General features: G+C 51.3%; 62 protein-coding genes (2 of these 62 cut by a window edge). 39 read left to right on the forward strand and 23 right to left on the reverse strand.

The features are described 5' to 3' along the window. On the forward strand, positions 1-351 hold the 3' portion of the coding sequence (gene mnhG / locus HQN87_RS01635; protein WP_173127647.1) for a monovalent cation/H(+) antiporter subunit G. It extends 45 nt beyond the left edge of the window; the window shows 351 of its 396 coding nt (coding positions 46-396); its start codon lies beyond the left edge, outside the window; its stop codon occupies positions 349-351. 87 nt (positions 352-438) lie between these two features. On the opposite strand, the gene HQN87_RS01640 is transcribed toward mnhG, so the two are convergent. Further along, positions 439-1,677 carry an MFS transporter gene (locus tag HQN87_RS01640; RefSeq protein ID WP_173126717.1) on the reverse strand — a complete coding sequence of 413 codons (1,239 nt, stop codon included), beginning with the start codon at positions 1,675-1,677 and terminating at the stop codon, positions 439-441. Positions 1,678-1,814: 137 nt separating this feature from the next. On the opposite strand from HQN87_RS01640, the gene HQN87_RS01645 reads away from it, so the two are divergent. The 4 genes from HQN87_RS01645 (at position 1,815) to HQN87_RS01660 (ending at position 4,950) form a co-directional block, all read left to right on the forward strand. Continuing rightward, a complete protein-coding gene (locus HQN87_RS01645) occupies positions 1,815-2,924 on the forward strand; it encodes a metallophosphoesterase (protein WP_173126719.1) in 1,110 nt (369 codons plus the stop codon). Between the two features lie 146 nt (positions 2,925-3,070). Continuing rightward, positions 3,071-3,457: a GntR family transcriptional regulator gene (locus HQN87_RS01650; protein WP_173126722.1), complete on the forward strand. Its 387-nt coding sequence runs from the start codon at positions 3,071-3,073 to the stop codon at positions 3,455-3,457. After that, entirely contained in the window at positions 3,447-4,310 is an 864-nt protein-coding gene (locus HQN87_RS01655; RefSeq protein WP_173126725.1) for an ABC transporter ATP-binding protein, read from the forward strand. Before HQN87_RS01650 ends, HQN87_RS01655 begins: the two co-directional genes overlap by 11 nt. A gap of 1 nt (position 4,311) precedes the next feature. Then, a complete protein-coding gene (locus HQN87_RS01660; protein ID WP_173126728.1) occupies positions 4,312-4,950 on the forward strand; it encodes an ABC-2 transporter permease in 639 nt (212 codons plus the stop codon). Here the strand turns inward: HQN87_RS01660 and HQN87_RS01665 are convergent. Both HQN87_RS01665 and HQN87_RS01670 read right to left on the reverse strand, forming a co-directional pair. After that, the gene (locus HQN87_RS01665; protein ID WP_173126731.1) at positions 4,929-5,453 is read right to left on the reverse strand and encodes a MepB family protein; all 525 of its coding nucleotides are present in this window, start codon (positions 5,451-5,453) and stop codon (positions 4,929-4,931) included. The two genes, HQN87_RS01660 and HQN87_RS01665, sit on opposite strands and share 22 nt — an antisense overlap. 27 nt (positions 5,454-5,480) lie before the next feature. Next, positions 5,481-5,696: a hypothetical protein gene (locus tag HQN87_RS01670; RefSeq protein ID WP_173126733.1), complete on the reverse strand. Its 216-nt coding sequence runs from the start codon at positions 5,694-5,696 to the stop codon at positions 5,481-5,483. A gap of 107 nt (positions 5,697-5,803) precedes the next feature. Between HQN87_RS01670 and HQN87_RS01675 the strand changes: the two genes are divergently transcribed. Beyond that, positions 5,804-7,729 carry a serine hydrolase domain-containing protein gene (locus tag HQN87_RS01675; RefSeq protein WP_173126736.1) on the forward strand — a complete coding sequence of 642 codons (1,926 nt, stop codon included), beginning with the start codon at positions 5,804-5,806 and terminating at the stop codon, positions 7,727-7,729. A 183-nt stretch (positions 7,730-7,912) separates the two neighbouring features. Here HQN87_RS01675 and HQN87_RS01680 read toward each other — a convergent pair whose 3' ends face one another. Next, positions 7,913-8,389, reverse strand: a complete 477-nt coding sequence (locus tag HQN87_RS01680; RefSeq protein WP_173127650.1) for a MarR family transcriptional regulator — start codon at positions 8,387-8,389, stop codon at positions 7,913-7,915. Between the two features lie 235 nt (positions 8,390-8,624). Between HQN87_RS01680 and HQN87_RS01685 the strand changes: the two genes are divergently transcribed. Then, the gene (locus tag HQN87_RS01685; protein ID WP_254075312.1) at positions 8,625-9,080 is read left to right on the forward strand and encodes a RidA family protein; all 456 of its coding nucleotides are present in this window, start codon (positions 8,625-8,627) and stop codon (positions 9,078-9,080) included. 24 nt (positions 9,081-9,104) lie between these two features. After that, on the forward strand, positions 9,105-10,601 hold the full coding sequence (locus HQN87_RS01690) for a monooxygenase (RefSeq protein WP_173126737.1): 1,497 nt from the start codon (positions 9,105-9,107) through the stop codon (positions 10,599-10,601). 149 nt (positions 10,602-10,750) lie between these two features. On the opposite strand, the gene HQN87_RS01695 is transcribed toward HQN87_RS01690, so the two are convergent. The 5 genes from HQN87_RS01695 to HQN87_RS01715 form a co-directional block, all read right to left on the reverse strand. After that, positions 10,751-11,674, reverse strand: a complete 924-nt coding sequence (locus HQN87_RS01695) for a carbohydrate ABC transporter permease (RefSeq protein WP_173126740.1) — start codon at positions 11,672-11,674, stop codon at positions 10,751-10,753. A 17-nt stretch (positions 11,675-11,691) separates the two neighbouring features. Beyond that, positions 11,692-12,654, reverse strand: coding sequence for an ABC transporter permease (locus tag HQN87_RS01700; protein WP_246553588.1), 963 nt, complete (start codon positions 12,652-12,654; stop codon positions 11,692-11,694). Positions 12,655-12,775: 121 nt separating this feature from the next. Beyond that, entirely contained in the window at positions 12,776-14,458 is a 1,683-nt protein-coding gene (locus HQN87_RS01705) for an ABC transporter substrate-binding protein (RefSeq protein ID WP_173126744.1), read from the reverse strand. Between the two features lie 115 nt (positions 14,459-14,573). Beyond that, on the reverse strand, positions 14,574-16,316 hold the full coding sequence (locus HQN87_RS01710) for a sensor histidine kinase (RefSeq protein ID WP_173126747.1): 1,743 nt from the start codon (positions 16,314-16,316) through the stop codon (positions 14,574-14,576). Positions 16,317-16,334: 18 nt separating this feature from the next. Next, positions 16,335-17,888 (reverse strand): response regulator, encoded by a 1,554-nt coding sequence (locus HQN87_RS01715; protein WP_367272653.1) that lies wholly within the window; start codon positions 17,886-17,888, stop codon positions 16,335-16,337. Positions 17,889-18,278: 390 nt separating this feature from the next. Between HQN87_RS01715 and HQN87_RS01720 the strand changes: the two genes are divergently transcribed. Continuing rightward, positions 18,279-18,512, forward strand: a complete 234-nt coding sequence (locus tag HQN87_RS01720) for a hypothetical protein (protein ID WP_254075314.1) — start codon at positions 18,279-18,281, stop codon at positions 18,510-18,512. Positions 18,513-18,633: 121 nt separating this feature from the next. Here the strand turns inward: HQN87_RS01720 and HQN87_RS01725 are convergent, their stop codons facing one another. Continuing rightward, positions 18,634-19,641: an SUMF1/EgtB/PvdO family nonheme iron enzyme gene (locus HQN87_RS01725; protein ID WP_216857096.1), complete on the reverse strand. Its 1,008-nt coding sequence runs from the start codon at positions 19,639-19,641 to the stop codon at positions 18,634-18,636. A gap of 83 nt (positions 19,642-19,724) precedes the next feature. On the opposite strand from HQN87_RS01725, the gene HQN87_RS01730 reads away from it, so the two are divergent. Next, positions 19,725-21,008, forward strand: a complete 1,284-nt coding sequence (locus tag HQN87_RS01730; RefSeq protein WP_173126758.1) for a hypothetical protein — start codon at positions 19,725-19,727, stop codon at positions 21,006-21,008. Positions 21,009-21,090: 82 nt separating this feature from the next. On the opposite strand, the gene HQN87_RS01735 is transcribed toward HQN87_RS01730, so the two are convergent. From HQN87_RS01735 to HQN87_RS01760, 6 genes are all read right to left on the reverse strand, one after another. Further along, complete coding sequence (locus HQN87_RS01735) at positions 21,091-23,151, reverse strand: methyl-accepting chemotaxis protein (RefSeq protein WP_173126762.1); 2,061 nt, start codon at positions 23,149-23,151, stop codon at positions 21,091-21,093. A gap of 132 nt (positions 23,152-23,283) precedes the next feature. Continuing rightward, positions 23,284-24,039 (reverse strand): (2Fe-2S)-binding protein, encoded by a 756-nt coding sequence (locus HQN87_RS01740; RefSeq protein ID WP_173126765.1) that lies wholly within the window; start codon positions 24,037-24,039, stop codon positions 23,284-23,286. Between the two features lie 13 nt (positions 24,040-24,052). Further along, on the reverse strand, positions 24,053-25,015 hold the full coding sequence (locus tag HQN87_RS01745) for an ABC transporter substrate-binding protein (protein WP_173126768.1): 963 nt from the start codon (positions 25,013-25,015) through the stop codon (positions 24,053-24,055). Positions 25,016-25,135: 120 nt separating this feature from the next. Beyond that, positions 25,136-26,782, reverse strand: a complete 1,647-nt coding sequence (locus HQN87_RS01750) for a helix-turn-helix domain-containing protein (RefSeq protein WP_173126771.1) — start codon at positions 26,780-26,782, stop codon at positions 25,136-25,138. A 71-nt stretch (positions 26,783-26,853) separates the two neighbouring features. Beyond that, entirely contained in the window at positions 26,854-27,573 is a 720-nt protein-coding gene (locus tag HQN87_RS01755) for an SDR family NAD(P)-dependent oxidoreductase (protein ID WP_173126774.1), read from the reverse strand. Further along, entirely contained in the window at positions 27,570-28,451 is an 882-nt protein-coding gene (locus HQN87_RS01760; RefSeq protein ID WP_173126777.1) for a sulfurtransferase, read from the reverse strand. The genes HQN87_RS01755 and HQN87_RS01760 overlap by 4 nt, the downstream gene beginning before the upstream one ends. A 154-nt stretch (positions 28,452-28,605) precedes the next feature. On the opposite strand from HQN87_RS01760, the gene HQN87_RS01765 reads away from it, so the two are divergent. Next, on the forward strand, positions 28,606-29,571 hold the full coding sequence (locus tag HQN87_RS01765; RefSeq protein ID WP_173126780.1) for a phosphotransferase enzyme family protein: 966 nt from the start codon (positions 28,606-28,608) through the stop codon (positions 29,569-29,571). Positions 29,572-30,152: 581 nt separating this feature from the next. Here HQN87_RS01765 and HQN87_RS01770 read toward each other — a convergent pair. Next, on the reverse strand, positions 30,153-30,524 hold the full coding sequence (locus tag HQN87_RS01770; protein ID WP_173126783.1) for a hypothetical protein: 372 nt from the start codon (positions 30,522-30,524) through the stop codon (positions 30,153-30,155). Between the two features lie 210 nt (positions 30,525-30,734). Here HQN87_RS01770 and HQN87_RS01775 point away from each other — a divergent pair, with 210 nt between their 5' ends. The 5 genes from HQN87_RS01775 to HQN87_RS01795 are packed head-to-tail and all read left to right on the forward strand — an operon-like array spanning position 30,735 to position 34,266. Then, on the forward strand, positions 30,735-31,709 hold the full coding sequence (locus tag HQN87_RS01775; RefSeq protein ID WP_173126786.1) for an ABC transporter ATP-binding protein: 975 nt from the start codon (positions 30,735-30,737) through the stop codon (positions 31,707-31,709). Further along, positions 31,702-32,448 carry an ABC transporter permease gene (locus HQN87_RS01780; protein WP_173126790.1) on the forward strand — a complete coding sequence of 249 codons (747 nt, stop codon included), beginning with the start codon at positions 31,702-31,704 and terminating at the stop codon, positions 32,446-32,448. Before HQN87_RS01775 ends, HQN87_RS01780 begins: the two co-directional genes overlap by 8 nt. Next, positions 32,448-32,831 carry a GntR family transcriptional regulator gene (locus HQN87_RS01785; RefSeq protein ID WP_173126793.1) on the forward strand — a complete coding sequence of 128 codons (384 nt, stop codon included), beginning with the start codon at positions 32,448-32,450 and terminating at the stop codon, positions 32,829-32,831. The genes HQN87_RS01780 and HQN87_RS01785 overlap by 1 nt, the downstream gene beginning before the upstream one ends. A 5-nt stretch (positions 32,832-32,836) precedes the next feature. Further along, complete coding sequence (locus HQN87_RS01790; RefSeq protein WP_173126797.1) at positions 32,837-33,538, forward strand: ABC transporter ATP-binding protein; 702 nt, start codon at positions 32,837-32,839, stop codon at positions 33,536-33,538. Beyond that, positions 33,532-34,266, forward strand: coding sequence for a hypothetical protein (locus HQN87_RS01795; protein ID WP_173126800.1), 735 nt, complete (start codon positions 33,532-33,534; stop codon positions 34,264-34,266). Before HQN87_RS01790 ends, HQN87_RS01795 begins: the two co-directional genes overlap by 7 nt. Before the next feature lie 91 nt (positions 34,267-34,357). On the opposite strand, the gene HQN87_RS01800 is transcribed toward HQN87_RS01795, so the two are convergent. Continuing rightward, positions 34,358-34,633 carry a PilZ domain-containing protein gene (locus tag HQN87_RS01800; protein ID WP_254075315.1) on the reverse strand — a complete coding sequence of 92 codons (276 nt, stop codon included), beginning with the start codon at positions 34,631-34,633 and terminating at the stop codon, positions 34,358-34,360. A gap of 248 nt (positions 34,634-34,881) precedes the next feature. Between HQN87_RS01800 and HQN87_RS01805 the strand changes: the two genes are divergently transcribed. From HQN87_RS01805 to HQN87_RS01815, 3 genes are all read left to right on the forward strand, one after another. Beyond that, the gene (locus HQN87_RS01805) at positions 34,882-35,487 is read left to right on the forward strand and encodes a pentapeptide repeat-containing protein (RefSeq protein WP_173126806.1); all 606 of its coding nucleotides are present in this window, start codon (positions 34,882-34,884) and stop codon (positions 35,485-35,487) included. 171 nt (positions 35,488-35,658) lie between these two features. After that, complete coding sequence (locus HQN87_RS01810) at positions 35,659-37,290, forward strand: sensor domain-containing diguanylate cyclase (RefSeq protein ID WP_173126809.1); 1,632 nt, start codon at positions 35,659-35,661, stop codon at positions 37,288-37,290. Between the two features lie 316 nt (positions 37,291-37,606). Next, positions 37,607-37,705 (forward strand): sporulation protein YjcZ, encoded by a 99-nt coding sequence (locus tag HQN87_RS01815; protein ID WP_173126812.1) that lies wholly within the window; start codon positions 37,607-37,609, stop codon positions 37,703-37,705. Between the two features lie 185 nt (positions 37,706-37,890). Here the strand turns inward: HQN87_RS01815 and HQN87_RS01820 are convergent, their stop codons facing one another. Together HQN87_RS01820 and HQN87_RS01825 are read right to left on the reverse strand one after the other, a co-directional pair. Then, positions 37,891-38,655 (reverse strand): DUF3169 family protein, encoded by a 765-nt coding sequence (locus HQN87_RS01820; protein WP_173126815.1) that lies wholly within the window; start codon positions 38,653-38,655, stop codon positions 37,891-37,893. Then, the gene (locus HQN87_RS01825) at positions 38,648-38,875 is read right to left on the reverse strand and encodes a helix-turn-helix transcriptional regulator (RefSeq protein WP_173126818.1); all 228 of its coding nucleotides are present in this window, start codon (positions 38,873-38,875) and stop codon (positions 38,648-38,650) included. Before HQN87_RS01825 ends, HQN87_RS01820 begins: the two co-directional genes overlap by 8 nt. Before the next feature lie 198 nt (positions 38,876-39,073). On the opposite strand from HQN87_RS01825, the gene HQN87_RS01830 reads away from it, so the two are divergent. The 8 genes from HQN87_RS01830 (at position 39,074) to HQN87_RS01860 (ending at position 44,661) form a co-directional block, all read left to right on the forward strand. Further along, positions 39,074-39,877: a glycoside hydrolase family 73 protein gene (locus HQN87_RS01830; RefSeq protein WP_173126821.1), complete on the forward strand. Its 804-nt coding sequence runs from the start codon at positions 39,074-39,076 to the stop codon at positions 39,875-39,877. A 5-nt stretch (positions 39,878-39,882) separates the two neighbouring features. Then, the gene (locus HQN87_RS01835) at positions 39,883-40,164 is read left to right on the forward strand and encodes a holin (RefSeq protein ID WP_173126824.1); all 282 of its coding nucleotides are present in this window, start codon (positions 39,883-39,885) and stop codon (positions 40,162-40,164) included. 117 nt (positions 40,165-40,281) lie between these two features. Further along, complete coding sequence (locus HQN87_RS01840) at positions 40,282-40,704, forward strand: hypothetical protein (RefSeq protein ID WP_173126827.1); 423 nt, start codon at positions 40,282-40,284, stop codon at positions 40,702-40,704. A 152-nt stretch (positions 40,705-40,856) separates the two neighbouring features. After that, positions 40,857-40,991, forward strand: coding sequence for a YjcZ family sporulation protein (locus HQN87_RS33180; protein WP_425517040.1), 135 nt, complete (start codon positions 40,857-40,859; stop codon positions 40,989-40,991). 181 nt (positions 40,992-41,172) lie between these two features. Further along, a complete protein-coding gene (locus HQN87_RS01845; protein WP_173126830.1) occupies positions 41,173-41,424 on the forward strand; it encodes a YjcQ family protein in 252 nt (83 codons plus the stop codon). A 39-nt stretch (positions 41,425-41,463) separates the two neighbouring features. Continuing rightward, positions 41,464-42,138 carry a response regulator transcription factor gene (locus HQN87_RS01850; RefSeq protein ID WP_173126834.1) on the forward strand — a complete coding sequence of 225 codons (675 nt, stop codon included), beginning with the start codon at positions 41,464-41,466 and terminating at the stop codon, positions 42,136-42,138. Next, positions 42,135-43,505 carry a sensor histidine kinase gene (locus tag HQN87_RS01855; protein ID WP_173126837.1) on the forward strand — a complete coding sequence of 457 codons (1,371 nt, stop codon included), beginning with the start codon at positions 42,135-42,137 and terminating at the stop codon, positions 43,503-43,505. Before HQN87_RS01850 ends, HQN87_RS01855 begins: the two co-directional genes overlap by 4 nt. Positions 43,506-43,671: 166 nt before the next feature. After that, positions 43,672-44,661: an alpha/beta fold hydrolase gene (locus HQN87_RS01860; protein WP_173126840.1), complete on the forward strand. Its 990-nt coding sequence runs from the start codon at positions 43,672-43,674 to the stop codon at positions 44,659-44,661. Here the strand turns inward: HQN87_RS01860 and HQN87_RS01865 are convergent. Beyond that, a complete protein-coding gene (locus tag HQN87_RS01865) occupies positions 44,648-45,223 on the reverse strand; it encodes a superantigen-like protein SSL4 (protein WP_173126843.1) in 576 nt (191 codons plus the stop codon). The genes HQN87_RS01860 and HQN87_RS01865 overlap by 14 nt on opposite strands. 186 nt (positions 45,224-45,409) lie before the next feature. On the opposite strand from HQN87_RS01865, the gene HQN87_RS01870 reads away from it, so the two are divergent. From HQN87_RS01870 to coaD, 3 genes are all read left to right on the forward strand, one after another. Then, the gene (locus tag HQN87_RS01870) at positions 45,410-45,790 is read left to right on the forward strand and encodes a hypothetical protein (RefSeq protein WP_173126846.1); all 381 of its coding nucleotides are present in this window, start codon (positions 45,410-45,412) and stop codon (positions 45,788-45,790) included. Between the two features lie 379 nt (positions 45,791-46,169). Then, the gene (gene rsmD / locus HQN87_RS01875; RefSeq protein ID WP_173126849.1) at positions 46,170-46,778 is read left to right on the forward strand and encodes a 16S rRNA (guanine(966)-N(2))-methyltransferase RsmD; all 609 of its coding nucleotides are present in this window, start codon (positions 46,170-46,172) and stop codon (positions 46,776-46,778) included. After that, positions 46,762-47,280, forward strand: coding sequence for a pantetheine-phosphate adenylyltransferase (coaD, locus tag HQN87_RS01880; protein WP_173126852.1), 519 nt, complete (start codon positions 46,762-46,764; stop codon positions 47,278-47,280). Before rsmD ends, coaD begins: the two co-directional genes overlap by 17 nt. Here the strand turns inward: coaD and HQN87_RS01885 are convergent. Then, complete coding sequence (locus HQN87_RS01885; RefSeq protein ID WP_173126855.1) at positions 47,252-48,511, reverse strand: nucleoside recognition domain-containing protein; 1,260 nt, start codon at positions 48,509-48,511, stop codon at positions 47,252-47,254. The two genes, coaD and HQN87_RS01885, sit on opposite strands and share 29 nt — an antisense overlap. A 160-nt stretch (positions 48,512-48,671) precedes the next feature. Here HQN87_RS01885 and HQN87_RS01890 point away from each other — a divergent pair, with 160 nt between their 5' ends. Further along, positions 48,672-49,712 carry a SepM family pheromone-processing serine protease gene (locus HQN87_RS01890; protein ID WP_254075316.1) on the forward strand — a complete coding sequence of 347 codons (1,041 nt, stop codon included), beginning with the start codon at positions 48,672-48,674 and terminating at the stop codon, positions 49,710-49,712. Here the strand turns inward: HQN87_RS01890 and HQN87_RS01895 are convergent. Continuing rightward, complete coding sequence (locus HQN87_RS01895; RefSeq protein WP_173126860.1) at positions 49,702-50,940, reverse strand: tRNA(Met) cytidine acetate ligase; 1,239 nt, start codon at positions 50,938-50,940, stop codon at positions 49,702-49,704. The two genes, HQN87_RS01890 and HQN87_RS01895, sit on opposite strands and share 11 nt — an antisense overlap. A gap of 172 nt (positions 50,941-51,112) precedes the next feature. Between HQN87_RS01895 and HQN87_RS01900 the strand changes: the two genes are divergently transcribed. The 8 genes from HQN87_RS01900 to HQN87_RS01935 all read left to right on the forward strand — a co-directional run. Continuing rightward, a complete protein-coding gene (locus HQN87_RS01900) occupies positions 51,113-51,634 on the forward strand; it encodes a YceD family protein (RefSeq protein WP_173126863.1) in 522 nt (173 codons plus the stop codon). A gap of 52 nt (positions 51,635-51,686) precedes the next feature. Further along, entirely contained in the window at positions 51,687-51,860 is a 174-nt protein-coding gene (gene rpmF, locus HQN87_RS01905; RefSeq protein ID WP_019911234.1) for a 50S ribosomal protein L32, read from the forward strand. Positions 51,861-52,122: 262 nt separating this feature from the next. Then, positions 52,123-52,719 (forward strand): transcription factor FapR, encoded by a 597-nt coding sequence (fapR, locus tag HQN87_RS01910; protein WP_173126867.1) that lies wholly within the window; start codon positions 52,123-52,125, stop codon positions 52,717-52,719. Then, on the forward strand, positions 52,703-53,692 hold the full coding sequence (plsX, locus tag HQN87_RS01915; protein WP_173126870.1) for a phosphate acyltransferase PlsX: 990 nt from the start codon (positions 52,703-52,705) through the stop codon (positions 53,690-53,692). Before fapR ends, plsX begins: the two co-directional genes overlap by 17 nt. 8 nt (positions 53,693-53,700) lie before the next feature. Next, positions 53,701-54,690 (forward strand): beta-ketoacyl-ACP synthase III, encoded by a 990-nt coding sequence (locus HQN87_RS01920; RefSeq protein ID WP_173126873.1) that lies wholly within the window; start codon positions 53,701-53,703, stop codon positions 54,688-54,690. 45 nt (positions 54,691-54,735) lie between these two features. Then, positions 54,736-55,659, forward strand: a complete 924-nt coding sequence (gene fabD / locus HQN87_RS01925) for an ACP S-malonyltransferase (RefSeq protein ID WP_173126876.1) — start codon at positions 54,736-54,738, stop codon at positions 55,657-55,659. 51 nt (positions 55,660-55,710) lie between these two features. Next, complete coding sequence (gene fabG / locus HQN87_RS01930) at positions 55,711-56,460, forward strand: 3-oxoacyl-[acyl-carrier-protein] reductase (protein WP_173126879.1); 750 nt, start codon at positions 55,711-55,713, stop codon at positions 56,458-56,460. 122 nt (positions 56,461-56,582) lie between these two features. Then, a protein-coding gene (locus HQN87_RS01935; protein WP_039307421.1) for an acyl carrier protein crosses the window boundary here: on the forward strand, positions 56,583-56,700 show its 5' portion. Its footprint extends 116 nt past the window's final position; the window shows 118 of its 234 coding nt (coding positions 1-118); its start codon is at positions 56,583-56,585; the stop codon falls past the right edge of the window.

The following is a 56,700-nucleotide window of genomic DNA, read 5'->3' on the forward strand; positions in this document are numbered from 1 at the left end:
ATTCTGACCGGTGCACTGCTAAGCGCCGTCAGTTCCGTGGGGCTGATCCGCTTGCCGGATGTCTATTTGCGATCACATGCCGCAGCCAAAAGTGCTACGCTGGGTGTGCTCTGTATCCTCAGCGGCGCGTTTCTCTATTTTGCCTTTTTTCTCGATTTCGTCAGTGCGAAGCTGCTGCTGGGAATCGTCTTCGTATTCATGACTTCGCCGCTGTCTGCCCATCTGACCGGCCGTGCGGCCTACCGTTCCGGTGTTCCGCTCTGGAACCGCCGCATCCAGGATGACCTCAAGGGGGCGCTGGAGAAGGAACAGCTGAAGGAACAGGCGAAGACCGATTCATCCTCGTCATAATCAAATAAGAACAGGGATGTCCGAAGCACCTTGAGTCGCTGCGGGACATCCCTGTTGTGATATTTGGCTATGAACGGATGGCAGAGGTTAATTAGAAGCGTGCTGGTGTACGGTTCGTCTGCGGTACAGATGCAGCAGCAGATACGAGGCGGCAAAGGCTGCCGTAACCAGCCACAAGGGGATTCGCGGGTCCAGCTTGTATGCCCAGCCCCCGATAATGCCCGCAGGTGCGGTGAACACCAGGATCAGCACGGACAGCATAGAGAATACCTTCGCCCGTTTATCATCATCAATCGCGTTCTGCACGGCTGCCTCCAGATAAGGAGAGCTGATCATCAGTCCCACAGCTGCGAGAATGGTGCTAAGCCCGATCCAGATGAAGCTTGCTGAAGGATAGAGAACCAGCATGGCATTCGAGAGAGCAGATAAGCCGAAGCCGGCCATCATGGAGCGGTTAGCGCTCTGATCCGGGATTCTGGGCATCAGCAGCCACAGGGTCAACAGCATGATGACCGAGGACACCGCCGGGAACAGAGAGAGAATGCCGCTGTCCAGATGAATATAATCTGCGAGATACAGATACAGGTAGGTGCTTTTCAGCGTGGCCTGGAAGTTGAACAGAATATAGACGCCGAAGATCAGCAGCAGATTGCGCTCAGCCCCCAGGTCACGGAAAGCGCCGCCATATTCAACCAGACTCTCTCTAAGGCTTAGCTCCCGGATCTCCTGCCGTTTCCTGATCCCGGCTTCGGTCTCCCGGGTCGTCAGATGACGGCCTACGAACTGGAAGGTCATGAAGAGGAAGGCCAGCACATACATGATCCTCATGCCTTGAACCATACCGTATTGGTGGACAAGCAGACCGCCCAGCGGTGCGAACAGTCCTCCGATAACCCCGATGATCTGCAGTAATGTGAATACATAGGTCCGGTCAGCGGGACGGGTATCTTCAACAATCAGGCAGTAAAAGGCGATATGCGGCACACGCTGGAATCCGTTGATCACCGCGGCCGCCACAAAAAACCACAGGTTCTGTGAAAAGGCCCACAGCAAGGTTGCCAGACTCCAGCTCAGCAGGTCGAAATATAAAATAGCCCGCTTGCGTCCCAGACGGTCCGTTAAATATCCGCTGAGCAAAGACGAGAACACCTGTACAATCAGTCCGATGGTTGTGATCCATCCGATGTTCACCTCCGTCAGTCCCAGCTCGTACATGTACAAGGTGGCATAGGTAGAGAACATACTAAAGGGAATCAGGAAAAAAGGCTCAAAGGTCAAGCAGCCCCGGCTGTTTCCTTGCAGCCGCGGAAAAAAGGGTTTGGCCATGATGAAATCCTCCAAGTTGTCATTTGAATATACCGCTTCAGATTATAGAAAGATAACTATACTATTCTATGGGAAGCAGTAAGACTTTATCAAGAGCCAAACCCTATATTTATTTATCACAAATTGGAGTTGAGGACATGTTTATTATTCTCGGGCTGGTATTTATTACGATATACGCCTTAATTGTATTCTATATTGGCTGGAGCGGCTGGGGCTGGATTAAGCCGGTAGTGTCGGGCAGATTCCGGCTATTCTATATCATTGCGCTGATCTTCCTGGCCAGCTCGCTGATCCTCTCCCGGCTAGTGGCCGGATCGGCCATCCTCAGCGTTATCGGGAGCTACTGGCTGGCCATATTCAGTCTGCTCCTCATGCTGCTGCCGCTCGTGCATCTTATGGTCTGGCTCACGAAGCTGAGCCGCCTGCCGCGCCATGCCGTTCAGAAGTGGTCCGGTATCCTGACGCTGGTGGTGCTGGTGGGCCTGATTGGATATGGGAGCTATAATGCGTACAGTCCGGTGGTGCGTGCCTATGAGGTACAGATCGACAAGCCGGGACCGGCGAACGGCGAGCTTCATGTCGTGATGGCTTCAGATATGCATTTCGGCTATTTATCCGGCAAACGCCATGCGGAGCGGATGGTCAAGGAGATCAATGCGCTCCAGCCGGATCTTGTTCTGCTCCCCGGCGATATTGTAGATGATGATGTCCGGCCTTATAAGGAGAAGGGGATCGGCGAAGTTTTATCGGAGATTCAGGCTCCGCTTGGCGTATACGCCTCGCTTGGGAATCATGACCGGTTCAAAGGCGGGACCGAGGAGATCCTCAGCCTGCTGGAGGAGAGCGGGATTCAGGTGCTCTATGACGAAGACGTCGAGGTGGGCGGCTGGCTGACGCTGATCGGACGCAAGGATTATAGTGATAAGGAACGCGCGAAGCTGGCGGATCTGACCAAGAGCGTAGATCCTGCCAAGCCGGTGTTCATGCTGGAGCATCAGCCGGTTGAATTCAGTACCGCCGAGGAGCAGGGAGTCGATCTGATGGTCTCCGGCCATACGCACCGCGGGCAGATCGCGCCTGCCAATCTGATCACCTCCAGAGTGTTCGAGAATGACTGGGGTTATCTGCAGAAAGGACAGCTTCATACCATCGTCTCTTCAGGCTATGGCTTCTGGGGGCCGCCGATCCGTATCGGCTCACGCTCGGAGGTAGTGTCCATTCATGTTCGATTCTCGAATGCACAATAGGTAAGGCGGAAGGGCTGACCTCAAGCTGGGGTTGGCCCTTTTTGTATGTCATAAGAGTATGGTTATTTAGCAGGTTTACAAAAACCAATAGATCAGTTATATTGTACTGGTACAATAAGTACACTGTTCGCACAAGGAGGAAGCGTGTGGAGATCATCATCAGCAGCAACAGAAACAAGCCCATTTATGAACAGATCACTTCACAGATCAAAGGCAAGATTATGAGTGGGGAGCTTCAGGCGGGAGATTCCATTCCTTCGATGCGCGCCTTGGCCAAGTCCATTCAGGTCAGTGTAATTACGGTGCAAAAGGCTTATGAGGAGCTGCAGCGCGACGGATTCATCGACACTACGGTGGGGCGCGGAAGCTTTGTCTCCGCCGTGAGCCGGGATGTATTTCAGGAAGAGCAGCAGAAGCAGGCAGATGAGCATCTGAGACAAGCCGCAGAAATCGCCCATGCGGGCGGAATCAAACTGGAGAAGATGGTTGAGATGCTGACTATCTTTTATAAGGAGGGTAATCATGAATCTTAGTTTAGAAATAACCGGGCTGACCAAGTCCTATGTTGATTCTGATTTTGTGCTGGACGATGTATCCTTCTCCATTCCCAGCGGAACGATTATGGGGTTCGTGGGGGAGAATGGGGCCGGTAAGACGACAACCATCAAATCTATATTGAATACCGTTCATAAGGACAGCGGGACGATCCGGCTGATGGGCCAGGAGATGACGGATAGAGACACTGCATTACGCGAAGACATCGGGGTTGTACTTGATTCTGCTAATTTCCCGGAGGTATTGACCCCAGGCAAGCTTGCTAAGGTAATGCGCGGAATCTACAGGCAATGGGATCAGGCGCTCTACGTGAGGCTTACGGACAAGTTCGCCCTGCCAATGAATAGAAAGATCAAGGAATTCTCCCGGGGCATGACGATGAAGCTTGCCATAGCCGCCGCCATGTCGCATCATCCCAAGCTGCTGATCCTTGATGAAGCGACCTCAGGCCTCGACCCTGTGACCAGAGAGGAGATACTGGAGGTATTCCTGGAGTTCGTAGAGGATGAGCGCCACGCCATACTGATGTCCTCCCATATCACAAGCGACCTTGAGAAAATTGCCGATCATATCACCTTCATTCATCAAGGGAAGATTATTCTGACAGCAGTGAAAGATGAGCTGATCTATGACTATGGTGTTGCCCGCTGCACAAGAGAACAGTTCAAGCGGATTGCGGAAGGAGATCGGCTGACTTATAGAGTAAGGGAGCATCAGATTGATGTGCTGGTCGAGGATAAACAAGGCTTTGGACAGAAGTACAGCGGCGTTACGGTGGATCAGGTATCCATTGATGAGATTCTGCTGCTGCTCGTAAAGGGGGAGAAATAATATGCGCGGGCTGCTGTTAAATAATTATTACTCACTGCAAAATAACATCAAATCCTCCCTCGGCATTGCGCTGCTTCTGTCGCTGGTTTCCTTTGCCGGGGTGGATCACAGCGTACTGAATGCAGTCATCGCGGCGCAGATTTGGATTTTTGTGTTGAGCATCGGGGCCTCCCTGCAGATGGATGAGGCTTCTAAATGGAACCGGTTTGAACTCACCATGCCGATCAGAAGGAAAACGGTCATCCATGCGAAGTATTTGTCCTTCCTGATGTTAATCCTCATGGGCACCGCTGTAAGTCTGGTGACTCTGGCATTAACCTATGTAAGCAAGGGAGACATAGCACATTTGAACCTGTCCACCGGGTATACCTTCGGTTTATCTTTATCTATCTCCACACTGGCGATCTATTATCCGGTCATTCTTAAATTCGGTGTGGAAAAAAGCGAGCAGATGGTGATGATATCGGCAGGGCTATCGCTGGGCCTTCGTTTCCTGGTGTGGATGCTGCTGAACCTGTATAGGGACGATGTGAACTTTAATGGTCCTGAGACCGGGTATGCCACCCTGATCCCTGCTGTATTCCTGTTCGCAGTGTCATATCTGATTGCCGTGCGGATTCATCGGAATAAAGAATTCTGATACAACGAGGTTAACACCTGCATATGGTGATTGTTCATCGGATCAACTCTTCCGAAATAAGGGAGCTGCCAGGTCTGAGTAGCTGAAGCCTGCTTATTGGTGACGGTATCCCAGGCCGGATATACCCGTATCGCCATTTTACCCGGTGCATTATCGGTTGCCAGCACGCCATGCATTTTCAGCAGGTCTTTGGGAAAAACAAACTGTCCAAGCTCCCCGCTGACGGGGTGGAAGGTGTTAATGACCAGCAAATCAGGGGCATCGGCATAGGAGAAGGCCTGGTTTTTACGCTCGGCATTTTTTTCCCACATCGCGACAAATTGACCGGTCTTCGTGGGGGTAATTTTGGCAACCCGAAACCGGACCGACAGGGCACCCAGTTGGAATGTACCCGCTCCATATTCGGCATTCTGCGGTTCTTCACGTATGGAATCTGCAATGAAGCCGGCTGGCGCGTACAAGGTTTCATTAATATAAGCTAAGGTGGTGTGGAATTTATTCATAAGTAAGCCCTTCTCCCATAAAGGTGATCATGTTGCTTCTATTAAAGATACTATATAAGAAGCACTAAAGAAAATAACAAAAAGCAAAGAAGCGGAGGGGAAATTTGGAACTGTAGGAGCGGTAGCGACCGCCTTTGTCACCGGATTTCCACCGCCAAGAGCGATATTAATCCAGAAATCTGGGGACAACAGCGGCCGGAAGTCCAAATGTTCACCGCAGTGACGACGAAGCTTCAAGTTCAAATCTTAAGTGCTCCTTATACGCGAAGGAAATTTCCCGGTAATCGTTGAGATTTTTTGTTAGAATAGGAGGGCTGCATGATTTTACTCGACTAAAGGAGAGGTCTTATTTGTTGAAAAGAAGCATTACAATCATGCTCGCGGCACTATTGCTGCTATCGGGCAGCCTTACAGCATTTGCAGCTGAGCAAGGCAGCGGCGGAGCAGGGGGAGCTACCCCGTCCGGCATTCCGCTGACCAGTCTGGAAGCTTTTGTCGACGATTATGTAAAAGAGTACATAGGGAAGCAGACCGTAGGCGCATCCGTGGTTATGGTGAAGGATGGACAGGTGGTTCTGTCCAAGGGGTATGGCTATGCCGATGTGGAGCAGCAGATCCCCGTCACCCCGGATACGGTCATGGAATGGGGCTCCATCAGCAAGCTTGCTGTATGGGCATCCGTAATGCAGCTGGCGGAGCAGGGCAAACTGGACCTGAATCAAGATGTCCGTAAGCTGCTGCCGGAGAATTTCCTGAAGAAGCTGAAATACGATGAGCCGATTACGATGCTGAATCTGATGAATCACAATGCCGGATTTGAAGAGTATATGTTCGATATGGCCTACCAGTCTCCTGAGGAAGTGCGGTCACTGGAAGAGGGGCTGAAGCTGGCCCAGCCCGCACAGATCTACAGACCCGGAGAGGTAGTCGCTTATTCTAACTATGGCAACTCACTGGCTGCCTATATTGTGGAGCGCATCAGCGGACAACCGTATCATGAATACGTCCAGCAGCATGTTTTTGAGCCGCTGGGTATGAAGCATTCCATGGCGTATTCTGTGGTGGAAGACCGCCCGGAGCTGCTGGAGCATAAGGCCAAGGGATACTTCTTCGCCGGACCAGGCTCCTTCAATCAAGGGTCATGGAATTATATGTCCATGTACCCGAACGGCGGAAATAACGGGACGGCTGAGGATCTGGCCAAGTTCGCCATGGCCTTCATGCCTGCCGCCGGAGAGCAATCTCCGCTGTTTCAGAAGTCAGGAACGCTGGATACGATGCTGACCCGCAGTCATTCCGCTGCTGAAGACATGCCGGGCATCGCCCACGGGTTCTGGGAGTATCCGGGAGTTCACCGGACGCTGGGGCATGGCGGGAACACGATTGCTTTTGCCACCAATCTTATGCTGGTGCCTGAAGACCGGTTTGCAGTCGTGATTATGACGAATCAGGCGGGCGAATCCCATATTGTTCATGGTCTGACCAAAGCAGTAGTGGGACAGAGAGCGCAGACGGAGGCAGCGGTTCTGCCGGACGTATCAGAGGTAGAAGGCCGATTCGTGGCAGCGCGCCGTCCCGGACATGGCTTCATGAAGCTGTTCCCTTATCTGACGATGATGAAGCTTGAGCCACAGGGAGCAGATCAGCTTAAGGTGTCACTTGCCGGGATGAGCGGAAGCTATCAGCAGGTTCAGCCTTACCTCTATGCGAAGACGGGCGGAGATTCAGGGCTGGATGCCTGGCCGATGCTGTATGCCAAAGTCAGTGAGGGGAAGGTAGAGGCCGTCTCGGTGTATACCTCCGATTATCTGCCGCTGTCTCCGGGCCGGTCCATGCCGTTACTAATTCTAAGTGCAGTACTTGCGGCTCTGGCCATCGTCTATTTCGCAATCGCTCCATTTGTATTGTTGGTACAGGCACTTCTGAGTAAAAGGAAAGCTAGTCGTAACCGTCCTGCACCCCGTTCCGCCAACCGGAAGCTGACGACCGGGCTGACTTTTACCGGTACCGGTCTGGTAGCGAATAATCTGGTGCTGGCCTTACGCATGCTCAGCAACAATGAACGTGCCTATGCGGAGGTGTATCCGCAGATCATAGTGAATATTGCACTGACCGGACTGGCTGCACTGCTTATCGCTGCGCTGTTTCTAACCAGGAAGAGGCACCTGACTCCGTCGCCTGCTTCAACGGCCCGTTATCCTTGGTCCGTCATCGTGCCCATGGTGATGATGGCAATTCTACTGACCCAGCTTGTATTCTGGGAATTTTACAGTTAAGCAGCAGGGGAAGGGCGGAGAAGCGGCTATCTGAACCCCACGTGTGCGACAATCATCTGTTCGTGGCGATCGACAGAATACCTTTCATTTTCTGTATAAATGGCTACGCTGTCCTTAAGAGGATAGCGTAGCCGTTTTCATTTCTGCAATGGGCTCTAACCTATGTACAATTCATTGGGTTCGTTAGCGATAGAAGTCCACCATATCTCCAAACAGCCGTTTAATAAATTCGAGCTCGCTTTCGTTATATCTTTCCAAAAATTCGTACATTCTTTGCTTTTCCTTCGCATGAAGCCCCTCATGAGCAGCAAATAGCTTTTTGCCGATAGGCGTTAGCCGAAAATACACTTCCTTTTTGTTGTCGTTGAACTGGGCTTTTCGCACCCAACCTGCCTTTAGTAATTTATTTGCGATCTTGGAGGTATTTCCTTTACTTAAATTGATTCTCTCCGCGATGGAAGTGAGATTGATCGGCTCCTGCTCTCCGATGCACGCAATGGTGTGCAGCTCCGTCATATTCAAGCTGAATTCTGATTCAATATGCTTCCGGATATCCTTCAGGTATGTGGCAGTTATTCGGGTTTCATATTGCTCTTTTTGCTCAAGAAACTGAACGAAAAATTCATGAATGGCAGTTTTGTTTTTACTGGCAGTATCCATCATTATGCTGGCTCCTCGACTTATTTGTTTTATTATATCATATATTGTTCTCTGAGAAACATACGGGCATACCCATATTGGGATTGGGGTTGACATGGTAAAGAATAAACAAGTAAAATGATATTGTTTCGTATGAAACTAAAATTTTATATAATTTTCATCACACTTGTTTTAACAGGCAATAAAAAAGGTTCTAACGAAACAATAATTGATGAAGGAGGTTTGCCGGAAATACTTGTCCACTTTTCAAGAGGGAATTTATAAATATGGAAATGGAGCATACCTGCCTATGGAAGCCGTAAATCCGAAGACCTTGACGGATAAGGTTACATCTGTAATTTCTCATGTCGTGGTAACTACTGCCTCCAAATTGGCCTTCATCTCAGGTCAGGTTTCTGTAGATGAAACAGGATCATTGGTCGGTTCAGGGGACTATTACGCGCAAGCGATTCAAGTGTTCACCAACCTTAAGTATGCATTGGAAGCCGTGCAAGCGGATCCCTTGTACATTGTAAAAATGAATATTTTTGTTGTAAACCACAACCCGGAATTGATTTCGATTATTTTTGAGGCAGGATTTCAAGTGTTTGGCCCTAACTGGCCGAAGACAGCAAGTACCTATATAGGCGTTCAAGCACTAGCCGATCCTGAATGGCTTATCGAAATAGACGCTATCGTGATCTTCCCATAATGTTTAAGAAAAGAGGGGTTTGATATGAAATATGAAGTCATCCTGATCGGTGGCGGGCCTGTCGGCATGATGCTGGCCGGGGAATTGGCATTAGCCGGTGTAAAGGTCTGCGTCATTGAGCGATTAAAAGAGACAACCCCTTATTCACGTGCGCTTACCGTACATCCTCGAACTCTTGAAATATTAGATATGCGTGGAGTGAAATCACAATTAATCAGTCAAGGCCGCTTACTTTCGAGAGGACATTTCGCCGGATTAGAAACTCCTTTGGATTTCACGGTGTTGGATTCTTCTTCCAATCACACTCTCTTTTTACCGCAGAGTGAGACGGAGAAGGTGTTGGAGGAATGGGCGCTTAGCCTTGGCGCAGAGGTCTGGAGAGAGGTTGAGGCTCTATCTGTACACCAGGATGAGGATGGGGTTGACGTTAAGATCGCAGGACCTCATGGAGAAACAACGTTAAGATCAGCTTATGTGGTAGGTACGGATGGAGCCAGAAGTTTGGTTCGCAAGCATGCAAATATAACATATGAAGGTACAGATGCGACCTTCACGGCGATTCTGGGGGATGCCGTTCTATCTGATTTGGCTCCTATGAGTGTCATATCCCGGATTACAGAAAAAGGATTGGTCAGTATCATGCCGATCAATGATCATATGTATCGGGTCTTGATGATCGATATGGAGAGACGTAACATCTCTAAGGATGAGCCCGTTACATTGGAAGAGTTTCGTTCATCGCTCATCCGTACGACCGGAAGCGATCTGGGATTGAACGATGTGAAATGGATGTCCCGTTTCGGAAATGCGACGCGGCAAGCTGGACGCTATCGGAATGGTCGATTGTTCTTGGCGGGAGATTCGGCGCACATTCATTTTCCCGCTGGTGGACAGGGAATGAACGTCGGCTTACAAGAAGCGATGAACTTAGGCTGGAAGCTTGCAGGAGCAATCAAAGGCTGGGCTCCGGACTGGCTATTGGACAGTTATCATGCCGAACGCTTTCCATGGAATACGGCCTTGCTCCGGAATACCGAGGTCCAAACCCTGCTTCTGGACGTGACTCCCCCTATCACGGAACTTCGAAGCATGTTAGCTAAACTGATTCAAATACCGGAGGCTAATTATCAAATCGCCGCACAAGTTTCCGCAATGGATGTACATTATGATCCAGACGCCGAAGCGCCTCCCCATCCTTTAAATGGGAAACGTTTCAAGGATCTAAGCTTAAAGCTGAAAGACGGGCCATTGATTAACGCCTATCCGTTACTACACAAAGGTACTTTTCTTCTGCTGCATTTCCATTCTAATGAACAGAATAGCAGTCAATGGGAAACATATAGCAACCTTCAAGTTGTACATGCCTCTTTGGCTGAGGCTGACGCGGATTGGAACGACGTCCACACGGCGCTTATTCGCCCGGATGGACATATTGCCTGGGCGATTCCTCTATCCGTTCCAAATCCAATGCAAACCATAAATGAAGGAATCACTCGCTGGTGCGGAGACAGTACCGTGTAGTAATTCGTTCGAGGTGAGTAACTGATTCGCTGCGACGTTCAAGGATCTAATGAATTAGGGCTTGCAATTAAAAACAAGCGACCCTCCAGAGGCTGACAGCCCCGGTGGATCGCTTGTTTGTGTTAACGGTATTATTTGGCCCGTAAGACTTAGCCTTTGACCCCGCCGACAACCATCCCTTTGACGAAATACTTCTGCAGGAACGGATAGACGATGATAATCGGTACACTGGCCACAATGGTCATCGTGGCACGGATAGAGGTCGGTGTAACGGTCGCTTTGTTGCCCTGCGCGTTCGCAAAGGCATCGGCAGCCGAGGAACTGGACATCGCGGTGTTGGACGTAGACAGCATCTTCATTAGCTCATACTGGAGCGTACTCAGGTTCGGCATGGATGAGTTATACAGGAAGACGTCGAACCAGGAGTTCCACTGATAGACCGCTACGAACAAGGAGACAGTAGCCAGAGCCGGAACCGTCAGCGGGAGTACAATACGCGAGAACGTAATGAAGTCTCCGGCGCCGTCGATTTTGGCGGATTCCATCAGCCCCTCAGGCAGTGCCTCGATGAAGGAACGAATGACAATCATATTAAATACGCCGATGATGCCCGGAATAATATAGACCCAGAAGGTATTAAGCATATTCAGCTCTTTGATCAGCAGGTAGCCCGGGATCAGACCGCCGCTGAAGTACATGGTGAAGATGAATGTGACAGACACAAACTTCTTCAGCTTATATTCCGGGCGGCTGACCGTATAGGCAAGCATCGCTGTACAGAATACGGAGACCACAGTCCCGACAATCGTCCGTGCTGCGGAGATGAAGGTCGAATAGAAAATGTTGGATTCACTGAACACATACTCAAAGTTCCGCAGTGTCCATTCCCGCGGCCAGATATAGATATCCCCACGGACGGAGTCATTCGCTTCATTGAATGATAGAGCAAACATATTCAGGAACGGGTAGAGGGTGACAGTCACCAAGAGAATCATGAAGACCGTATTGCAGATATCAAAGATCCGGTCACCTAATGAAGAATTCCGGTATGAATTAGCTTTGGATTTAGCCATAACTTGTGTCCTCCTTTCTAGTACAATCTGCTTTCGCCCATACGTTTGGCGATATTATTGGCTGCGATCAAGAAAATGAAGCTGACCAGCGTTTTGAACATACCCGCTGCGGTGGCAAGCCCGAAGTTATTCATCTGCATCCCGTACTTCAGTACGAAGATATCCAGATTCTCCGAGTAGTCGAGGTTCATCCCGTTACCTAATAGGTACTGCGCCTCGAAGCCGGACTCCAGAATATGGCCCAGGTTCATGATCAGAATCAGCACGATAACCGGCTTGATACCCGGCAGGGTAATATAGAACATTCTTTGCAGACGGGAAGCCCCGTCAATCTCAGCTGCTTCATATTGAGAAGGGTCGATGGAGGTGATGGCTGCCAGATAGATGATGGTGTTCCAGCCGACATTCTTCCAGACCTCCGTAACCCCGAGTATTCCCCAGAAGTACTTGCCTTCGCCCAGCCACAGAATTGGATGATCAATAAGCTGCATTTTGACCAGCAGCACATTGATGATCCCTTCCGGTGCCAGTGCCATTTGCACGATATTAGCTGCTACGACCCAGGAGATAAAGTAAGGCAGGTAGCTGATCGTCTGCACGGTGCGCTTGAAGAATATATTACGCAGCTCATTCAGCAGAAGGGCCAGCACAATGGCCGTTACAAAACCCAGTACCAGGTTAATGGAGCTCATAACCAGAGTGTTACGAAGTACGCGGTAGAACTGCGGTTCCTGGAATAGGAACTTGAAATTATCCCAGCCGACCCACTTCTGGTCGAACAGATCCTTGGCTGGCTTGAATTTCTGAAAAGCAATCGTCCATCCCCATAGCGGGAGGTATTTGAATACAATCACCCATAACAGAAAGGGCAGTGACATCAGCATCAGCATTTTTTGTTTAGATAGCTCTTTAAAAAAAGATTTGAAGCGCGAAGTGCCGGTGTTATTCGATTTTGCCAACTGCACAGCGGTTTTCCCCACCTGTACCGTCCCCTTTCCTAGCTCCATATTCTCTATTTGCTAACCAGTGTAAGTGTAGAAGGGAAAAGTGAAGGCGAGCTTCACTTTTCCCGGTTCATCATGCTTGCGGTCAGCGCTCAGCTTACCACTTGCCCTCAACGCGGGCTTTTACCTTGTTAGTCATGAATTCTTCGTAGCCCTTAGCATCGAGCTTGTTGTATTCGGCCAGGTATTCATTCCAGACCTTTTCAAATTGGCCAGGGGCAGCCAGCACCATGCGAGGATAGTACTTCTGCTGCAAATCGCCGGCTCTCTGGCTGAATAGCTGCTCAGGGGAGCCCGGTTCTTTCTCAATACTCCAGGCAGGGTACCATGGACGCTCTACCGGCTCGGCATAGAAGTCGGAGAAGGTCTTCAGGTTGTAGGCCTTCAGCAGTGTTTTGTCGCCTTCGGTGTAGTTGATGGCTGCAACTTCCGGCTGGTTGAACGGAACATGGGCATTTCCGTCATCATACACGGAGTTGTCGCCATAACGCGGCCATTCATAATCGAAATAAGCGAAGCCAAATTTACGTTTGAAATCATTGTCGTTGCGGTTTGTCAGCTGTTCTTCGCTCATCACCATACGGCCTTCAGCGTTCTTAGTATAAGTTTCGCCTTCAATGCCCCACTCTACTAGCTTCTGGTTCTCATCGGTCAGCAGGTTGTCGAAATACTTGATGATGCGAACCGGGTCCTTCGCGCTGACAGAGATGCCCAGCCCGCGGTTGTTCACGAAGGAAGGAGGATCAACATAAGCGTCTTTAATGCCTTCGTCAAATACGATAGGAAGGGCAACGTAACGCAGGTCGTCATTACCAGCGGATCTCAGGTTGTTAGTGGCGTCGTTGATCTGCCAGGAATAGTTGACATATCCAAGTACACGGCCGGAGGTCAGCTTCGCCAGATACTGGTCTTTGTTCGCTGTGAACGTCTCAGGGTCAACCAGACCCTTGCCGTTCATTTCGTTCAATTTGGCCAGCCAGCGCTTCTCATCTTCGGTTCCTTGATACAGCTTGGCTTCATGAGACTCCATGTCCACCAGGACGCCGCCTTCATTCGGATAACCGGCCAGATGCATTGGCTGGTTGGTGATGGTGAAGAATTCACCGGCTGTACCGGCGAAGGTGGCGAAGCCGATAGTGTCTTTGCCATCCACCTTAGGGTACTTAGCTTGGTATTTCTCAATCAGGTCAAAGTACTGGTCAAGCGTTTTCACTTCCGGGTAACCGAATTCCTTAAGGACGCGTCTCTGCATCCAGAAGGTGCTGCTAGGGTCCGGCGGCGACAAGTATCCGTTTACATTTGCAGTGAAGGGAAGGATATAGATGTTGCCGTCTTCATTGGTGATCTTGTTCATGTAGTCGCCGTAGACACGCTTGATATTAGGACCATACTTCTCAATCAGATCATTAAGCGGAATGTATGCACCGGCGTCGAGCAGCTTGGCCAGCTCGCCGACTGGAGAGATGACATCAGGATAGTCGCCTCCGGCAATCATAACACCGGACTTGGTGCTTCCATCGCCAACTACGTATTCCATTTTCCAGTCTACACCTGTCTGTTCCTGAAGCTTCTTACCGATGGTGGTATCACTGGCCATGGTATCCTTGTTGGCCCCGAAGCCGAAGTAAGTGAATGTTACCGGTTCTGTGCTGACTTCGCTGTTTTCTCCGCCGGATGCGCTGTTCTTTTCCCCTGAGTTGCCGTTTGAGCAGCCAACTACAAGGAGTGCCGAAGCCATAACAACAGCCAGTCCGGTTTGCAACCATTTCTTTGTACGCATTTCATATCCCCTTTCTTTACTTTGTGCTATTGAACATCCTCATTATAAAAGAAAGCGTTTAACTTTGTTACAGGGCAAACCTTAGATCAGTCTTTGAATAATTAAGAAACAGGCTTTATTTATTATGGAGCGGCAGCCTGAGCATGATGCGTGTTCCCGCTCCAGGCTCGCTGGTGATAGTGAAGGTGAAGGATTCGCCGTAGTATATTCTCAGCCGTGTAATCACATTTTTCATACCGATGGAGTCTCCCATAGCCGAAGTGTCCTCGAAGTAATGCTGAAGCTCCCGGATTTTCTCCTGATCCATTCCCACGCCATTATCCGCGATAACGAACACGATCTGACCGTTCTCCTGGGCGATCTGAATGTTGATATAGCCGATCCCGGGGATATTCTCAATGCCATGAATACTGGCGTTCTCCACATAAGGCAGGAAGGCCATCTTCGGAATCTCGATGCCCAGCAAGGACTGGTCCACCTCGATGTGATATTCAAGCTTGTTGTCGAAGCGGTATTTCTGAATCTCCAGGAAGCTTTCGATCAACTCAAGCTCCTCGCGGATCGTAACGAAGCTGCTCTTCCACATGATTGATTTGCGGAAGATCTTCGCCATGTTCTGGATCGTCCGGGCCGTCTGGGTCTCGCCCTTCATCATACTCCGCATCCGGATGGTCTCCAGTGCATTGAACAGGAAGTGGGGATTAATCTGGCTGTGCAGCGCATGAAGCTGAGCCTGCCGCTGCCGCAGCTCCAGCTCCTTCTTCTGAATCTCCGCTACATACACATCATTGATCAGATTCTCGATCCGTTTGCTCATCCGGTTGAATTCTACCGTAAGCTCACCGATCTCATCCCGCTCCAGGTGATAGGGTATCAGACCGAAATTTTTGTCCTTTACGGACTTCATGTGCTTCAGGATGTTTTTGATACGTGTGTGGATCGAACGGGACATGATCACGATCACTAGGGTAGGCACAAGGAAGTTAATCCCGGCAAACCACAGGATAAATTGGCCCGATTGTCTGACATCGGACAGAATGAGCGCTTCATCCAGCACGCCGTAGACGGACCATCCGCTCAAATAACGGTTGTTCTGGTAGGTCTTGCCGATTACGATGGCCTGCTTCGGCTTCGGAATCTCATTTGTGGTCAGGGCTTGTCCTGCAGCAACCAGCTTGCTGGGCGTACCGCTGGAGAGACGGCCGAAGCGCGCTTGGCCGGAAGGGTCGAGAATATAGAAATCCCCGCTGAAGCTGGATAAGTCCAGAATCTGCCGGATATAATTCATATTCAGATCAATTTTGAATACATGCTCATAGGTCTCAAGCCGGCGGTCTGTAAGTCTTTGGATGATACTGATACTGTCTGGCGTAACGTAGAGATGGGGATGTGTATTGCTGAATTGACTGATCTGTTTATACCAGTCCTGATTCCGCATCTCATCCTCAAGTTGTATGATATGTCCCGAGGACAGAACGGTCGGATTGTCCGTCATAATGACAGAGGAGCTCATGATTTTATTCTCCTTGTCGGTGCGGTTGAACAGATTCGAGATGGCATTCAGCGACTCCACATAACGGTCCGTGGACGCATAGGTCGTGTTCAGATGTTGGGTGAGCTGCCTGTCAATGGAGTAGAGGTAGGAGATGCCTGCTGCATCTTCAATAACTGTCCTCAGCTCGGCTTGTAACAGAGTCATCGCCTGCTCGGCATCCGCGGTCTTCTGATTCTTGATATTGGCAGTGGTTACCCGGTAGAACATCACATTGGTCAGGATGATTGGAATGAACACGCATACAATGTAGATGACGATCAGCTTGCTTCTAAGCTTCATATGATTCAGACGAAAGTTGAACACGGAAGGGAGCCTCCTTATTTATTGCCCGATCATCAGATTGCGGTAATCGGTAGGCGTCATATTCTCAAGCTTTTCGAACTGGGTGGCGAAATAATCAGCATTCTGGAAGCCGACCAGCTCAGCAATTTCGTACATCCGTTTCTTGGTCTGGCGCAGCAGGCGTTTCGCTTCCTCAATCCGCAGCGTCAGCAGGTATTCATTGAAATACACTCCGTAGGTTTTGCGGAATAACTGCCCGAGGTAGACCGGATTCATGTCGAAATCGGAAGCAATCCCCTTCAGGTAGATGTTTTCCCGGTAATGACCGTCGATGTATTTTTTTATTTTTTCAATATTTCCTTCGCTTTTGCCGCCGCGTTTCTCTGCGATATATTCAGCGGCCTCACCGATAAAAAGCTGAAAAACCTGCTTCAGCTGATGCAGATTACGGTACTTAAGCGGCCAGTGGAGCAGCTCCGTCATCCATTGCAGCGTGTTCTCATCGCCTTCAAGCTGGCGGATAATGTTGATGATGGCAATCATACTGCGCCGGATTGTGTTCGTGACAGCCCCCGGTGCGAAGTGGCGTTCCTGAAACAGGGTGAATATGGCGTCAACCACCGTGCTGTAGCCTACGGCGTTATTGGCTTCCACCTCATAGATGAGCTTGCTGTGCAGCCCTTCATCAATATCAAAGTAATATAAAGGCAGCTCAAGCAGCTCGTCCGCCATATAAATGCCTTGGAAACCGGCGGCAAACCGGTAATTCAGGCATTTCTCGGCACTGGCGCCGGACACAACAATCTGCTTCAGATGACTTACCTTATGGCCTATAAAGAAAGCCAGGGTGGTTCCAGCCTCCCGCTCCAGTGTATCCAGCAGGTTGCTATAGCTGCTCCGTTCCCCGCGATTCCGCTCATCCATCCACAGCTCAGGCACGATAATGCCGTATTGGTTATTCGTGCGCACATGAAGGAGCAGCGTCTGTACCTCCTGCCGGAAATAATGCTGCAGCGAGGTCTTCAGAGCAGGCATATAATCCATTTCGCCGGGTGGAAGCTGGTCCTGGACTTCAGCAATGACATACGTATAGGAAGAGGAGAGCGGTAGCTCCAGCGCATAGGCAATCCGTTCCATGACCTGATCATCGGGCTGCGTCTGCAGCAGGCTTTCGATGACCGTTTCAACCAGCGGCTTTTCCTTAGTGATGGAGAGGAGCTGCTTCTGATTCAGCGTACGGGTGATCTTGTTCAGGGCGGCGGTAAGTTCCTGTTCGTCAACCGGCTTGAGGATGTAGTCGGAGACATTGTAACGGAAGGCTTGCTGGGCATAAGAGAAATCAGCGTATCCGCTTAGAATAATAAATATCGGCTGCTGCTTAAGCTCCGTCTTCACCTTCTGGATCAGACCCAGACCATCCAGCACAGGCATGCGGATATCGGCAATGACCAGCTCCGGGTTCAATTGTTCAATCAGGGTAAGCGCTTGCTCCCCGTTCTCGGCTTCCCCGCAAATTTCGAATTGCAGCGAGCACTCATTCAATATCTTGATTAAGCCCTTCCGCACAAAAATTTCATCATCTACAATCAGCACTTTATACAATATATTTCCTCCTTCGGGTTATTCTGGCTGAAAGTGAGCTATACCAAGGTTAAGCTGTAGTGAAATCATTATAAGCAATGTTTAGTCAGAAGTTAACTGCCGATGTTAAAATCTCCAACGAAAGACAAGATACTTAAGCTCGTATAGGGCTGTAAATGGGAGCATATGACCGTACTTTTACGAACCGGCAGGCTGAGTCCGGGTCTTCTGCGCTCAGCACTGCTCACTCCGTATGAGGCATGATGCTCCCCGTTGGGGTCTGCGCGGCTTTGCCGTATAATAATAAACATTACGCCGGACGTAATCATCTGCGCTTCACCACCCGGCATTTGAAATCAAGCATCAGGAAGGGAATGAAGATTGTTGACTTATACGAAACTGTTGGAACGAAAAGGCGAAATTCTCAAGAAAACCATGGAAACCTGGATAATGAAAGAGAATCGTGACGGCCTGGACCGTCAAGAAGCCCATATCTACAGGAATATGGTCAAGGAGCTTCATCAGAATGAGCAGGAACTCCATGTGGCACGTGTGGAAGAACTGGATCAGACGCCGGATTCCGGGGCGGATGGAGCAGACTCTACTCCGCGCGAGCGTATATCGCAGAGTGTGTGAGCTAAGCAGCCTTTGAGACACTGATAACTAATAAAATGGAAAAAGCCGCCCGGCTTCGCTTGATGCGAAGGAAGGGCGGCTTTTGGACGTCTTAGTGAGGACGTCTCATTAACTATTACTTCTACAGCCTGATCACCCGCCGGTACACCAGGCAATCCATCAGCTCTGGCCAATCCAGCTCGCTCTCATAAGGATCGCGGAAAGCGGTCGCAGTTGGGAGATACCCGGTGGCAACGCCAAGTCCGCCGTGCAGATTGCAGCCGCCGTCGCCGCCTTTGCCAGTTATACCGTCCGGTGTCAGGACCAGCTCTTTCTTATAAGGGTCGCCGGGGAAGCAGAGGCCAAGCGCGTTCGGCAGCTCTAGCGGATACGGGTCCTCAGCATTAGCCTCCCCTGAACCCGACACATGCCTGAGGCGCATGGATTCGTCAATCTCCTCGCCCCACGGAAATAATGTCCGGGCACCCGCGCTGTACAGATATTCCCATTCGTCCTCGCTTGGCAGGCTGAATCCCTCTGGCAGCTCCGATTCCACCCATTCTTCGAACGTCTCACTATCGTCGAACAGATACAGGATGATCTGTCCGCCGTCCCGTTCAAGACGGAAATACTGGGAGTATTCATAGCTGGTGTGCGGAGCCTGACGGAACTCCTCTATGGCTTCGAGAATATCCCCGTCTTCTTCAGGGTCCAGCCCTTCAACCGCATACTCATACCAGCCTGCCGAGATGGGGGGACGCTGCACCAGCATCGGATGGATCACGGCTTCGCGAAGCGGGGACATCGGGGCATGGGAATGAGCCTCTGCCCGGCCCAGGGTCACCGAGTCACCCGGCACGAACACATATTCACTGCCCTCATACAAGAAGATCCCAGTTTCCAAAGACTGGCCGTAACGTTCGAACCTTTCTAACCGCAGCCACTCGAAGCCAGCGGGTAGCTGGTTAAGCACTTCCTGCATCGCATGAATTTTCTCTTTAACTGTTAATTGTCCCCATGCGGCACGGTCCCATGCTACCATGTCATCTTCTCCTCCCGGGAATTCGGCATTGTCAGCCTGTTTACTGTCATTGTAATGGACAGCCCGGGTTACTGGCAAACCAGCCGGGTATGCTGCTGCTCTATCCATTTATTACCCTGTCCTTATGGTCTGCGTGATCATATAATAATTCAGATTGGAACATTAATACATAGCAAAAGAGGGATAGGATTATGTTATCAAAACGCTTCAAGTTTTTCACTGCTGCATTTGCTCTGTTACTGGCTGCACAGGTGCTGGTTCCAGGGCGCTCGTCGGCTGCCGGGAAGGTCATTGAACAGTTGCCTACGCCGGAATGGAGCTATACGTTGCCGGATGGTCTTAGCTTCTGGGGCACTATAGACACCCTACAGAGCAATAAGCGGATGTTCATTCCGCTGCTTAAGACCGTAACCGTATCTCCTTCCAAGAAGAAGACTTCCGGCATGTTGTACGCATCCATTGACCGCATACAAGGTTCTGCCAACTGGGTATATGACTATTCGGACATGGCCAACGACCAGCCTTTTACTGCTCATGGTTTGTATTCTGTCAGTAACGGCTACACCTATGTCTACAAAAAGAAAGGCGGTATTCCCTACGATCTCACCGCTGTCGATCCGAACGGCAAACGGAAATGGACCAAAACGATAACGGATTCCTACTCGCCGCTGTTGCTGGATAACGGAAATATTAGTATTCGGTCCGGACTAAGTGTCAACACAAAAACTATTGCTTTTACCGAATACAATCAGGACGGGAAGCAGGTAAGCAAGCTTAAGCTGACCGGCAAATGGGCCACAGGGATACTGGAGCTGCTTCCGAACGGGTACGTCGTGCATACACTGCTGGATAAACAAAACAAGGTCCTTGGGATCAACGTATACCGCAGTCTAACTGCGTTGACAACACCGCTGGCTACATACACTGTTCCCAAAACAGTGACCAACCCCTATTTCCAGGTGCATCTGCTTCGCGGCGGGTCGTTCCTGATTCAGATGAGCAGCGCGGATACCTGGCTGTTACTCGGCTATGACGCAAACGGCGCCAAGAAGTGGGTGCGTACCTTGAACAAAGCGGATCACATCAATACGACAGGCAACAACTACCTGATTAAGAGCGACAACGTCTACAGACTGTACAGCAAAGACAACCAATTGCTTGGTAAGCAGCAGATCGGTGAAGCCGGGGACCGCGAATGGTACTACAGGATAACGCCATCGGGCGAGATTACGGTCGAGAAGCAGTACCAATGGCAGGAGCGTCCGGCTGTGATTGATCCTGAGACCTTTGAGGGAGATATAGCGAAGGAAGATTTCTATGTGCTTGACCCGGCGAACCTGCAGATCAAATATCATCTCTCCACAAGCTGGCATGACTACGAAACCGGGCATAATTACATTTATGCAGGAGGCGGGGAGCTGTACATTACGAGGAGCTATGCGCCTAAGACCATAACCAAATATATGTTAAAGTAGTACCGAACCGGGCTTAAGCCTCCGAATGACAAAAACATCGCCAAGTGAGTATCTCTACTTGGCGATGTTTTTGCGTATCCTTTTATTCCAGCTTGAACTGCCGCAGTTCTTCCTCCAGCTTCTGTGAGATTTGGCTCAGCTCTCTGGACAGTTCAGCTACCTGCTCAATACTGCCGAGCTGCTCCTGTGTATTGGCACTGACCTCTTCAGTGGAGGCAGAATTCTCCTCAGTCGTCGAAGAGATGATCTCGATCGCCTGCAGAATCTCATCCTTATGCTTGTGGACAATAGAAGTGTTATTGCTGATTTGCAGCATCCGTACCTTCAGTTCCTCGAGGTCACTGTTCAGGCTAAAGAAGACCTGCTTGGCATTCTCTACGGATTTGGCATTCTCCTCAGCAATCGTAAGGCCAAGAGTAGTGTGTTCTACGGATAGGCTTGTTTTTTCCTCAATGGCGCTGACCTTCTTGTGAATTTCCTCGGTAGCCCGAGCTGTCTGCTCGGCAAGCTTACGCACCTCACCGGCCACCACGGCAAAACCTCTGCCATGTTCACCTGCCCGGGCAGCTTCAATGGAAGCATTGAGGGCGAGCAAATTGGTCTGGGTGGCAATTTGATTCACTGTGCCTACGATGCCCGAAATCTCATGACGGCTCAGATCAATATCCTCAATGAGCGATGACATCGCCTGTGTGGATGTGTGATTGTCTTCTGCGGCTTTGGAGAGCTGCTCCACCAAGTCCAGACCCGAACTGCTGAGCTGGGCTGAGGTCTGTACCATAGTTCCTACAGCCTGGGCATCACTGGTGATTTCGTTGATTTGATCCGATAATGCACTAGTTTTGTGAAGGATGCTCTCTGATTCAGCCGACTGGTAATTGGTGGCATTCGCAATTTCATTGATGGCCGTGGCCGTTTCATTCATGGTTATGGCTGTTTTCGTAGAAATGGCTTGCAGGTTATGGGAGGACTGGGTAAGCGCCTGAGTAGTGGTATGAATCACCCGGATCATGCCCTGAATCTTCTGGACCATGTTAGCCATACCCTGTGCAATTTGCCCGATCTCGTTGCCCGAGCGTTCATCGAATTGAACCGTCAGATCCCCGTCTTCCATCCGCTTGATCTTGGCGAGCAGCTTGGGGATGGAGCGTAACAGGTAACGGAGGGTAATGTAAGAGATGATCACGAGCAGAAGGGCAGCAGCGGCGAAACCGCAGATAGTGATCCAGGTGAAGGATTCTAGCGGGCTAAGTGCCTCTTGCTGCGTAATGGTCAGGCCTACGGACCACCCTGTATCCTTACTGGTGTCATAACCGATATACCGTTGTTCACCGTTGTAATGAATTAACTCTACGCCGGCTTCCCCGTTAATCATTTTTTTGCCGATGGCTCCGAGATCTCCTGAGCTGTCCGTGATTTTTTCCTTCAGCACTTTGGCTTCATCCGGGTGGTACAGAATATCGCCTGACCGGGTGGCCAGAAGGGAGAAGCCGGTGCTTCCCAGAGAATAGCTCTGCATGATGGCCGGGATGTCATTGAAGGCAATATCTGCGGCAATGAAGCCGATCAGCTCATTACTCTCACTCCTAATCGGATAGAATATCCCCATAAGCATGGTGCCGTTGTTGACATCGGCATAGGGTTCTGAATAATACAGACCCTCGGATTCAGAGACGGGCTTGAAGTAAGGGCGTGAGCGGATATCGAAGTCAGACTTGGAGGCCGCCCCATCATTTTGGAGAAAATATCCCTTCCCGGAGAGACCGGCAACCCAGACATCGGCGAAGGAGGGCTCCGACTTGACAATGGCCGCCAGGGTTGCTAGTGTTTCTGCGGCATGAGGCGAGGTGGTCAAGTTGTCTGGTGTGGTGCTTTCAATATATTTTTTGAAAATCGTGTTCGTGGACATTTGCTGGACCAGTGATCCTTTTTCTTTGAACAAAGCATCAAATTGGTTGACAATACCTTGCGTTTTGGTCCTAAGGATTGACTCCTGCTGGTCGACCAGAATAGTTCTGGTACTGGAATAAAAGAAAGTACCCAGAATGGAGAAGACGACAAGAATAATGACTAGCAGTACAATGGCCAATGTGTTAGCGATGCTGGATGAGCGGAGTGGCCGCTTTTTAATTAAATGTGACATAGGTCATCTCCCAGATGCGTATTAGAGCAAATGCTCTTAGGTAATATGTCGGAATTTTGTCGATATTTCTGTAGAGGAACGACAAAAACTCTCCACCTTGTATTAAGATGGAGAGCTTAGGCTTTATCTTGGTTACTCTGCCGGCAGTATAGGACAACTGCTACAGTAGAATCGATCTGCTCTAAGCTGGTAGGCCAGACAGCAGGTCGCCTTAATGGATATCGTGTGGTGGGGAGGACTGGGGTCCGTTCTGAATCTGGGTATTATGCGGAACGGATTGCTGCGAAGTCCGAAGTCCTCCGGCTTCAGCACCCAGGTCACAGTCTTGAATTGTTCGGCAATCTGAGCGCGGCGGCATTCACTTGCTGCATCTTGGGCTTCCTCTTCCATGAAGGTATACAACTGACTGTATAACTGCTTCCACAGCATCACTGCTTTGGTCTGTGAAGCCTCGGCAAGCGCAGTAATAACAGGACTGACTTCATTCTTATAGAACAGTCCAAGCTCGTCTATGAATTCATTTCCATTACCAGTCCGTGCATAGATACCCTCCCGCTGATCATGGATGAGGAAGGCGAATTCGGGGTACCCCTCCGTACGGAGGAGCTGCACAGACATATTGCTCCGGCACAAGGCAGCAGCCATCGGGTGTCCAGCCGTGAGCAGTGCGGCTTTGGCTCCGCAGATTCCGGCAATCCAGGTGCACAAGATGGCCGCCGCGAGTCGTTTGTTCTCCGTTCCAAGCATCGAAGCATAAGTGCCGAGCAGGTGCTCTGCTGCGGCAGGCTGGCATAATTCAGTAAGTGATAAAGTAATTACTGCATTCTCTACAGCTTCGGGAAAGATGAAGAATCGTTCTGCCCACTGCATGTTTACAGTTTCGCACATCCTGAAATCCCCTTTACTTCGAGTTGCCGCCGAAGGCCCCTAGAACCGCATCAATCGCATAGCGGTTCGCCAGCGGAGACATGCCCAGGTTAAACCAATCCTTGCCCGCCATCATGTACACCTGATTATTCTTGACCGCCTTCATGTTCTTCCACAGAGGGCTGTTCAGCATATCCTCATAGGTTTGCTTCACCTCCGGGCTGTCCTCATTATTCAATTGGAGAATGAGATGATCGGGGTTGTACTCCGGCAACTTCTCCAGGGATATGGATAGTGACGGATCTTTAGCAGGGAAGTTTGGAATCATCTCCAGTCCCAGGGTGGTATGAATAAACTTGCCGCGGTCGATCTGATCCCCATAGAGAACGAAGCTGCCCGGCATAACCATCATATACATCACGGTTTCGTTGCCAACCAGGGCATCTAACTTCAGCTTGGCTTCCGCTTCCTGGGCCTCCAGCTCCTGGATAACCTTCTCTGCAGCTTCCTTCTTGTCCAGCACCTCGGCGATATCCTTCAGTTCATCACGCCAGTCCTGACGCTCGGGCAGCAGAACCGTCGGTGCGATCCCGGATAACTGGTCATAATCCTTGCCTGCCCACCATGCAGGAGCAAGAATAATATCTGGATTGGAGGACAGTATCATTTCAAAATTCGGGGTTTTGGCTATGCCCATTTTCAGCGTATCCTTGAAAGGCTCTTGCAGATAGGTAGGGAATTCTTCCTGGTAATTCTGCACAGCGACGGGCGTAATGCCTAAGGCTTGCAGAAACTCCGGGTAGACTACCGATAGTCCAACGACTCTGGCGGGATGGGCAGGGATCTTAATCTCGCCATTCTCACTATTGACCAGACGAAAGTCCGTTTCTGTTGAAGCTTCTACCTTGGCCTGTCCGGCGTTATTAGAGCAAGCTGCCATTACCATTACCAGCAGAGCGGCCGTGCAGAATGCTATTCCTGTTCTTAGCTGTCGCATGAATTCTATAACCTCCTGAGTGTCGATACCTTACCTCTCACATGAGAGTGAGAATCAATATCACTGTTAGGAGTATAAAACAATCCCTTGGATTCGACTATAGATAATCACGCCAATATTTCATGTCCGATTACGCCACAGTAAGGGCGCCAGGTCCAGAATCATCTCCTGGGTGAACGAGGTATACTCTGTCCAGGGGTAGGGAGGGAGAAGCTCAACACGCGAATATCCGGCGGGATCAGGCCGCTTCAACGACTCCTGATGTTGGATATCTGACCAAATAGCCTGAGACTCAGTATCCTCGTCTACGATCAACAACAGCTTGTCTGTATCCGCAGACATCAGCTCCGCAAGCGTCAAGGTCTGACGGCTTAGCTTGCGGTTAACAAGCGGAGCGGGAATGAACTGCAGATCATCGTAGAACACCTCGCCCAAGCTCCGGTTAGACAACACCGTGAGGGTCTGAGCGGATAGGCGGGCGATAAGAAGCCTGCCCTTGGCAAGTGGATGATCGAGGCTCGCCCGGACGGTCTCGGCTTTGCGCTCATAGGCGGCTAACCAGGCCGCAGCTTCCTGTGACTTGCCGAGGCTGTGCCCGATGAATTCTAATTGCGCGCGCCAATCCATTTGGAGCCGGGGGAGAAGCGGAGCGGGGGCAAGCTCTTGAAGCTGCTGCTGCATGGCGGGACTTAGTGCTTGCTCCAGCCCCAGAATATAATCGGGACGAAGGGAGACAAGCTGCTGTAACCTGTCATTGTCCTCTTGGAGGAGCGGAAGGACCGTACCGGTTCCATATTTACGGCGGTAATATTCTGTCCAGGGATGGTCAGCCGGAGCTGCGCAGGGAATGACATTCAGTGTGAGCAGCGTTCCGATCAGGCTGCCATGGTAAGCAACGATCTTCAGCTTGGTATTCCGCATGAAGGCGGCCGGAGCTACACCCGTAACTTGCTTGAACTTGCGCCGGAAATAAGCAAGATCCTTGTAACCGACATATGCGGCGATATCCTTCAACTCGTAATTCGTATGGGGCAGCATTAGATTTCTTGCTTGTCTGATCCGGCATTCGGTCAGGTATTCAATTGCGCTGAGCCCATATTTCTGCTTGAACAGCCGGATGAAATGCCTTACGCTAATGCCTGCTTCGCCCGCCAGCAGGGTGATTGATAGCTCTTCACGGTAGTGCTGCTCTATGTACAGCTTGACCCGTTCCATAATCGTATCGGTATCGTCAGGCTCAGACTGCCGGGTATCGCTGAGCAGACTGTACAGCAGCTCATAGAATCTGCTCTGGGCAAGCAGCTGCTGTAAGGGGTCCGTGCTGCCCATGGAAGCGGTGATGGCCTCGCAGTGTTTGCTGTATGTAACGGTTGAAGCCACCGCTGCTTCTCCTTCCAGGGGGAAGGGAAGACGGGACTGCGTTGAGCTTAGCTGGTCCGGTTGTTCAGGCAGGTGGCGCTGGGCGAATACATCAAACCGCAGAATGTACACACTCTGTTCGCCTGAACCTTCCAGACAGGCTTCGATTAACTGCCCCGGCAGGCAGACAAAAGCAGCTCCCGCTCTGAGTTCGCCATACTTGCCGTCCACAGTGATCCAGCCCCGGCCCGAAACTGGAATCAGGAGCAGATGCGATTCAAGGAATTGCAGACGGAGCGAACACTCTCCCGTGAGACTGTTGTTCTGCTCGATGCTGCGAAGCCTGAACCACATCTGATTAAGCTGTCCGAAGGTTCCTCCGGGCAGGACGCCGTCCTGATCGTTCAATCCTTGCACCACCTTTTCTTATGCTAGTCGCAGACTCTTGATCCTTGTATGGTCCGGAAGCCGGACTCCGGTTAAGCGTTCATATCCGTGATAGCCGGAATATTGATTTCCTTCACACAGGCTGCGCTGGACAGGCTGACGATACATTTTACGATAGAAACAATATCCTGAAGAGGAATACGTGTGCCGTTATATTCGGCAAGAGCACGGTCCATGCCCTCTGCATACGGAATTTCGGCTGCAAGCTCGCCGGGGTTAAGACATGTCACAGCAATCCTGTCTTGCCGCATATGTTCTCTCAAGGCCTCTGTAATCCCCCGGATGGCAAACTTAGAGGCGACAAAAGAAACCTGTGTGCTATTCGCGTTGCTTAGACCCGCAGTCGAGCCAATCAGAATGATTTTGCCTGCTGCTGATTTCCGGAGAGGGTCGAGCAGGGCCTGTATGCCTACAATAGCGGATGTTATATTCACATGAATCAGACGGCTGATGTCGGCAGGATCGTCCTGATCGAAGGTGTAGTGGTCCTCGAATCCTTCTTTTTCCCAAATCCCCACATTGTAAATGAGCACATCAAGGGTTTCGTTCTGAAGGGCATCGCCGACCCGCTGGGCGGCTTGGAGATCAGCCAGATCTGCCTGTATCCAAATACGTTCCACACCATCGTTCAACTGCAAGTTATCAGGTTTTGTGCGTGAGACTACCCAGACTTTATCACCCTGCTCAGGCAATCCTCTGACAAAAGCATCTCCTAATCCTTTGCTGGCACCAAATACAAGATAGTTTTTCATTGTAAGTCTCCATTTCTATGATTCTCCTCATAGCTAATCCAGTCACTCCAGCTCCCCGCATACAGCCGCACGTTCTTGAATCCGGCCTTCTCCAGCGCCAGCACATTCGGGCAGGCGGTTACGCCGGAGCCGCAATAGACGATGATCTCACGATCCTTAGGAAGTCCGGCAAAATGCTCCGCAAGCTCGTCGGCGCTCTTGAAGCTGCCGTCTGCGTTCTGCGTGTCTTTCCAGAAGAAGTTGACCGCACCGGGGATATGCCCCCCGACCGGGTCCAGGGTCTCATTCTGGCCGAGATAACGGTCATTGGACCGGGAATCAACCAAAACGGGAAGAGCAGAGGATGAATTCGCCGCAGAAGGGTTAGCTTCATCCTTAAGCGTTCTCTGCGAAACACTCCGCACCTCTTCATAACCGGCCAACATCTGCGGCTGCACATTTGGTACAAATGTACTAGGCACCCGCACCGGCTGATGATCTGTCACCGGATATTTCTCAGCCTTCCAGGCACTGAAGCCGCCCTCCAGAATGAATACCTGTTCATGCCCGAGGTAACGCAGCAGCCACCACAGCCGGGCCGCGTTCATGCCGTTCTCATCGTCATAAGCAACAATCCGTGAATCATTGCCGATTCCAAGCTTGCTGAGCCGTGCAGCCAGCACCTCAGGGTCAGGTAGGGGGTGACGTCCACCATGCTCGCGTTCCGGGGAGGACAGATCCAGCTTCAGATCCAGATAGACCGCGCCCGGAATATGCTCTTCTTCATAGCTGTCTCTACCGGCTTCAGGCTGGCCCAGTGTGAAGCGGCAGTCCACGATCGTCTGCTCCGGCTCATAGAGTCTGGCGAGCAGCCAGCGTTTGCTTACAGTAGCATCCATATTTATCCCATCCTTTGTAAGTATGATAAGGAGTATTATAGCTGATAATCCCCGTTCCGCATAACCGCTCTGCTAGTCTGCTAATTTGACACAGTTGCGTTCCGGATTCTACAATGGCTTGAAACCTATCTTACTTCGAGAGGGGCCAATGCCTATGGAAGCCATAATTAGCCGGTTCTGGCCGGAATGGAAGGGTACGCTGCGCAAACGGAGCGGGGGCTGGAATAATACCACCTATTTCGTGGAGAGCGGCGAACGCCGTGCTGTGCTGCGCGTCTATGATACGCATAGAGACCGCAATAAAATAGAGTTCGAGCATACTGTACTTCTGAAGCTGAACGGACAGGATTTGCCGTTTGCAGTCCCTGCTCCGATCCTTAGCATTACAGGGGAAACCATGGTTCAACTGGAAGAAGGCGAAGGGAAATTCGCCTGCCTGTTCGGTTATATTGAAGGGAAATCTCCCTCCGGGCAGGATTCCGGCTTCTATGAATCGTTCGGAGAGTCGGCAGGAGCCTTATCCGCTGTGCTGAGTGAGATGAAGCTGGAGATTCCGGCTGTATACCGGCCTTACTATGAGCTGGAGCGGTCTTATCCGCTGTGTACCCGGGAAGCGCTTCGCGATTGGTTGACCCAGTTACCGGAACCTCTGCAGAAGCTTACACCGGAGTTGAAAGTTCTGGTTGAAGCCTATGAAAGTGTGGCAGACTCACGGGAACAGCTGGAGAACCTGCACCATCAGCTGGTGCATGGCGATTTGAATCCCTCTAACCTGCTGGTGGATGGAGAGAACGGGGAACAGGTGATTGCGCTGCTGGATTTTGAATTCTGCACACGGGATGTCCGGGTTATGGAAGCTGCGGTTATCCTGTCCGGTATGCTCTGTCATGAGGATGAGGAACGGATTATCCGTGATTTCTGGCGGGGTTACAGCCGCAAGATTATGCTTAGCGCGGAGGAATTCATGGCGATTCCAACGCTGATGCTCTTGCGCAAGGTTGATGTGTTCCTGCATTTCGTCACGAGGTACTGGCAAGGAACCGACGAAGTACATGTGTTGCAGGAGCAGATCGCAGTGCTTGCAGCAGAGATCCAACAGATGTCAGGCGGGAAGCTGTAAGGGTAAATACCAGGACCAGGATTAGACCAGCAGCAAAGGCGCTGCGGATAAAGGGCTTGGCTGCTGGTTTGTACTTAATAGCTCGGAAACACTGCGGAGTAAGTCTTGGCAAAACGCGGCGGATGATCTAAGTGGAATTAGTACATTTAATTTATGGCCTCGGGTAGACTTCCTGAAAACAGTTGGATAAACAACACTTAATCAGTCCGATATCTGCTAAAATCCATAGGGTTCGGTGGATTAGTTGTACTTTTTCCAACTGCTGTCCCATAGCGTACTGTTTCGGCAGAATTAAGTGCCTTTTATCCAACTCCGTTAGCGCTCTCCCTCTCGCTTTCGTTATGTAATTGAAGCTGAAATCCGGTTCATCAGTTCTCCTGCGGAAAGCTTTCAGGCGGACGCTATCGCTCCTACAGAACCAAATTCTCCTCAGCCACTTTCCCCTGTTTATGACTATCAAGTTCAATCTATATAGATCTGTTTTTTCCTTGATTACCCCTATTGATGCATTTGAACATGCCAAACAGGGCACCTCCGGCTGGGTGGGACCGGAGTGTGCCCTGTTTAACTTGCAGTTGCTGCTAGATCAACCGGTAACCGGCAGGAAGATTCCCGCTGCTGCGGATATTGCGGATTTGTGCCAGCGTCAGTCTTTGGTTGGTAGAGATAATAGATTCTACATCATTGCCGGAAATAAAGTCGTCCAGATCACGAAGGCTGTGGTTCCCGCGAAGCACGCGGAAGCTGCCTCTGAAGCGGGTTCTGCTGAACAGAACGAGTGTGGCATTGCTGCTGGTGGAGAAGAAGCGGAGGCTTTCGATTCCATCCAGGATATTGTCGGTATTACGGATACCCAGATTGCCCCGGTATATTCTGCTTCTTCCCCGGAAGTTCTCTTCGCTATACACAGTCAGCCGCGGATAAGTCTGCGAGATATGGACCTCTTTGTTCATGAATACTCCTCCTCAGAGCTGGATTGGCAAATGCAGTACGAAACTGTCAGCTGCAATATATTCTATGTATGCGGTTCAAGAATGGTATGGTCGAAACCCCTGATTCGGCAGCCCTGTTTGCAGGGTTCAGGAAAATTTTCACAAACCCTATTTACAGACTTCATATCCTAGTGTACTATTCAACTAACACACCGACACAAGGAGGGCGTCATGAATTCATTCACCCGCAGTAATCAAGGGCTGCCAGGTCCTGGGACAGAACCAGCCGTACTCGAAATGCAAGGCGTCAGTAAAGTAATTAAAGGGAAGGCGATTGTAGATAATCTGAGCTTCGAGATTCGAAGAGGGGAGATTATCGGCCTGCTGGGGCCGAACGGTGCCGGCAAAACGACCACCATCCGTATGATGACCGGCCTTATCCGCTTGAGCAGTGGGGATGTCCTGGTCCATGGGCAGAGCATACAGAAGAATTTCAAGCAGGCTATCTCGCAGATTGGGGCGATTATTGAGAATCCCGAGTTCTATCCGCATATGACTGGCTATGACAATCTGCGGCAGTATTTACGGATGAGCGACGGAGCCGGAGCCTCGCGGATTGATGAGGTCGTGGAGCTGGTTGGACTGCAGGAGGCGATGACCAAGAAGGTTCGGGCGTATTCGCTGGGTATGCGCCAGCGTCTGGGCATCGCTCAGGCCTTGCTGCATTCGCCGAAGCTGCTGATTCTGGATGAGCCAACCAACGGGCTGGACCCCGCCGGAATCCGGGAGATGCGTGATTATATGCGCAAGATTGCTGAGGTCGAGGGCATTGCCATTCTGATCTCCAGTCATATGCTGGCCGAGATTGAACAGATCTGCCACCGCGCGGTGGTCATTCAGAACGGTAAGCTCGTAACGGTTACCCAGCTTGCTGAAGCGCCGGAAGCCCGCAGTGAAGTATCGCTTGCGATCCGGGTAGATAGGCTGGAAGCTGCTCAGACTGTAGCCGAAGCAGTGCAAGGCGTGAAGGTGACCGGAATGGATGAAGCCCGTTCGGAGCTGCATGTGCATCTGCCGGATGGAACCGTGCCGGAGCTTGTGGCGGCGCTTAGTGAGGCCAAGGTCGGGGTATACAGGATCACAGAGAATCGGCAAAGTCTGGAAGAAGATTTCCTGAAATGGACAGGGGGCAACCGCATTGCGTAATTTCAATCTGCTCGTTCTGAATGAATGGCTCAAAATATCCAAGAAACGCAGCCATGTGATTCCATATGTTATCCTGCTGGTGCTCTCGCTGGTAGTCGGCTATATCTCCCATACGTTTGGTACAGATATGTATGCTTCAGCAGCAGAATTCACTTCCGATATGCTGCGCCCCACAGGGATTGGCCAGGTTCTGACCATTCTGGTGATCATCGGGACGGCAGGGATCGTATCCAGGGAATACAGCCAGGGTACGATCAAATTTCTGCTGATCCGTGCACGTAGCCGTACAGCGATCCTGGCTTCCAAATATGTAACGGTGCTGCTCTATACATTGAGTATGCTGCTGGTTGCGGTAGCGGCACTGTTCCTCTCGGGAGTGGTCTTCTATGGCCTCAGTGGAGGCGAAGCGGGAATAAGTACCATTCTTACTTCACTTCTGTACTCTATGGTGTATTGCGCTGTGTACGCCACTATTGGCTTCATGCTGGGCATTCTGACAAAAACAACCGGCGTAACGATTGGCGCGACGATCTTTGCCACTATGATAGACAAAGTGGTCATTCCCCGCGAATTCTACAAATATGTACTGTTTCCGAATCTTGATCTCTCAGCCTATCAGAATGGCGGTGCGCCGATGCAGGGAATGACCCTGAGCTTCTCGATCGTACTGCTATGCGGTTATACCGCGCTGTTCCTGCTTGCGGGCTTTGCGGTATTCAGACGCAGGGATGTTGCTTGATGGGGATCGAATTCGATAACAACCAGCCGATTTATCTCCAGATCATGAATTACATCAAAGGAGAGATTATCACCGGCAAGCTGAAGCCCGGAGACAAAATCCCCTCTGTCCGAGAATTGGCCGCTGAACTGCAGATTAACCCGAATACAGTGCAAAGAACCTTTCAGGAACTGGAGCGTGAGACAATCGTGGAGACCCGCCGCGGGATGGGCAGATATGTGACCGGAAATGAAGAGACGATTCTGACCATCAAGAAGGATATGGCGCAGGATGTGCTGGACCGCTTCATTCGCGGAATGCAGGAGCTGGGCTTCCAGGGTGAAGATATTATAGCTGCCGTAGCGGAGAACGTACATCAGCGGGATCAAGGACAGGGGGATTAAGAAGAGTGGATGAGTTACTCGAAATACAGAATGTGACCAAGCGGTTCGGCTCCCGGCAAGCGCTGAACGAGGTGTCCTTCAGGCTGGGCGCCGGTACCATTACCGGTCTGCTCGGAAGCAACGGCAGCGGAAAAAGCACACTGATGAAGCTGATCGCCGGACTCTCCCGGCCAAGCTCAGGGCGGATCTCCGTTATCGGAGTACCGGTAGGCATGGACAGCAAGTCACTGGTATCCTTCATGCCGGATGTACCGGTCACAGAGTCCTGGATGAAGGTGGGGGATGCGCTAAGATTCCAGCAGGATTTCTATCCGGACTTCGATCAGTCCAAGGCGCTGCGTATGCTGGAGTTCATGAAGCTGCGCACAGAAGACAAGGTGCGGACGTTATCCAAAGGGATGAACGAGCGATTACAGCTGACACTGGCGCTCTCACGCCGGGCCAGATTATACCTGCTGGATGAGCCGATTGGAGGCGTAGATCCCGTGGCAAGGACCAAGATTCTGAATGCCCTGATGGAGTTCTATGAAGAAGACAGCAGTATTCTGCTCTCCACACATCTGGTGACCGATATAGAGCGGATCTTTGATGAGGTGATTTTCCTGAAGGACGGGGAGATTGTACTGCATCATTCCGTAGAGGCACTGAGACAAGAACGCGGGAAGAGTATAGATGAGCTGTTCAGAGAGGTGTTTGCCGAATGCTGAAGCTGTTGAAATATGATCTTAGACGCAGAAGAGAACGCATTCTCGTCTTCATCGTGATCGCGTTATTGATTCAGGCCGGAATGTGGATATCTAGTGCAACGGTGGATATAGGGCTGTTGTCACTGAATATGGCCGGTTACTACGTGCTGGCCATAGCCCTTGTATATATTGCAGTAGCCGGGTATTTCCGCAATCTCAAGTCGTATCAGCGGCAGCTGCTGCCGGTTACTGCGCTGCAGACGGTCTTGTCTCCCATGCTGTTAGCCCTGCTGCTAATTGGGGGAGTCATTATCCTCGGGCTGGTGCAGCTGGGGATATACCGGCTGCTGTACCCGCTTGATTTTCTGCCCGGTAATCTGTTAACGGTTGGCTTCCAAGTGATACTGCGATCCCTCTGGTCCACCGGATTTCTAATGGTTATGGTGATGTTCTCCATTACGGTAGCTTTGAGTTTGCGCATGAAGTGGAGAATCTGGATTGGGGTAGTTATTCTGTTCCTGCTGGAGAACGGGATTGGATATCTGGAGAGGACGCTGTTCGGCACCTATTTTATTGCTCTTGATATGGTTTTTAACTTTGAAATCTACCCGGGGAACCTGCAGTCCGGCAGCGGATTCACCGTTGAGTATGCTGCGGCCAATCCAGGGGCGCTGCTGTTCGAGCTGGCGGCTGCCTGCCTGATGATCTATGGAATGGCGGTGCTGGTGAAGAAGAGAATCGAAGTGTAATAGAGGAGAATAGCATTCTTCATATGTCACGCAAGCAAGGCTCCGAATCAGCCTTGCTTGCGTTTGTGTGCACAATTATACGAATAATCAGTTACAAGCCTTGAGCGCTTCTGCCGCTTGTCCAGATCTCCAGCTCCCGCAGCAGCTGTTCTTCCTCGTGTTCCTGCAGATCAAGCCTTACCCCGTACTGGTATTGCCCAAGGCCATACATCCAGCCCCAGCGGACACTGCCTTCATACTGAAGCTTCTCTTCCGCCAACTGGAAATGTATAATCAGCTTCGTATCACCTGCAGTGAAGCGGAGGTTCAGAGAGGTACGAACCTTACAGCCGGAACGGCTAAGGTCAAGCAGGATACCTTCAGTCAATTTTCCCGCCCCCGGCCCGGAATTGCTGGCAGGGATTTCAAGCCAGCAATCAATAGGCTGGTTCATTACATAACGGAATGGTTCTTTTCTGCTGGAGTCATCCATCATTTACCTCCGCGATTTTATTTGCTATTATATCGGAACGGCCACATTTGGACAATCTCCTAAAGTAGTATTTTTAAAATAACAATAAACTCCGGCAAGACGGAACCTTTGCTCCAATATCCATATCGAGAGGTGTTCAAAACATGTATCAATACCAGAATGAAACTTTTCAAGATCATAATTTCGATTACGCAGCGCTGCAGGACGGAGAAATAAACGGCTGTACCTTTGAACACTGCTCCTTCAGAGGAGCTTCTATGGAAGAAATGACGTCCAGCGGCTGCCGGTTTGTGGATTGTGATTTCACCGGTGCCCTTCTGAATGCCTCGCAGCACATCAATGGTGCGTTCACCAACTGCAAATTTACCGGAGCGAATCTGTTTGTGGCGAAGTTCGAGAATTGTAAGATGGTCGGTTCGGACTTCGCTAATGCCTATATGGACGGGATTACACTGAGCGGAGGGGACTGGGCTTATACGAATCTGCGCCATTTGAATCTGAGCAGGCAGGATCTGCGGGGCATCCGGTTCGCTGAGGCGGACATGCAGGGCTGCAATTTGCAGAAAGCCGATCTGCGCGGAGCGGATTTAAGCCGGGTCCAGCTTGCCCAGTGCAAGCTTACAGGAGCGGACCTTCGGGGGGCCAAGCTGGAAGGCATTGATCTGAAGAGCCTTGATCTGAAGGGGGTACACCTGGATGTAGAGCAAGCGGTGCTGCTGGCCCGCTCTATGGGAGCTAAGGTAGGGTGAAGCGCAACATATCCATTCTGAATTTTAAGAAAAACCGGCAGTGTGCCGGAAGCTATATTATAATTCCGCCGGACTCTTCCGATAAATAAATATCGCCCTTATTCGACACGTGGCAGCAAGACATCTTAGGGGGAGAATTTTGAAGCAGGTCTTCTGAAGAGGAGAATGGAAATGTCATTGAGTCTTCGCACATTATTTTCCACAGCATTCGCGGTTATTATTATTCTGTTGACTGCTCTGCTTAGCTATGTAATCGGCAACCGGGCCACGGACTCCGCCCAAACCGCCATCGGAAGCTCCCTGGCTGCAGAGGCCAGCCGGATGTCCGAGAAGCTCGATCATTTCATGTGGTCGCGTTCCGGTGAAATAGAGGTGCTGAGTAAGCTGAATGCTTTTCAGGAACCGGTGGAGTCGGCAGAAGTGAACGGATTGCTTAATCAGCTGAAGACAAGTCTGCCTGTATTCACCTGGGTGGGGTTTCTTGATCGTACAGGGAATGTTCTGGCTTCCACCGATCACATCCTGCAGGGGACGAACATTAGCCAGAGGCCGGTCTTTCAGGAAGCGCTTAAGGGAACCTTCATCGGGGATGTCCATGATGCGGTGCTGCTCTCCAAGCTGCTGCAGAGTTCTACAGGCGAAGTCCTGCAGTTCGTTGATGTGAGTGTACCGGTCATGGACAAGCAGGGCCGGACAAGCGGCGTACTGGCGGCGCACCTTAGCTGGGAATGGTCGCGTGAAGTCGAGGCCTCCATCGTGAAGCCGCTCAAGGAACGGCTCAAAGGGGTGGAAGTGTTCGTAGTCAGCAAGAAGGATGATACGATCCTGCTCGGCCCTGAAGCACTTGTCGGCAAAAGAATGACGGATGCAGCCTTGCAGGAAGCCCGCAGCGGCAAGAGCTCATGGATGATTGAACAGGAGCACCGCCGGGACTCCTATTTGACCGGATATGCCTACGGTGACGGCTATCTGAATTATCCGGGCCTGGGCTGGACGGTCATCATCCGCCAGCCGGCTGAGATTGCTTTTGCCCCGGTCTATCAGCTTGAACGCTTTATTCTGATCAGCGGGCTGCTCATGGCAGCTGTCTTCGCGGGGATCGGCTGGCTGCTGGCCGGATGGATCAGCCGTCCGCTAAGGAATATTACCCGGACCGCCGATCTGCTCAGCTCCGGTGCCGATGTGGAGATCCCGTCCTCCACCCGGTTCAAGGATGTGGAGATTCTGTCGGCATCCCTGCGGAGCCTCGTGAGTAACCTGACCAAGACGGAGACCAAGCTGAGCTATATGTCGGATATGGCGCTGCATGATAAGCTGACAGGCCTGCCTAACCGCGCGGCGCTGGATGAATTTCTGGCACATGCGGTCAGTAAGGCCAAGCAGAAGCGGACGACGCTCAGTTTTCTATACATGGATCTCGACGGCTTCAAAAAAGTCAATGATTCCTTCGGCCATACGATTGGAGATGCGCTGCTCCAGGAGGTGGCCTTCCGGCTGATGGACTGTACACGGGACAATGAAATTGTTGCCCGGCTGGGCGGGGATGAATTTGTGATTGTTCTCCATACCTCGGCGGGCAAGCCGATGCAGGAAGCGGAGATCGTGGCTTCGCGTATAATCAGCAAGATCAATCAGCCAATTCTGATTATAGGGGAAGAGCTTCGCGTGGGCTGCAGTGTAGGTGCGGCTGTGTGGACTCCTGATGGCGACGATACGACCCAGACGATGCGGCTGGCCGATGAAGCGCTGTATATCTCCAAGCGGAGCGGGAAGAACCGGATCACGTTCGAGGCTGCTTCCTAGCCGTTAGCTTCTGCGTAATCGCTTGCGTGGCTTGGACCACCATTTAATCCACAGAAATCCGTCATCGTCCCGGAAAAATTTAATGCCGGCCCAGCGCAGTGGTGTCCAGAACTCCTTAAAATAATATGCTGGCATAGTAAAATAGTCCCTCCAATATAGTTAATTATTACTAGTTTACGTCAGGATGGAAGATTTAACAATACTCTGCGTGCTTATAATTACCAAATTTCTGTGTTAGCCCAGTTTTTTTGGGACTATAGGCATATGATGTAGAGGAAAGACAAAGCGGGCCAGGTGCTTATAAGGAGGGATTACCATGGGAGTGAATGTCGGCGGTTACGGCCGCTTCGGGACGTCTGCTGCTACAATACTGGTGCTGTTTATTTTGCTGATTATTATCCTCAGTGTATTTTAAAATATAAGAATTTATATGTTGCACACGATAACTTATTCTTATATTTCTCGCTGAAACGAATACCGTCCTTATAAAAGGACGGAAAGCCGTTTCCACTTGGCCTGAGGAGACATAAAGGATATAGAAGAAGCGCCGGGGCAGATGCTCCGGCGCTTCTTCTATATAGCAAGGTAACCTGTAGAGAGTCAGCTGTATTTACGGACTTCGCGATAATACACCGTTTGCTGAATAAGGAGTATAAGCGCAAGGACAATGATAGGCATCGGGACAAAGCCGAATAAGAGGGAATACAGGGCGAAGAAGAGCATCCCGATGACCAGACAAACCGTAGTTGCTTTATAGCTGGAATAGGAGGAGCGGTATACAATCCAGCGCTCGCCTTCATCCATTTTGGCAAACAGCTCCCGCTGTGCATTCTGTGAATTGCCCAGACTGAGATCCAATTGGCGGTCCGGATAATTCTTGTTGTACAGCGCAAACGTGCGGTTCAGCAAGTAAAAAGAAAACAGCATGAACACCAGAGCTGTGATCATATTGGCCAGCATGAAGGCGGCATCCTCAGACTCCTTGCCACCGGGACCGAGTGCATGTGCAAAGCTCATGAGCAGCCAGGATAGTGTAATAATCATTGTGTAATAGCTGAACTGCATCACTCTGCTAAGCGCCTTATCTTTAAAATTATCAATTTCTCCGTCAGTCTTCGGCTCATCCTTCATCCGGCGGGTCTGAGCCAGGCCCAGCACAGTAAAGGCGGCCAGCAGCAGGGAGAGCAGGGCTATACAGCCGAACATGACATCATACTCATAATAAATAGAAGGATTCAAATTGAAATTCTCAGGTACAGTAACTGCTCCGGAAGAAAATACATACCCGATAAACCCTCCGACAGTCATACTTCCAATCAGTAAGATAAGCCCGCGCATATTCGTTCTCTTCCTAGTCTCATTCATCCTGTTCACTCTCCTTCTCTTTGTTAATCCAGAATACCGACTCCACAGTTACCGCAAACACCTCTGCGATCTTGAGGGCCAGTACTACGGAAGGCGAATAGTCTCCGCGTTCTATAAGGGCAATGGTCTGCCGGGAAGCCCCGATTCGCTGGGCAAGCTCACTCTGGGACAGCCTGTCCCGGGCTCTGTATTCCCTGACACGATTATTCAGTTCGTTCAAGTGCTACACCTCCTGTTCTGAATTGTATATTAATATTGTCATAATGTAAACTATAATATACAAAAAGACAATGATCATAGTCAAAATATTAGAATATCGTACTAGATGCTTCAGGTTTCCATATACATCATAACAGGGATAAGCACAGGCATCCGCGGGTGAAAACGCATTTAATATAGCAGGAAAGGAAGTGATGCAATGACGGAATCTGAATTCATCTCCAAAATGGTCTCCTTCGCGGTATCCGATATGCAGCGCAGCCGTATCCCGGCATCGCTGACGATTGCCCAGGCAGCGCTGGAATCCGGCTGGGGAACCAGCGGCCTGACCGTTAAGGCTAATAATCTGTTCGGAATCAAGGGCAGCGGGCCTGCGGGCAGCCAGCCGTTCCGGACAACCGAATACAGGAACGGCCAAGCTGTTCAGGTGTCTGCCCTGTTCCGGGCCTATAACAACTGGGGAGAATCTGTGGCGGATCATTCGGCACTGATTACAGAAGGAGTCTCCTGGAACCGTAAGCTGTACAGTAAGGCAATCGGTGTAGACGGCCATACCGCCGCCCGTGAGATGGCTGCTGCAGGTTATGCAACCGATCCGGACTATGCTGCCAAGCTGATTCAGATTATGAATTCATATAACTTAACTCAATATGATGAAGTGAAGGAGGATGAAGAGATGTCGGCTGAAGACATACAAAGAATTGCAAAGCTGGAAACGGAGCTTCGGGAGCTGCGGGAGCTGCTGGCGGGTCTGTCTGTCAGCAGAGATACGCTAAAGACTGGAGTTCAAGAGCAAGGCCAGTCTATTAAAGCGGTGGCGGAACGGCTGGCTGTCATCGAGGGCCGTACAGTAATGGAAGTACCTGCCTGGGCCTTGCCTGCGGTACAAGCAGCGGTGGCAGCCGGGCTGCTGGATACACCTTCGGGCGGCAGCTATGACTTCTACCGGATACTGACTGTGTTGAACCGTGCAGGCCTGCTCGTCACCAGTAAGGGGGCGTAGCGGATATGTACTACGATGCGCTCAACGATGTACTCGGATTTGCATCGGTATTGGCAGTATTCGTGATGGCGCTGGTGCAGCTGGTGAAGAACAGCGTCAACCTTCCGCGCAACGTAGTTCCTGCAGTGGGGCTGGCCATAGGTCTGCTGGTCGGCGCTGTCGCGTACCCTTTTACAGATATGAATCTCATTCTTCGTCTCTGGGCTGGAGGTCTGGCCGGCTTGTCGGCTACAGGGCTGTTTGAGCTGGCGTTCAACAAGCGGAGCGGAACTACCAAAGAAGGTTAGGCGGATAGATCCTCCAGAGAAGGAATCTACTAATATGGGGGTTGTGCATTGGTGATTGATCCAAGCGATTGAGAGAATCTGGAAATATACTGAATATGAAGAAAGGAGGTGCTTCAAATGGGAACTTATGTTGATGGAAGAACATCGCAGAATGCCAGTACTGCCAACTCAATTGCCATACCGATTCTGCTGATCAATACTCCCCAGCTGTTCGGGCAAATTGGTCTGATCACTGCAGGCGTAGGCGCAAACCCGAGAGTACTTCTAAAAGGAACGGTATCGGTGCAGCTTCCGCTTGCGCTGATAGGCATCACTGTCACTATCGTCAGAGGGACGGTGCCTTCGGACCCGGTGGTATATTCTGCCACATCCACATTCAGCCTTAGTGTGCTTGCACCACAGGTTATCACTTTCTCGGCGGATGATTTCCTTCCGGCGATTACCCCTCAGTTAACGTATACTGCATTTATCAGCTCCAACCTGCTCGGTACGGTTCGTGTAGGCCCTGAGAGCTTTGACGGAATACTGGTTTCTGATTAATCTGCGGTAATAGGCATCCTGTCCTGCTCTGAAGTACGGGCGGGCAGGATGCCCTTATACATACGTCTAAAATTTTGTGCGTTTCGCCCAATCTATTGAGGTCTTCCGCTCATATTCTGTTCTGTAGTCATTATTATGAAGGAGGTAATCTCATGGGTGCAGATTGCGGATACGTTGGAAATGCAGGCTGTGGTAATGTGGGTTCGGTAAGTCCTTGGACTTCAACAGGGGCGATTCTGGTGCTTTATATCCTGCTCGTTATTATACTGAGTGCCTGCTTCTACTAGTCATTGGATCAGTCAGCGCAGTCCCGGCGGAAACCGGGACTGCGCTTGTTGTCTGTGGCACCATGGACAAGCCTCACTTACCAGGCGGGAGAATATAAATTCGCTATGCCCGGAAAGGATGTGCGATAATAGAAGTCATTGTCTTATAGGGCAATCAGTGCTGGTAAGAAAGAGGTGTATCATGGAAGAGAAGGAACAGATATATGCGATACTTAAGCGGATTGAAGCGGGTCAGCCGGTTAATCAGGAGGTAATGGAGCTGGAAGCCGAAGCATTCGCTGATATTATGGAGGAGCTTGTAGACAGCCGGATGGTGGAGAACGTTACAGTCTCCAGATCAGGCAGCGGCGTGGTGACGGTGAAGAACGCGGCCATAAAGCTGACCCGGCGGGGTCTTGATTTTATTTTATTGAAAGAGTCTGGCCGGATTTGAAGCTGGAAAGGCTATGGAGAACAGGAAAGGAGGTAGCCGATGCCTACGATACTGGTTGCTGATGATGATGCGAACATTCGCGAGCTTGTCTGTTTATTTCTGCGGAACGACGGATTTGAAACGCTCGAAGCCGCGGACGGCAAGGAAGCTCTGACCGTGTACGGATCAGCGCAGGTTGATCTTGTCGTACTTGATATTATGATGCCGGTTATGGACGGCTGGACGTTATGCAAAGAACTGCGTAAAGCGAATCCTGACCTCCCGCTGCTTATGCTGACTGCAAGAGGAGAGACATGGGAGAAGGTGAAAGGGTTCGAGCTCGGGACAGACGATTATTTGACGAAGCCGTTTGACCCGCTCGAACTAACGGTTCGTGTCAGGGCGTTACTGAAGCGGTACAAGATTGGCTCCACACAAACGGTCCAGTTCGGTAATGTTGTCCTGGATCGCCAGACGTATAAGGTGATGAGCGGCACCGAGTCGCTTACACTGCCGCTTAAGGAGTTTGAACTGTTGTACAAGCTGGCCGGAACGCCAGGACAAGTCTATACCCGGGAGCAGTTGATAGATCAGATCTGGGGGATTGAGTACGCCGGAGATGACCGGACCGTGGACGTACATATCAAGCGCCTGCGTGAGCGGTTTGCGGCTACGCCTGATTTTCGGATTGAAACCGTGCGTGGACTGGGGTACCGGCTTGAGGTTTATCCATGATCAAATCTTTATATATTCGTGTGGTGCTTACCTTTCTGGTCTCCGTTATCGCGGGTACGATCATTTCTTTTTTCATGTCCACCTGGATATTCGAAGAACAATTGAACGAGAATGCCCGAATTAACATACGTAACTTCGGGCAGGATGTGGTGCAGATTTATAAGACACTGCCTGAGGAGGAAGCAGAATCCTTCGTTAGCAGAATGAAACAGCTTGATATATATCATATTCGAATGTATGATGCAACAGGTGATTTCCAGTCTTATGGGCACCTTAACGGACACAAATCAGCCGCCGTATCGGCAGACCAGCTCAAGAAGGTTTTAAGCGGAGGGGTTGTCCAGGACACGGCTAATGGTATCGCTACTGTTCTCTTGGGGCTGCCGGTTAAGACGGAGACAGGGACCAGAGCGATGTTTCTTGAATCACTCGCCCCGCCTTCCGCCTCCTTTGTAGTCAAGTGGGGAATGATCTTTGCAATCTGTTCCTTGATTGTGGGCAGTATTCTAATTCTGGTAGCTTCTATATTCCTCGTGAGCCCGATCAAAAAGTTAACCAAAGCAACAAAACGGATCGCAGCGGGAGACTTCAACGTCAAGCTGAATATTAAGCAGTCGGGGGAGCTGGGGACGCTGGCCCGCAGCTTCGAAGACATGACCCATGATCTTCAGCAGCTGGAGCAGTTGCGCAGAGAGTTCGTTACGAATGTCTCGCATGAGGTCCAATCCCCGCTCACCTCGATCTCCGGTTATGCTCAAGCGCTTAAGCAAGTGAATCTCGCTGAACAGGAACGGAGCCGGTATCTGGATATTATCATCGCTGAAGCGAAACGGATGTCCAAAATGAGTGATAGCCTGCTCAAGCTGAGCCTGCTTGAATCCCAGTCACAGCAGCTAAAGCTGATCACCTTGAATCTTGATGAACAGATCAGGAGGGTCATCGTGGCACTCCAGCCGCAATGGTCAGCCCGCAACATTCATTTCGAGCTTGATTTGCAGACCCTTAGAGTTACCGCCGATCATGACCAGCTGAATCAGGTATGGACAAATATCCTCAGCAATGCCATCAAGTTTACCGGGGATGGCGGTGTCATTAACGTCAGTATCACAGAGGATATCAAAAATGTGATGGTCCGGATATCCGACACAGGCATTGGGATTCCCTTAGAAGATCAAAAACGTATATTCGAGCGCTTTTTCAAGGCAGATCGTTCCCATAGCCGTAAATATGACGGGAGCGGGATGGGACTTGCTATCGTTAAACAGATCGTATCGCTTCATCAGGGTGACATTGAGGTGGAAAGCGAGCCTGGTCAAGGTACAACCTTTATAGTCACATTGCCAATCCATACACCGACGGATAGTTAATGTTTATAAACAGGCTACGGTCACAATACAAGTGCACTTGTATGTGACCGTAGCCTGTTTTGTTCATGCTGGGTTCATATTGCCGTCATGAGGAAGACATCTTCATTGGTTAAACTTTCTTTAACGGCAATGAAGCAAGCCTAACTATAGCTCGGGACAGGAGAAGATGACAGTGACACAGCCAGTGGATAAGAAATCGGGAAAGAAAACGAAATTCAAGAAAGTGCGTAACCTTCTACTTAAAGTGTTAGGAGCAATTGTAAGCGTTATTGTTCTTTTGGTGGGGATTGTGTATCTCACCAATGTTATCAGCAGTCATTCTGAAGCGAAGAAGATAATGCCTTACGGCCAGCACGTATCCGTAGACGGGAGGAATATGAATGTGTTCATTCAAGGTGACGGCCCAGAAACGATCGTGCTGATTCCAGGCTTCGGAGCAGCTGCACCCGCGCTTGACTTCAAGCTGCTGATCGACGAGCTATCTCAAGATTACAAGGTTGTGGCGGTTGAGCCTTTCGGCTACGGCTTAAGTGATCCCACAGAAAAAGAACGAACCACAGAGAATATCGTAAGTGAATTCCATGAAGCGTTGCAGGGTCTTAATATTAATCGTTATATCCTAATGGGCCATTCCATTTCAGGGATATATGCTCTGGATTATGTGAACAAATATGCAGATGAAGTAAGTGCATTTGTCGGACTGGATAGCAGTGTACCCTCGCTGAGTGAGCAAAAGATTGATTCGTCAGAGACACGGATGGTTAAATGGTTCCGCAACTTAGGGTTCGCCCGCTTACAATTGAAGCTGAGCGCTGACCCTTATGAAGGACTGCCTTATGATGAAGCAACCAAACAACAATTGAACCTTCTGATCCGCAAAAACATGTACAATACCACTCAATTAAATGAGGCGGAGAGCATGTATTCCAACTTCCAAAGAGCTGAGCAGCAAAAGCAGACGTTCCCCCGGAATCTCCCTGTCCTGTTCTTTGTCCAGGCGAATCATCCGGGGAGTGATCAATGGGTTCCCGAGCATGTGAAGCAGATCAAGGATTCAGTACGTGGAGAGATGGTGTTGCTTGAAGCGAATCATTATCTGTACCGCTCCCATTCCCAAGAAATCGCTGACAGGGTAAGAGCGTTTATTTCTTTTTGATCTCAGACAATACCTTGTCCATCTGGGCTTCATTCGATTGTACTGCATCACTATCAACGGTCTCTGCACCGCGGAAGGTGTACTTGGTGTTCTGGTAAAAGTCAAAGGCGAACTCTTTAATGGCTTCACCTTCCGTGTGGTTCTGCTCCACGACTCTGGATTTGAACAGGTTCGTCAGCATGTATTCGGCATCCTCGATATGAGCCAGATAATTCCCGGCAGTGTACTCCTCTACGATCTGGGACTCAAAATCACTGAGTTCTTCAGAGGCTGGAGTATAGGATTTCGCCAAAACCTCCGCAGCAGTGGCCTTTTGAGAAGCCGGTGTATCGGTTTGAGCGATTTGTTTGATAGCGGATTCCCAGTTCATGGATGAAGTAATGGCTGTCGGTTCAGCGGACGGTTGGGTAGTTGACGGGGCTGCTGTCGGTTGCGCTATCTCTGTGGGAGCTGGCGCGGCCTCATTCGCTGAATCATTACACCCTGCGGTCAGTCCAATGACGCCGCCGGCTACCATGATGATAGCCAGGGACGACCATTTTTTATAAAAAGGCTTGTTCATAGCGGTTCCTCCTAAATCAATTGATGTCAGAGTCTCATTCTACCAGATGAAAAGATGGATTTCTAATTTGGTCAGGCAATTCAGCCACATGGAAGTTTGTTTTTAAGCTCGAAAAAGTAAAATAATTGCCGCTATCTATAAATTTCTGGTACAATCTATACATCAAGTTCCAAAGGAGCGGAGCGCATGGATAATGATTTGGTGCAGTTATTGCGGACTGTTATTCGGGAAGAGTTAGTTCCTGTGAATGAACGATTGGATCGTACAGATGAACGATTGGTTAGTGTGAGCCGGCATCTTGTGGACATTGATCAGCGTCTTGAGGGTGTAGACCAACGTCTTGAAAGTATGGACCAGCGTCTTGAGGGTGTAGACCAACGTCTTGAGGGTGTAGACCAGCGTCTTAATCGTATTGAGGAAGATCAGCACCTAATCAAAAGTGCTGTACTGGAGACCAACGAACGACTTATCAATGTTGAATCTTTATTAGAGAATCAGCATAGGATAATTGAACTGCTCTCAGCACGTTCCATTGAGCAGGAAGCCAAGCTGAAGCGAATTATTTAGTTACCTTGATCCGGTGCTCCCAGGCATCGGATTTTTGTGTGCGCGAGTGTCGCGATATATGATGAATACACAAAAAATCGAGGCTCCCTTTCGGGAGCCTCTTTCATGGGAGAGGAGAAACCGGACGAAGAGCTTATGGGGAAACGTAAGCTTGCTCCGCGGTTGTCTACGACATTTTGCGATGTCGATAGTTACAGGATGACCCGGTTGCGGGACTTTTATACATCTGCACACCAAATATTCTCAAGCTCCGCATTGTGACAAACTCGGACAATCTTTTTATTTCAAGGAACAATTGTGGTACTATAGCCTTGGACTTATGCCCTGTAACGGCATGGTAAATAGAGATATAAAAAGCTAAAAAGCAGGTGGATGATCGGTGAGAGTCATATCGGGAAGTGCAAAGGGCAGGCCGCTAAAAAGTGTTCCAGGCAATGGGACAAGGCCTACCACCGATAAAGTGAAGGAAGCATTATTCAGTATGATCGGGCCTTATTTTGAAGGGGGTACGGTGCTTGATCTGTATGCCGGTACCGGAGGGCTGGGGATTGAAGCCCTGAGCAGAGGGATGGAAGCTGCGGTTTTTGTGGATATGGAGCAGAAGGCCATTGACACGGTGCGCGCAAATCTGAAGGCGGCCAGGCTGGAACCGCAGGCTGAGGTCTACCGCAACGATGCCGGCCGGGCGCTTGGGGCATTGGAGAAGCGGGGAAGATCGTTCGATCTTGTGTTTCTGGACCCGCCTTACCGTATGAAGCATGGGGATGAACTCATGGTAACGATGGCGGACAAACATCTGCTGAACCCTGAAGCGGTGGTCGTACTGGAGCATGTATCAGGGTATTCCTATCCCGAGGATATTCCGGGGTTCCGCAGGACGAGGTTGTCCGTATATGGAGAGGTTACGATCTCAATATATCAGTATGAAGCTGCCCTTCCAGAGAGTGCCGTTAGCAGCAAGGAGGTTAATGATGAGTCTGCAAATTAGAAAAGAGCGTGTCGCCATCTACCCGGGAACGTTCGATCCGGTAACGCTGGGACATATGGATATTATCCACCGGGCAGCCAAGCAGTTCGACAGGCTGATTGTGGCTGTCCTGAACAACTTAAGCAAGAATCCATTGTTTACAGTCGAAGAGCGCACGGAGCTTCTGCGCCAGGCTACTGCGGATATTCCGAATGTTGAGGTTGACAGCTTCCGTGATCTGCTCGTGAATTATGTCCGGCAAAAGGATGCCCAGGTCATTGTCCGGGGCATCCGTACTGTCACGGACTTCGAGTATGAATTACAGAATGCTTCCATTAATCATAATCTGGACCCCGAGGCGGAAACCATATTTATGATGACCAATCCGAGATACTCCTATCTTAGCTCCAGTGTGGTGAAGGAGATTGCCCACTTTGGCGGGAAAGTCTCGGATTTCGTGACCCCTGAAGTGGAGCAGGCCATGAAGCTTAAATTCAGCCGGATGGACGGCGGTTCCGAGTAAACAGCTTGACGGCGGCCGATAACAGCAGCAGGAATATAACGAGCAGAGCTTGGAGCTGCAAGGTTTGCGGGAAAAACCCCCAGATTCGATGAACAAAGCCCAGTTCGAGCGGCGCAGCTGCGGGAGTGGAGACGGCAATAACCGGCAGTACGGCAGCCTGGAGGTTCATCAGCGGCGTCCATAGCAGATAGGTCAGTGCAAAGGCTATTAGCCCATGCAGCAGTCTGACGGCGGCGAACGGAAGGAACCTTACATTCGCTGCTTTCAGCAAGGTCAGTGCCTGAAGCTGGGCACAGATTCCGCTCCAGGCCAATCCGGCGGACAGCAGTGCCGGGCCGAGAAGTCCGCCTGCGATGAAGCCTCCCTGGCCTGCTGCAGCGGAGGTCATCGCACGGGCTCCGAGATGAATCTCCAGCAGACCTGCTGCCATGAGCGGCGGGATCTGCGGGAGCAGTGTGGTGATAATGTTGATGACTACTGCGAACATAATCATATAGCCGCCTACGATCATCAGGTTCTGTACGGCTGCGGATACGGATTCACCGAGCACCTTGCCGAATCCCCGTCCGTCCCTTGAACGGGCATCTGCTGCTGCCCGGTGAATACGCCGGGGCAAGGATGCCTTATAGGCGGGCTGGCGGCTGCCGGGAAGTCTGGGCGCAGCGCCTGGAGGTATGGATAAGGATACCTTCCGGGAGCTGTTGAAGCAGGCCGAGATCCCTCCTGCGGTTAAGCCTGACAGCCAGTGGATGGCAAGCAGGGTATAACCGGCTGCGGGACTATGCAGGAATGCCGTGCCAATCACAATCAGCAGCGTGACCGGGCTGGCGTAATGCACAATAGATGCCAGCCGCCCTGCCTCCTTGTCCGTAATGTCTCCTTGCCTGTGCAGCTGCATCACGCCTCCGGCGCCGGCCGGGAAGCCGGCGGTGATGCCGAGCACAAGGGTCCAGCCGGCTGCTCCGGGGAGCTTGAACAACCGCTTCATCAGCGGCCCGAGTAGTACGCCGATGCCATGCACGAAGCCCGATGTGCTCAACATCTCTGACAAGATCAGGAAGGGCAGGAGCGCCGGGAAGACAAGGGTCCACCAGAGCTTCAGGCCCGTGAGGGAAGCCTCGAAGGAGGATTCCGGTGCCAGGACAATGGCTATAGCGAGCAGAATGGCTGCGGCCCCGGGTACAAAAGGGGCTGAACCTGTGAGGAACCGCCGCAGCTTAAAGTTTATCATTAGAAGCAACACCTCTTCATAGCTTAGGACATGGGTAGATCTTATTATCAATTTATGCAGGGGAGACAACCATCATGCCACAGCCGGAGTGAAGCTCCAGGCTTCTGGTATCATATTCCAATGCCGGGGCTTCATGCGTCGGGAAAGAAGGGGAAGAGACTTGAGGCAGCATAAAAGCCGGGTAGGCCTCCGCGCTACAGCCTATTTATTTTCATTCGTGGTCATTCTCTATGTGGTCGTCTTTATGAACACTCCTTATATTGTGTATCAGCCGGGAAGCGCCTCCGAGGTAGCTCCGATGATCAAGGTAGAGAATGCCGATCCGCAGGAGCAGGGGACCTTCATGATGACCACGGTCTCTGCCAGTTATGCGAATGTGGCCCTTCTGATCGCTTCCGTGTTCAATTCCAATGCAGAGGTGGTATTGAAAGAAACCCGCCTCCAGGATAAGACAGAGCAGGAATACGCGGCGGAGCAGGTCTTCTATATGAACAGTTCACAGTCGTACGCCGTGCAGGCTGCTTATCATGCGGCAGGTGTACCCTATGAGGATATCGTGGATTATCTGTATGTATTCTCCGTACCGGAGGCGGCAAGTCAGGGCCAGTTCAAGCCGGGGGACAAAATCATCAGTGTCGGTGAGCAAAAAGCAGCCGATCCGGCCGCTCTGTCCAAGCTGCTGTCGGTTCACCAAATAGGTGATACCGTTGAGGTAATGCTGCAGCGTGACGGCAAGGAGATTAAAGAGCAGGTCAAGCTGGTCGGAGTCAAGGATAAAGAAACCTCGGCAGCACGGCCGGGCTTCGGGGTCGTTATCGGCGCCGTCCAAAAGGTGGAGCCTAAGCAAGAGGGCAGAGCCGTCAGTTTTGTTGATACAAACGTGGGGGGGCCTTCGGCAGGACTGATGTTCACCATGGAAATCTACAACCGGCTTACGCCGGGAGATCTGACCAAGGGGCATCGGGTGGCAGGGACGGGCACGATTGATGCTGAGGGAAAAGTGGGGGCGATCGGCGGGGTGAAGCATAAGATTGTGGCTGCCGACCGCAAAGGGGCGGAAATCTTCTTCGTTCCTCTCAAGAACTATGATGAAGCCAAGGCGAAGGCGGATCAGATCGGCACTAAGATGAAGCTGGTTCCTGTATCTACGCTACCCGACGCCCTGAAATATATGGAGGAGCTGCCGGTACTCAGATCCTGACCGGCGGCTCCAGATAATCGCTGTACAGATCGCTGCGCAGCGGGCTGGAATAGGCTCCGGCGAATACAGCCGCTGCCTGGAGGTCCCGCTCCAGCATGGGATGGTCAAAGCGGGCGGGGCTGGTAACCACCGGAAGCGTTGCCCGCTGCTTCATTGACTTCAGCAGCTCCCGGCCGTTCTCGCGGAAGCCGAGAACCCTGATATAACCCGGACCCCGGGAGAGAACCGACGGGGTCATTTCTGCTTGGCTGTGGTTCAGCAGAGTGTGAAGCAGCAGACGCTGGAGCCTTGTATGGGTGTAGCGTTTACTCTTAAGCTCCTCAAGAAGTCCGCTGACGGTGAACTTATCGAGCCGGGGCAGGATGCGGAGCAGCCGGTTCTCCAGGCCTTCATTCATGTCCTGGATCATACGCAGCTCCACAGCAGAGCGGGTGGAGAGCACATGGCGCAGCGGGATGCTGAAATCTTCCAGCTTCACCGGACCCCGGCCAGCCGCCAGCTCCCGCTCAAGAATGGACAGGCTGTACTCCGGCAGGTATGCCGCCGGTGAACCGCCCTCCAGCAGCAGCCTGCGGATCGCTGTTGCACTGGCAATGGACGACCCGCCTTGCAGCGGGTCGTGGAAGCCCGCGCCGGTACGCGGCACGGTCAAGGGCCTGATCGCGCTGCCGAGCCGCTGCAGCGCGATCAGGTAATGCAAGCCGAGGCTGTTGTTCGGCTGCCGCAGCAGCGCCTCGGCATCAAGCGGACTCCCGCTTCCGCCGGGAGTCTCCCTCCAGGCCGCCGCCGCCGCTGCGCTGTACGCGGCGGGGAATCCCGCGCCCTGCGCCAGGCGCGCGCGGATCTCGTCCTTAAGCGCGCTGCTCTCCTCGGCCAGGAAGCCGGCCAGGGGCAGCAGCGCGCCCAAAGTGCCCGCTTCGGAGCCGAAGCACAGGCTGTCGACGACGCCGGTCGCCTCCAGCAGGAAGACCGCTCCGAAGGCGAACCATTCCGCCGGCTGGACGGCATACGCCACCGGCAGCTCAATCACCAGATCGGCGCCCATATGCAGCGCCATCTCGGTACGGGCGCGCTTGCTGACCGCCGCCGGCTCACCGCGCTGGGTGAACGGCCCGCTCATAATGACGATGGAGCGGGCCGCGCCCGAGATTCTTTTGGCCTCATGGAAATGGTGGACATGCCCGTTATGTAAAGGGTTATATTCGGCTATAATACCTACAGTTGTCACCGTTGCTTCACGCCCTATTCGTAGGATATCTGACGATTCAGATTCCGGATTCAGTGCTTAACTTAGGTATATCATAAATTGTCTCCGCCTTTGAAACAATATAAAGGGAAAATGGTTGACAAACTCAGGTAATAATAGGTATAATAAATTTTGTTTGTTTGGAGTGATAACTATGAACATTCACTTTCGCAAATTAGCGAATGCCGACGAGCCTCTGGTCCTCCACGATACCGTGGATGTCAGTGAGGTTGTCACAGGGCGCAAGGATATACTTGCTGTTGCACCACTCTCAGTAGACCTTAAAGCGCTGCCCGCGGGAGCCGATAGTGTGAACGTGGTGGGAACACTGAACGGAGAAGTGGACATGTTATGTTCACGTTGTCTTAGTGAGGTCAAGAGTAAGCTGAACATTCCTTTCGCTGAGACTTTCAAGTGGCTGAAACAGCCAATTCTTCCGGAAGATGAAGATGAGGAACTCATTTACATCAAAGATGAGATTGTGGATCTTATCCCGTATGTGGAAGAAAATTTCGTACTGCACTTACCGGATTCGGTATTGTGCAAGGCAGACTGTCTTGGTCTTTGTCAGAAATGCGGACAGAACTTGAACGAAGGCACCTGCAGTTGCGACAACACAGTGATCGATCCAAGACTCGCTGGGTTGAAAGGATTCTTTACCAAGCAAGATGATTAAGAACTAATCCCAAGTGTAATTGGGTTACAACACAATCAGGAGGTGTATCACAATGGCAGTACCACAACGCAGAACGTCCAAGACTCGTCGTGACAAGCGTCGTACTCACTTCAAACTGGTTGTTCCAGGTATGGTGAAATGCGAACAATGCGGCGAACTTAAGCTTGCTCACCATGTATGCAAAGTTTGCGGAACATACAAAGCAAGAGAGATCATCAAACAATAGTTTGCACATTAAGAGTAGCACTTCATCTGCCGGTGAAGTGCTATTTTTATGAAAATAAAAGCATATATAACCTTCGCTCCATCCATGAAATAGCGCTTTTCAAGCCAAAGCTTTATTTTTGCGGCGGCATGCTTTATACTACATATTAGTACCTGGTTCTAATTGATAAGGTAGAACTGATAGATATGACTACAGCGGCCACTCTTGCTGGCCGGATGCTTCACATCAGGCCTGTGCCGGGAGGTGAGCCGCTATCGAGCGGATGTCCAAGAAAGAACGCCAGCAGCAGCTGCTGGCTATAATAGAAGGCAACCCGTTTGTAACCGACCGGGAATTAACCCGCCAGCTTAAGGTAAGTATCCAGACGATCCGGCTGGACCGGATGGAGCTGGGGATTCCGGAGCTGCGTGAGCGGATGAAGCAAATGGCGGAGCATTCCTACGATCAGGTGCGTTCCCTGCCAGCCGATGAAGTGGTCGGAGATATTGTGGATTTGCAGCTGGACCGGAGCGGGATATCCATCTTTGAGATCCGGGATGAGCATGTATTCTCCAGAAACGGAATCGCCCGCGGCCACTATGTCTTTGGTCAGGCGAATTCGCTTGCCGTTGCCATTATTAATGATGAGATTGCCTTAACAGCTTCGGCGGATATCCGGTTTGTGCGCATGGTCCGGCTGGGTGAGAAATGTATTGCCAAAGCGCAGGTGCGTTCACTGGCAGGCCGGAACGGCAAAGCTGAAGTGGATGTGTTTACATATGTCGGAGAAGAACTCGTATTTCAAGGCCATTTTATAGTGTATCGTTCAGCCATTGAAGAGTACAGCGAAGGGGGAAACCGGAGTGCGGATCGCCATTGATGCCATGGGCGGGGATAATGCTCCTGAATGTAATGTGGAAGGTGCGTTGTCTGCGGCTGCGGAATGGAGTGATATACAGATCATACTGGTCGGTGATGAAGCCCGGCTTGAGCCGCTGCTGAAGACCAGGCCATCCAATCTTACGGTACGGCATGCGGGGGATGTGATCGGTTCGGATGAGGAGCCGGTGAAGGCGGTCCGCCGGAAAAAAAATTCGTCCATGGTCGTTGCCGGACGTATGGTCCGTGAAGGCGAGGCCGATGCCATGATCTCCTCGGGTAATACCGGAGCGCTTATGACTACCGGGCTTCTGGTTGTCGGTAGAATGGAAGGAATCGAACGGCCTGCACTGGCCCCGATGATTCCTACTCTCGATGATGTGGGGGTGCTGGCCCTGGATCTTGGGGCCAACATGGACGCCAAGCCGCAGCATCTGGCCCAATATGCTCTGATAGGCAGCATATACCGCAATAAGGTGCATGGTATTGCGAAACCCCGGGTAGGTCTGCTGAATGTAGGGACTGAACCGGGGAAGGGAAATGAATTGACTAAGGAAGCATACCCGCTCCTTGAAGCTCTGCCGGGCATTCATTTTGTCGGCAATGTAGAGGCGCGGGATGTCCTTACCGGAAGCTGCGATGTGCTGGTCTGTGACGGCTTCGCCGGTAATATACTTCTGAAGACGCTGGAAGGAACAGCCGGCGCTATGTTCTCTTTGCTGAAGGAGCAGTTCAGTAAGTCCCTGAAGACGAAGCTGGGGGCAGCTATCCTTATGCCGGAGCTCAGAAGCCTGAAGGGCAAGATGGATTATAAGGAACACGGCGGAGCCCCGCTGCTAGGTCTTAGCGGCCTTGTAGTGAAGGGACATGGCTCGTCCGACGGCAATGCGGTGAAGAATGCGGTAAGACAGGCACGGATTGCGCTGAAGGCGGATCTGGTGTCCAGTATATCCAAGGAAATTAGCGGGAAGTGAGTGACGACATGAGACAATTACGTCCGGTAGGAATCATTGGGACAGGGAAATATGTACCTGAGAGAATATTAACCAACAGCGATCTGGAGAAGATCGTCGAAACAAACGATGAATGGATCGTCAGCCGTACAGGCATCCGGGAGCGGCATATTGCGGCCCCGGAGCAAGCCACTTCTGACCTGGCTTATGAAGCGGCACTGAAGGCACTGGAATCTGCCGGCATGAAGGCGGAGGAGCTGGATCTGATCATTGTAGCTACGGTTACGCCGGATAGCGCCTTCCCGTCCACAGCCTGCATTCTGCAGGACAAGCTGGGAGCCAAGAATGCGGCCGCCTTCGATCTGTCAGCAGCCTGCTCCGGGTTCGTCTACAGTCTGGCTACAGCAACCGGCTTTATCCAGAACGGCATGTATAACAATGCGCTTGTGATCGGCGCGGACACCCTGTCGCGTATCACGGATTATACAGACCGCAATACCTGTGTGTTGTTCGGAGACGGTGCCGGTGCGGTAATCGTCGGTGAAGTTCCGGAAGGACGGGGCTTCCAGTCCTTTGATCTTGGAGCGGAGGGCTCAGGCGGCAGCCTGCTTAATCTGGAAGCAGGCGGTTCGCGTCTTCCGGCTTCCCGGCAGACCGTAGAAGATAAGAAGCACTTCATTTATATGAATGGCCGTGAGGTCTTTAAGTTTGCGGTTCGCGTTATGGGATCGGCTACGGAACGTGTGCTGACCAAGGCGGGATTGACCAAGGAGAATATCGACTTGTTCGTGCCGCATCAGGCCAATATCCGGATTATTCAATCCGCGATGCAGCGCCTGGAGCTGCCGCCCGAGAAGGTTATAGTCAACGTTGATAAATATGCGAATACCTCTGCCGCTTCCATTCCGCTGGCCCTGGTAGAAGCAGCAGAAGAAGGCCGGATGAAGGCGGGCGACACAGTGCTTATGGTCGGCTTCGGCGGTGGACTTACCTGGGGCGCTTCTGTGCTGATCTGGTAAGTAACAGGGCATTAATAATAGTAACGGGAAGGAGCTTCAACCCTCATGAGTAAAATCGCATTTGTCTTTCCCGGTCAGGGTGCACAGACAGTTGGTATGGGTAAAGATGTATATGAAGCTGTGCCTCAGAGCCGTGCGGTCTTTGAGAAGGGCGACGAGGTGCTTGGTTTTCCGCTGAGCAGGCTTGTATTTGAAGGCCCGGACAGCGAATTGAAGCAGACGGTGAATACACAGCCGGCACTGGTTACAGCCAGTGTGGCTTATCTGGAAGCGCTCCGCGGGCTTAACATTACACCGGATTATGTGGCAGGCCACAGTCTTGGTGAATACAGCGCTCTTGTAGCCGCCGGGGTGCTGTCTTACGAAGATGCTGTCCGGCTGGTCCGCCTGCGCGGACAGTTCATGGAAGAGGCTGTGCCTGGAGGACAAGGGGCTATGGCAGCGGTGCTGGGTGCCGAGCGCGGCGCCCTCACAGAATTATGCCGCAGCATTTCAGAGTCCGGGAATTCCGTGGAGCTGGCGAATGTCAATTGTCCGGGGCAGATCGTGGTCTCCGGTTCGGTAGCAGGTGTCGGTGAAGTGGTGCAGCGTGTGAAGGAAGCGGGAGGCAAGCGGGCCATTCCGCTGGAGGTAAGCGGACCGTTCCACTCTTCTTTGATGAAGGGGGCGGCTGAGCGGCTGGCGGCTGAACTGCAGAAGGTAACCTTCAATGCCCCGGCTATGCCTGTAGTGGTCAATGTGACTGCTGCTCCGGTAACAGACCCGGAAGAAATCCGTAATCTGCTGGTAGCCCAGGTATTCTCTCCTGTTCTCTGGCAGGATAGCGTGGAATGGCTGATAGCGGCCGGAGTGGATACCTTTGTAGAGATCGGTTCCGGCAGCGTGCTGGCTGGGCTGATCCGCAAGATTGACAAGAATGTCAAGGTCGTGAATATCAACAGTCTGGAGAGTGCCGGGGCTGGCTGGTAATCCGCCGGACATGGCAATAGTTGCATGATTATTGAAGGGGGACAACCTAGCATGTTTGCAGCACTAAAAGGTCAGACCGCCCTGGTCACCGGCGGTTCCCGGGGAATCGGCCGCAGTATTGCCCTGGCACTCGCTGCGCAGGGTGTCAAGGTGGCGGTGAACTATTCCGGCAGCCTTCAGGCAGCCGAGGAGACCGTAGCCCGGATTCAAGAGCTTGGCTCGGAAGGAATTGCTCTGCAAGGGAATGTCGGCAACAGCAGTGAGGCCGAGAACCTGGTCAAAGAGGTGATCGGCGTCTGGGGAAAAATTGATATCCTGGTGAACAACGCGGGGATTACGCGGGACAATCTGATTATGCGTATGAAAGAGGAAGAATTCGACCAGGTCATCGAAACGAATCTAAAGGGTGTGTTCAACTGCCTGAAGGCAGCAACCCGCCCGATGATGAAGCAGCGTTACGGCCGGATCATCAATATTTCCTCTGTCGTAGGCGTGACGGGGAATCCCGGCCAGGTGAATTATACCGCTGCCAAGGCGGGGGTAATCGGAATGACGAAGTCTGCGGCCCGCGAGCTGTCGGCGCGTGGAATCACCGTGAACTGCATCGCGCCCGGCTTCATTGATACCGACATGACCCGTGAGCTGTCCGATGAAGTCCGCAGTGAGCTGATCAAGGGGATTCCTCTTGCCAAGCTTGGGCGGGCGGAGGACATTGCTAACGCGGCGGTATTCCTGGCCTCGGAAGGGGCAGCCTATATGACAGGCCAGACACTTCATGTGGATGGCGGAATGTACATGTAAGGCTTTGCTAAGCGTCTGATCAGTACGGGGGAAGAGAGCAGAGGCGGCCAGAAAGCGTTTTTTATGCTCTATGGTATTTTGACTTCATATCTCGTATAATACCAAAAGAGGAGGTGAACCGGATGTCCGATGTATTGGAGCGTGTAAAACGCATTGTCATCGACCGCTTAGGTGCCGATGAAGCAGAGGTAACATTAGAAGCGTCTTTCAAAGATGATTTAGGTGCTGATTCTCTTGACG

The sequence above is a fragment of the Paenibacillus tritici genome (assembly GCF_013204885.1).
GTDB classification, from domain to species: Bacteria; Bacillota; Bacilli; order Paenibacillales; family Paenibacillaceae; genus Paenibacillus_AQ; species Paenibacillus_AQ tritici.

Excerpts from the sequence above, each read along its gene's own strand:
- HQN87_RS01640 (WP_173126717.1), bottom strand. The coding sequence starts at position 1,677 with ATGGCCAAACCCTTTTTTCCGCGGCTGCAAGGAAACAGCCGGGGCTGC.
- HQN87_RS01645 (WP_173126719.1), top strand. The coding sequence starts at position 1,815 with ATGTTTATTATTCTCGGGCTGGTATTTATTACGATATACGCCTTAATT.
- HQN87_RS01655 (WP_173126725.1), top strand. The coding sequence starts at position 3,447 with ATGAATCTTAGTTTAGAAATAACCGGGCTGACCAAGTCCTATGTTGAT.
- HQN87_RS01660 (WP_173126728.1), top strand. The coding sequence starts at position 4,312 with ATGCGCGGGCTGCTGTTAAATAATTATTACTCACTGCAAAATAACATC.
- HQN87_RS01665 (WP_173126731.1), bottom strand. The coding sequence starts at position 5,453 with ATGAATAAATTCCACACCACCTTAGCTTATATTAATGAAACCTTGTAC.
- HQN87_RS01680 (WP_173127650.1), bottom strand. The coding sequence starts at position 8,389 with ATGGATACTGCCAGTAAAAACAAAACTGCCATTCATGAATTTTTCGTT.
- HQN87_RS01690 (WP_173126737.1), top strand. The coding sequence starts at position 9,105 with ATGAAATATGAAGTCATCCTGATCGGTGGCGGGCCTGTCGGCATGATG.
- HQN87_RS01695 (WP_173126740.1), bottom strand. The coding sequence starts at position 11,674 with ATGGCTAAATCCAAAGCTAATTCATACCGGAATTCTTCATTAGGTGAC.
- HQN87_RS01705 (WP_173126744.1), bottom strand. The coding sequence starts at position 14,458 with ATGCGTACAAAGAAATGGTTGCAAACCGGACTGGCTGTTGTTATGGCT.
- HQN87_RS01725 (WP_216857096.1), bottom strand. The coding sequence starts at position 19,641 with ATGGATAGAGCAGCAGCATACCCGGCTGGTTTGCCAGTAACCCGGGCT.
- HQN87_RS01730 (WP_173126758.1), top strand. The coding sequence starts at position 19,725 with ATGTTATCAAAACGCTTCAAGTTTTTCACTGCTGCATTTGCTCTGTTA.
- HQN87_RS01735 (WP_173126762.1), bottom strand. The coding sequence starts at position 23,151 with ATGTCACATTTAATTAAAAAGCGGCCACTCCGCTCATCCAGCATCGCT.
- HQN87_RS01740 (WP_173126765.1), bottom strand. The coding sequence starts at position 24,039 with ATGTGCGAAACTGTAAACATGCAGTGGGCAGAACGATTCTTCATCTTT.
- HQN87_RS01745 (WP_173126768.1), bottom strand. The coding sequence starts at position 25,015 with ATGCGACAGCTAAGAACAGGAATAGCATTCTGCACGGCCGCTCTGCTG.
- HQN87_RS01755 (WP_173126774.1), bottom strand. The coding sequence starts at position 27,573 with ATGAAAAACTATCTTGTATTTGGTGCCAGCAAAGGATTAGGAGATGCT.
- HQN87_RS01760 (WP_173126777.1), bottom strand. The coding sequence starts at position 28,451 with ATGGATGCTACTGTAAGCAAACGCTGGCTGCTCGCCAGACTCTATGAG.
- HQN87_RS01765 (WP_173126780.1), top strand. The coding sequence starts at position 28,606 with ATGGAAGCCATAATTAGCCGGTTCTGGCCGGAATGGAAGGGTACGCTG.
- HQN87_RS01770 (WP_173126783.1), bottom strand. The coding sequence starts at position 30,524 with ATGAACAAAGAGGTCCATATCTCGCAGACTTATCCGCGGCTGACTGTG.
- HQN87_RS01775 (WP_173126786.1), top strand. The coding sequence starts at position 30,735 with ATGAATTCATTCACCCGCAGTAATCAAGGGCTGCCAGGTCCTGGGACA.
- HQN87_RS01785 (WP_173126793.1), top strand. The coding sequence starts at position 32,448 with ATGGGGATCGAATTCGATAACAACCAGCCGATTTATCTCCAGATCATG.
- HQN87_RS01795 (WP_173126800.1), top strand. The coding sequence starts at position 33,532 with ATGCTGAAGCTGTTGAAATATGATCTTAGACGCAGAAGAGAACGCATT.
- HQN87_RS01805 (WP_173126806.1), top strand. The coding sequence starts at position 34,882 with ATGTATCAATACCAGAATGAAACTTTTCAAGATCATAATTTCGATTAC.
- HQN87_RS01810 (WP_173126809.1), top strand. The coding sequence starts at position 35,659 with ATGTCATTGAGTCTTCGCACATTATTTTCCACAGCATTCGCGGTTATT.
- HQN87_RS01815 (WP_173126812.1), top strand. The coding sequence starts at position 37,607 with ATGGGAGTGAATGTCGGCGGTTACGGCCGCTTCGGGACGTCTGCTGCT.
- HQN87_RS01820 (WP_173126815.1), bottom strand. The coding sequence starts at position 38,655 with ATGAATGAGACTAGGAAGAGAACGAATATGCGCGGGCTTATCTTACTG.
- HQN87_RS01830 (WP_173126821.1), top strand. The coding sequence starts at position 39,074 with ATGACGGAATCTGAATTCATCTCCAAAATGGTCTCCTTCGCGGTATCC.
- HQN87_RS01835 (WP_173126824.1), top strand. The coding sequence starts at position 39,883 with ATGTACTACGATGCGCTCAACGATGTACTCGGATTTGCATCGGTATTG.
- HQN87_RS01840 (WP_173126827.1), top strand. The coding sequence starts at position 40,282 with ATGGGAACTTATGTTGATGGAAGAACATCGCAGAATGCCAGTACTGCC.
- HQN87_RS33180 (WP_425517040.1), top strand. The coding sequence starts at position 40,857 with ATGGGTGCAGATTGCGGATACGTTGGAAATGCAGGCTGTGGTAATGTG.
- HQN87_RS01845 (WP_173126830.1), top strand. The coding sequence starts at position 41,173 with ATGGAAGAGAAGGAACAGATATATGCGATACTTAAGCGGATTGAAGCG.
- HQN87_RS01850 (WP_173126834.1), top strand. The coding sequence starts at position 41,464 with ATGCCTACGATACTGGTTGCTGATGATGATGCGAACATTCGCGAGCTT.
- HQN87_RS01855 (WP_173126837.1), top strand. The coding sequence starts at position 42,135 with ATGATCAAATCTTTATATATTCGTGTGGTGCTTACCTTTCTGGTCTCC.
- HQN87_RS01860 (WP_173126840.1), top strand. The coding sequence starts at position 43,672 with ATGACAGTGACACAGCCAGTGGATAAGAAATCGGGAAAGAAAACGAAA.
- HQN87_RS01865 (WP_173126843.1), bottom strand. The coding sequence starts at position 45,223 with ATGAACAAGCCTTTTTATAAAAAATGGTCGTCCCTGGCTATCATCATG.
- HQN87_RS01870 (WP_173126846.1), top strand. The coding sequence starts at position 45,410 with ATGGATAATGATTTGGTGCAGTTATTGCGGACTGTTATTCGGGAAGAG.
- coaD (WP_173126852.1), top strand. The coding sequence starts at position 46,762 with ATGAGTCTGCAAATTAGAAAAGAGCGTGTCGCCATCTACCCGGGAACG.
- HQN87_RS01885 (WP_173126855.1), bottom strand. The coding sequence starts at position 48,511 with ATGATAAACTTTAAGCTGCGGCGGTTCCTCACAGGTTCAGCCCCTTTT.
- HQN87_RS01900 (WP_173126863.1), top strand. The coding sequence starts at position 51,113 with ATGAACATTCACTTTCGCAAATTAGCGAATGCCGACGAGCCTCTGGTC.
- rpmF (WP_019911234.1), top strand. The coding sequence starts at position 51,687 with ATGGCAGTACCACAACGCAGAACGTCCAAGACTCGTCGTGACAAGCGT.
- fapR (WP_173126867.1), top strand. The coding sequence starts at position 52,123 with ATGTCCAAGAAAGAACGCCAGCAGCAGCTGCTGGCTATAATAGAAGGC.
- HQN87_RS01920 (WP_173126873.1), top strand. The coding sequence starts at position 53,701 with ATGAGACAATTACGTCCGGTAGGAATCATTGGGACAGGGAAATATGTA.
- fabD (WP_173126876.1), top strand. The coding sequence starts at position 54,736 with ATGAGTAAAATCGCATTTGTCTTTCCCGGTCAGGGTGCACAGACAGTT.
- fabG (WP_173126879.1), top strand. The coding sequence starts at position 55,711 with ATGTTTGCAGCACTAAAAGGTCAGACCGCCCTGGTCACCGGCGGTTCC.